A 43,071-nucleotide genomic window follows, 5' to 3' on the forward strand; every position below is an offset into this window, starting at 1 on the left:
GGATCAGCGCCACCGACACCACGGCCGCGGCGATGCCGGTGGCGCCGTGGATCGCCAGGCGGCGATGTCCGTGCGCGGCCAGCACACGTTCGCGCAGGCCGGCCGGTGCCGCGGGATCGGGCAGGGCGCGCAGGTGGCGACGCAGCAGGGGGTCGTGGTCGTTCATCGGCATGCTCATCTGACAGTACGGTGGGTCCGGGGTTCGATCGGGTCCTGTTGTCGTTCCTGTTCCTGTTCGGGGGGGCCGGTGTCGGAGGGGGCGTCCAGCGTCTCACGCAGTCGGGTCAGCGCGCGCGAGAGCAGCGACTTCGACCAGCTCGGCGTGCGCCCGAAGCGCTTGGCCAGCTCGGTGTGCGACCAGCCCTCGACCTCGTGCAGCCATACCAGGGTACGGGCCTGCGGGCTGAGCCGTTGCAGCAGTGCGGTCGCGTCCACCTGTCCGGAGGGGTCGGCGTCGGGGCCGGCCCACAGCTCGCTGTCGGGGCCCTCGTCGCCGGTGTCGACATAGAGGTGGCGGTGCTCGTGGCGCAGCCGGTCGATTGCGGCATTGGCGACCACCTTCTTCAGCCACGGCCGTACCGGCCGGTCGCTGCGGACGCTGCCGATGAAGCGCAGCATCTTGACGAAGGCATCGTGGGTCAGGTCCTCGGCCGCGGCCGGGTCGCCGGTCAGGCGCAGCGCCAGCGCATGCACGGCGTCGGCATGGCGGGCATACAGTTCGGCGAATGCCTTGCGATTGCCCCAGCGGGCCTTGCGCAGCAATTCGGGTTCGTCGACGAGGTGAGTCACGGCCTGATCCATGATGGACCTGTACGGCTGGGACAGGGAAACCGTCGCACACCCGCCGCATCGGCCGCGTGATGCCCTCAGCGCCCCTGTGGCGCCTGTCGGTTACGCAGAGGTGGTAGGCAGGCGCTCAGCCCGAAGGCGTGGCCGATAGGCGGGCGTCGAGTTCGGCCAGGCGTTGCGGGGTGCCGACGTCGGTCCAGCCGCCACGGTGGTGCTCGCCGCCGATCAGGCCCGCGCCCATGTGCGCCTTCAGCACCGGGGCGAGACGGAACCGCGGCTTGCCGTCGACATGCGCGCAATCGCCGACCCGCTTCTGCCAGCCGTCCAGCAGGCGCGGACGGTAGACCCCCAGGCCGGCATAGGTGAGGCGGTGCGCGCCGTCGGCGCGCACGCGGCCGTCCTCGTCGAGCGCGAAGTCGCCGTGGGTCGCGTGGGCCGGGCGGTCGACCATCACCAGGTGGGCGAGGCCGTCGGGCTCGCGCGGCAGGCGGGCGAAGTCGTAGTCAGTCCAGACATCGCCGTTGACCAGCAGGAAGGGCGCGTCGGCGTCGGAGGTCCCGGCCAGCAGCGGCAGTGCGTGGAGCATGCCGCCGCCGGTCTCCAGCGGCGTCGCGCCTTCGTAGGCGTAGTGCAGGCGCAGGCCCCAGCGTGCGCCGTCGCCCAGCGCCCGCGGGAACTGTTCGGCCAGCCAACTGGTGTTGATCACCACGTCGCGGATGCCGCAGGCGGCGAGCTTCTCCAGGTGCCAGACGATCAGCGGCTTGCCGCCGGCGCTCAGCAACGGTTTGGGCGTGCGTTCGGTCAGCGGGCGCATGCGCTCGCCCAGGCCGGCGGCGAAGATCAGCGCCTTCATGCGCCGTCCCCCGTCGTCGCGGACGCGTCCGGCATGCGCTCGAAGGCGGGACGTATCGCCTCGTCGAGCAGCTCGCGCAGCGGCTGCAGCGGGGCATGCCGCGGCAGCACCTCGTCGAGGTAGGCGATGAAGCGCGGCGCGTCGGCGATGTAGCGCGACTTGCCGTCGCGGTGATGGAGGCGGGCGAAGATGCCGAGGATCTTCAGGTGGCGCTGCACCCCGAGCCAGTCGGCATCGCGCAGGAAGCGTTCCAGCGGCGGCACCGGCAGACCGGCGTCCAGGGCGCGGGCGTGGTAGTGCGCCAGCCATCCGTCCACCCGCGCCAGCGGCCAGTCGAGGAAGGCGTCCTTGAACAGGCTGACCGGGTCGTAGGCGATCGGCCCGGACACGCAGTCCTGGAAGTCCAGCACCGCCGGGCCGCCGGCGACCGGCATCAGATTGCGCGGCATGTAGTCGCGATGGGTCAGCACCCGCGCCTGGGCCAGCGCGTTGTCCATCAGCCGGCGCTGGACCCGTTGCAGCCGCTCGGCGTCGGCGCAATCAAGATTCACCCTGAGGTGACGGCGCAGGAACCACTCCTCGAACAGGCCGGCGTCGCGCTGCAACAGGGCCTCGCCGAACACCGGCAGGTCGGCCGGCGGCGCGATCCGCTGCAGCCGCAACAGTTGTTCGATCGCGGCGTCGAAGTGGGCATCGGCGCTGTCCGCATCGATGACCTGGGCCAGGGTCGGGCCGCCGAGGTCCTCCAACAGCAGGAAACCGGCCGCGTCGTCGCTGGCGATCACCGCCGGTACGCGCACGCGGCCGTGTTCGAGCAGGGCGTGGACGCGCAGCCACGGCCGCACGTCCTCCAGCCCGGGCGGCGCATCCATCAGGATCCGGCTTGTCAGGATCCGGCTCGTCAGGCCCCGGCTCGGCGCCGACCCGAGGGTCCGCCAGTAGCTGCGATGGCCGGCGTCGAACGACGCGCGCTCCAGTTCCAGGCCGGGATCCCCGGTGGCGGCGCGGGCCCAGGCCAGGCGGTCGTGGGCGCGCGCGTCGGTATCGGTCATGCGGGAGGGTAGGCGGTTTCCGGAACGCACAGCATAAACGCCCGACGACCACGCAGCGCGGGCACGGTGCTGTGGCCCAGCCCCCTGAGTCAGGGGGAACGATATCCGGCTACGCCCGGATATCTCCCAAAGTTTGCTGCGCAAACCTTGGGCCCCGCCGGTGCGTTTCCACACCCCCATTCGCGCCGATGGCGCGAATCGCCCCCTGACTCAGGGGGCTGGGCATCTGTCCCCATACCGTATCCCGTAGGAGCGGCGTAGGCCGCGATGGAGTCTTGCCAGAAGGCCCTGGTCGCCGCTGACGCAGCTCCTACGAAACCCACTCACAACGTCGGCGTCCCGTGGGAGCTGCGCAAGCCTCCTCCAGTCGTGGCCTGCGCTGCAGGCGTGGGAGTCAGCCCTGGGCGGCCAGCCACTCGTCGTCGGAGCCTTCGGCGACGCCCTCGAACAGGAAGGTCGACAGGTAGCGTTCGCCGGTGTCCGGCAGCATCGCCAGAATCACCGAGCCCTCCGGCGCCTTCTCGGCCACTTGCAGCGCGGCGGCGGCGGTCGCGCCGGCGGAGATGCCGACGAACACGCCTTCCTCGGCCGCCAGCCGGCGTGAGGTGTCGCGGGCGAGCTCGTCGGCGATCGGCAGGATCTGGTCGGCGATGGTGCGGCTGAGCACGTCCGGCAGGAAGTCGGGGGTCCAGCCCTGGATCTTGTGCGGCTGCCATTCCTTGCCCGACAGCAGCGCCGCGCCGGCCGGTTCGCTGGCGATCACCTGGATGTCGGGACGCGCCAGCTTGAGCACCTCGCCGGCGCCGGTGATGGTGCCGCCGGTGCCCCAGCCGCTGACGAAATAGTCCAGTCGCCGGCCGGCGAAGTCGCTGAGGATCTCCGGGCCGGTGGTCTGGCGGTGATAGGCCGGGTTGGCCTCGTTCTCGAACTGGCGGGCGAGGAACCAGCCGTGCTTGTCGGCCAGTTCCTGCGCCTTGCGCACCATGCCGCTGCCGCGCTCGGCGGCCGGGGTCAGGATCACCCGGGCGCCGTAGGCGCGCATCAGCTTGCGGCGCTCGATCGAGAAGGTCTCGGTCATCACCGCGACGAACGGATAGCCGCGCGCGGCGCAGACCATCGCCAGGGCAATGCCGGTATTGCCGCTGGTCGCCTCGATCACGGTCTGGCCGGGCTTGAGCAGGCCCTTGCGTTCGGCGTCGAGGATGATCGCCAGCGCCAGCCGGTCCTTGACCGAGCCGCCGGGGTTGAACGACTCGACCTTGGCGTAAAGGCTGACGTGGCGGGGCGCGATGCGATGGAGTTTGACGATCGGCGTGCTGCCGACGGTGTCGAGGATGCTGTCGTACAGGGCCATGGTGTGCTCCGGTGACGGGATGGGGAGAACGGAACGGGGGCGGGCCTCAGGGATGACGTGCTCCGGGGCCGGCTGCGGCCGTGGGCACGGGTCTCCCGGGCTCAGGCCGCCCAGGGAATGGCGGCGGCGTCGGGCGCGTCTTCCAGGCGCAGCGGGGCGGGCCCGAACCAGTGTAGTACCGAGGCCGAGGCGGCGACTTCACCCAGAATCAACAGCGCCGGTGCCTGCACTGCGTGCGCGGCGGCGGTCTGCGGCAACTGTGCGAGAGTGCCGACGACCACCCGCTGGCGGGCACGGGTGCCGTTCTCGACCAGGGCGAACGGGGTGTCGGCGCTGCGGCCATGGGCGATCAGCCGGTCGCGCACGCGCTCCAGCCCGGATACGCCCATGTAGAAGGCCAGGGTCTGCCGCTCCTGCGCCAGCGCCGGCCAGTCGATCGGGTCGCCGCCGTCGCGGCCGAGCGCGGTCACGAAGCGCACCGACTGGGCGTGGTCGCGATGGGTCAGCGGCACGCCCGCATAGGCGGCGCAGGCGACCGCGGCGGTGATCCCGGGCACGACTTCGAAGTCGATGCCGTGCGCGTGCAGGACCTCCAGCTCCTCGCCGCCGCGGCCGAACACGAACGGGTCGCCGCCCTTGAGTCGCACCACGCGCTTGCCGGCGCGGGCATGCTCGACCAGCATCGCGTGGATGCGCGACTGGGTGGCTTCGTGATTGCCGCCGACCTTCTTGCCGACCTCGATCAGCTCGGCGTCGCGGCGGGCCAGTGCCAGCACTTCGCGGCTGACCAGGCGGTCGTGCAGGATCACGTCGGCCTCGTTGAGCACGCGCAGGCCGCGCAGGGTCAGCAGGCCCGGATCGCCGGGCCCGGCGCCGACCAGGGCGACGCTGCCGGTGGGCACGGGAGCGGTTTCGGCCAGCGCCTGCTCGAATGCGCGTCGCGCGCCGGCGCTGTCGCCGCGACGCAGTCGCTGCGGTACCGGACCGGCGAGCAGGCGCTCGAAGAACGTGCGACGCGCGCCGATCTCGGGCCAGCGCCGGCGGATCCGTTCACGCTGAACGGTCAGCAGTTCCGCCAACTCGCCCAGCGACTCATCGAGCTGGGTCTCGAATCGTTCGCGCAGGTGCCGGGCCAGCATCGGCGCGCCACCGCCACTGGAGATCGCGATCTGCAGGCGACCGCGTTCGACCCGCGACGGCACCTGCACGCTCGACAGTTCGGCATCGTCGACCACGTTCGCCCACAGGCGTCGCGATTCGGCGGCGGCGGCGACCGCGCGGTTGACGGCCGCGTCGTCGGTGGCGGCGACGACCAGCCAGACATCGTCGAGCCAGGCCGGATCGAAGGACGCGGCCAGGTGCTCGATGTCGCCGTCGTCGACCCGTTGCGCGATCGCCGGCTCCAGCTCGGGCGCGCCGACCACGACACGGGCGCCGGCCGCGCGCAGGGCCTCGATCTTGCGCCGTGCGACCGCCCCGCCGCCGACCACGAGAACGCGGCGGTCCTGCAGGTCCAGGAACAACGGGAACAGCGCCGGCGTGCGTGCGGCGGCCGGCGCCTGGCGGGGCGTTCGCGGGTTGGAGGGGGTGTGACGAGCGGACATCGGGAGAGCGGGTGTCGGCAGTGCGGACCCCAGACGCTAGGACCCCGCCCCGGCGAGGGGAAATGAGCAATCGACCGGCAACCATGCCCAGCGGTCATAAGCGATAGCGGGCGCCACGCTGGACGGGTCATGACGCTTGGGCTAGCTTCACTGGCAGCCATGGCGGGTGGTCTCGTGCCCGTGCTCCAGGCCAGCGCGCGGCGCCGAACACGCCCGGACGCCGGCCCTCGGCATCAACGGCCGACATCACCGGACCCGATCTGCGATGACCCTGACCCAGCTCCGCTACCTTGTTGCCATCGTCGATGCCGGCCTCAACATCACCCTGGCCGCCGAGCGCGTGCACGCGACCCAGCCGGGCTTGTCCAAACAGCTCAAGCAGCTGGAGGAGGAGCTGGGGTTCCAGCTGTTCATGCGCCGCGGCCGCAGCCTGGAGGCGGTGGCGCCGGCCGGCGAACGGGTGATCGCGCATGCGCGCAGGATCCTGGAGGAAGCCGCCAACATCCGCGCCTATGCGGCCAACGAGCGCGGCGAGCACGTCGGCCGGCTGGTGCTGGCCACGACCCATACCCAGGCCCGCCATGTGTTGCCGGGCGCGATCGCGAGCATCAAGCGTGCCTATCCGCGCATCAGCGTGCACCTGGAGCCGGTCGCCGACGGCGAGGTGCTGGAACAGCTTGCCCACGGTGCCGCCGATCTGGCCGTGCTCAGTACCGCCGGCCAGGTGCCCGACGGCGGTCTGGCGGTGCCGTTGTTCCGCTGGCAGCGCAAGGTGATCGTGCCCCGGTCGCATCCGCTGGCCACGATCGGCCGCGCGCCGACCCTGATCGAGCTGTCGCGCCATCCACTGGTCAGCTACGAATCCTCGATCCGTCCGGAGTCGTCGCTGCAGCGGGCCTTCGCCGGCGAGGGCGTCGAGCCGCAACTGGCGATGACCGCGCGCGACGCCGATCTGATCAAGACCTATGTGCGCGCCGGCATGGGCGTGGGCCTGCTGGCGGAGATGGCGCTGGGCGTGCAGGAGGCGGCCGACCTGGTGGTGCTGCCGGCGCCGGCGGCGGTTCCCGAATGCATCGCCTGGGCGGTGCTGCCGCGCTCGCGGGTGTCGCGCGATTACGCGCTGGAGCTGATCCACGCGATCGCGCCGCAGATCGACCGCCACGACGTGCGACGGGTGCTGGAGGGCAATGCCGAGGCCGACTGGCCGCTGCCGCCGAGCTGGATCGAGCTGACCCAGACGCTGACCTTGTAGGCGCCGGCCGCGCAGGCTTTCGGTAGGAGCGGCTAAGTCGCGATCCCGGGGCCCTCCCATGAAACCATCGCGGCTCACGCCGCTCCTACGAGATGCGATATGGGACGGACCCGGCCCCCAGGGAGAGGCGACTCGCATCGCAGATGCGGATGGGGGTGTGGAAGCGCAACAGCGGGGCCCAAGGTTTGCGCCGCAGACTTTGGGAGATGTCCGGGCGCGGCCCGGGGATCGCGGCTCACGCCGCTCCTACGGAGCCGGTCCCGCGATTGCTGTCCTCCCGGTGGCGCCGGTCATTTCCCGCACGCCTCCCGCTGCGTGGCGCGCGTCATTTCCGATCCGGACTTCCCGCCATGCAGGACTGCCCGCCATGCCTCGTGGTTGCCGTCGGGGTTGATACCCGAGCCGACGATCACGCTGCCGTCGTTGGACGTGTCCTCCGCCCTGCGCAGGGTCCAGCCTGTCAGGTCCAGGCGGTAGTCCGTTTCAAGCACCGTCTTCAGGCGCTGCATGCCATCGGCAGCGGTCCACAGGAACGCCTCTTCGCCGTCGCCGAAATCCCCGAATCCGACCACCGTCGTTCCGCATGAGGACATGCCCTCGGCGATGAACGGAGGCCCGCCGTCGGCGACCGACAGCACCGCCGTTTCCCGGTCCGTCCATAGCACCAGATCCCCGGAGCGTGCGAACCGGGTGCCGATGTTGCCCGCCAGTGCGAAGCCTTCCGGAGAGAGGGCGCTCACCGATCCCAGGCCGGACAGGGACACCTCGCCAGATCCGCCCTCGACCCAGCGATAGGCGTCGTAGGCCGTGTCGTTCCACAGTCCCAGGCCCGCGATGACGGTAGCGTCGTCCGAAACATGCTCCGCGCGGCCCAGCACCCAGGCGCGCAGGTCGGCGCCGTGTCGGTTTTCGATCAGTTCCTGCAGGTCCTGCATGCCGTCTTCCCGCGTCCACAGGAACGCCCGCTCCCTTTCGCCGTTCCGCCACCGGCTTTGCCCGATCACGATCGAGCCGTCGCCGGAGACGCCGGACGCGCTGCAGCCCAGGTCGCCGCACGGGAAACCATTCAATCCGTGGAGCGTCCCATCCCTCCAGACAACGGCCTGCGAAGGCGATGCGCCGGTGGGGAAGAAGCGGGTGCCCACGATCGTGGAGCCGTCTGCCGAAATCGCTTCGGCCAGCGACGATGCGCCCGGCTGCGACACGCCCAGCGACTGCATCCGCCCGCCGGCCCAGCGGAACGCTTCGGTCCTGCCATCCGCGACGCTGCCTTGCCCGGCCACGGTGCTCCCGTCCGCGGATACGGCTGCGGCGAAAGAGGCGAACGTCCCACCGGGCAGATCGCCCAGTCCTTCGAACCGGGCCGATGATGATCCGGTGGTGACGCATCCGCCCAACTGCAGGACGAGGCAGGCCGACAGGGCGATCGCCGCCAGGCTGCGGCGCATGTCGATTTGCATTGGCGTCAAGACGGGGCTCCGAGGCGAGGAACGGGGCGCAGGCGTTGTCGCGGACGGTCATGGTCTCCACCTGCGACGAGTGCGGCGGACGCGGTCGCGTCCGCTGGCGTGGCGATCGCGTCAGTCGCCGTGGACCGGCCTGACGTGCACCTGCCCATCGTCGCCGGCCACGGCCACATGCCGGCCGTCGGGGGACAGGGCGACCGCGCGTATCCGCTGCTCGGAGACCTTGCCGATGCTCAGCAACTCCAGTGGCGCCAGCCGCCACACGGCATAGCGCCCCCATTCGTCCCCGGCCGCGATGCGTTTGCCGTCCGCGCTGATGGCGATGGCCTGCACCAGGGGCTGGTTGAACTTCCCGACTTCCTCGCCGGGCTCGATCAGCGGATTGAATTGGCGGGTGATGGTCTGTGTTTCCAGATCGACCACGGCTACGCCGCATCCGGTATCGTTCATGCACGAATCACCGACAACGATGCGACGTTCATCGAGAAAGCGGACGTTCCCCGCGTCTCTCAACGGCTCCAGCGAGAAGTCGGCGATCTGCTTGCCGCTGGCTACGTTCCACATCGTCAGCTCGGCATGGCCCTCCGTGCGAAAGCCGGACGGCCCGTCGTAGGTGCAGACCAGGGTGCTCCAGCCATCGTTGATGGCGCAATCGCCTTGCCGCGGCTTGCCGCCATCGAAGCGGGCGACGAGCTCACCGCTGTCGGTATCGAAGATGCCGGCACCGCTGGCGGTGGTGTTGCCCAGGATGACCCGTGCGCCATCGGGCGAGAATCCGATGCTGCTGCCGAGGCTGACATACGATCGGCTTCTCGTGCCCAGCATGTATTGCTGGCCGATCTGTCCGGTATCGACATCGATGAGACTGGCCCGGGGTTCCATGCCCTCCTGGTTGGCAAGCAGGCGGCGGCCATCGTGCGACAGGCTCATCGCAGCGACCGTCTGTTCGACCGCCGTCTCCGTCACCAGTGCATTCCCGGAAAGTTCCCAGACCTTGATCTCGCCATCCAGGCCTCCAGCGGCCAGCCGGCTGCCGTCGCCGCTGTACGCGAGGGCATGGATGGCGTCGGAGAGCCTCATGTCGGCGGCGTGGGCCGTGGGCGCCACGACGGTGGCGAGCATGAGCGGGACGAGAACGCGAAGCACTGCGGGAGCCTCCTGGTGTCGAGGGCCGTTGGGCCGGGGGCGCGCAGGATGCCACAGCGATCGCGGGCGCGACCGGGACGCGTTGCCCGCAAAGCGGAACGATGGCGCCGAATCGAATGTAGGACATACGACGCCTGTCGCGGGCGCCGGCCGCTCCTACGGAAATCGGGCTTGTACGCCGTGCGGGGACTCAGGCCGCCTGCGCGTCGTCCTCGTTGTCGAAGTGTAGGCCGCACTCGCGCTTGAGGCCGAAGAAGCGGGTGTCCTCTTCGCGCATGCCCGGTTCCAGCCGGCGGGTGGTGTGGACGTCGCCGATCGACACGTAGCCCTGGTGCCACAGCGGGTGGTAGGGCAGGTCGTGCTGGTTCAGGTATTGCCAGACGTCGCGGTCGCTCCAGTCGGCCAGCGGGTGCAGCTTCCAGCGGCCGTTGCGCAGCTCCAGCACGTCGATGTTCGCGCGGCTTTCCGACTGCGTACGGCGCAGACCGGCGATCCAGGTGCGCACGCCCAGCTCCTCGAGCGCGCGCTGCATCGGCTCGACCTTGTGGATGCGGTTGTAGCGTTCGATGCCGTCCAGGCCCTTTTCCCACAACCGGCCCAGCCGCGCTTCGGCCCAGGCGTTGCTGACCTGCGGGCGATAGACTTGAAGGTTCAGGTCCAGGCGCTCGCTCAGACCGTCGATGAAACGGTAGGTCTCGGGAAACAGGTAGCCGGTGTCGACCAGGATCACCGGGATCTTCGGCGCCTGGCGCGTCACCAGGTGCAGCGACACCGCGGCCTGGGCGCCGAAACTGGAGGACAGCGCATGCTCGCCGGCGGTGTTCTCCAGCGCCCAGGCGACGCGATCCTCGGCGCTGCGCTGGGCCAGCCAACGATTGAGCTCGGCCAGCGCCTTGGGCGACTCGGCGGCGGTGATCGGATCGGGGGGCAGACCGTTGCCGGACCTGTGCCTGGAGGACGTGCCGTTCGGGGACTGGCTCATGGGGAGACCTCGTAGTTCGAGGGATGCCGATAGGCGACGACGGCGCTGCGCACCAGGAAGTCGCCGAAGCCCTCGTCGGCCTGGCGTTCGCCGGCGTAGCGCGCGAACAGGGTGTCGAGCTCGGCGAGGATCGCGGCCTCGTCGATGTTCTCGCGGTGCAGGGTATTGAGCCGCTGGCCGCGATGGTCGGCGCCGAGCATCAGGTTGTAGCGGCCGGGGGCCTTGCCGACCAGGGCGATCTCGCCCAGGTAGGGACGCGAGCAGCCGTTCGGGCAGCCGCTGACGCGCAGATTGATCGGCGCATCGTCGAGGCCGTGCCGGCGCAGCAGGGCGTCGACCCGTGCGACCAGATCGGGGAGGTAGCGCTCGGCCTCGGCCATCGCCAGGCCGCAGGTCGGCAGCGCCACGCAGGCGATCGCGTCGCGTTGCAGCGGGCTGGCGCCGCGGTGGATGTCCAGTGCGTACACCGCGACCAGGGCGTCGACCGCCTGTCGGCGTGCGGCCGGGACGTTGGCGATCACCAGGTTCTGGTTGGCGGTCATGCGGAACTCGGCGTCCTCGTCGGCCTCGCCGAGCACGCGCGCGATCTCGCGCAGGCCGCTGAGGTGGCGGACGCCGTCGCCGTCGACGATGCGGCCGGCGGGCAGGGCCAGGGTCAGGTGCCAGCGCCCGTCCTCGCCCTCGACCCAGCCGAAGCGGTCGTTGTTGTGCTCGAACGCCCACGCCCGTGCCGGTGCGAACGCGATCCCGGCGCGTTTCTCGACCTCGGCCGTGAATGCCTCAAGGCCATGGTCGTCGATGGTGTATTTCAGGCGTGCGCGCTTGCGCAGCTCGCGGTTGCCCCAGTCGCGCTGGGTGGTGACCACGGCGGTGGCGACCGCCTTCAGCGCATCGACCGGGACGAAGCCGATCACGTTGCCCAGGCGCGGATAGGTTTCGGCATCGCCGTGGGTGGCGCCCATGCCGCCGCCGACCACGACGTTGTAGCCGGCGATCGAGGCGTTGCCGGCGGAGTCGGTATCGACGATGGCGATGAAGCCCAGGTCCTGGGCGAACACGTCGACGTCGTTGTACGGCGGTACCGCGAAACCGATCTTGAACTTGCGCGGCAGGTAGGTTTCGCCGTAGACCGGTTCGTCGATCTGGGGACCGCCGGCGACCTGTTCCTCGTCGAGCCAGATCTCGTAGTAGGCGCGGGTGTTCGGCAGCAGGTGCTCGGAGACCTCGGCCGCGTGCGCGTACACCGTCGCGTGCAGCGACGACTGGTGCGGATTGGCCGAGACCGCGACGTTGCGGTTGACGTCGCCGCAGGCGGCGAGGGTATCGATCAGCGTGGCGTTGATCGCCTGCATCGTCGCCTTCAGCTCGGTCTTGATCACGCCGTGGAACTGGAACGCCTGGCGGGTGGTGATGCGCAGGCCGCGTTCGGCGTAGGTGGTCGCGATCGCGTCCAGCTTCAGCCATTGCGACGGAGTGACCACGCCGCCGGGGGTGCGGGTGCGGATCATGAAGCTGTAGGCGGGTTCGAGTTTTGCGACCCGGCGCGCCTCGCGCACGTCGCGGTCGTCCTGCTGGTAGCTGCCGTGGTACTTGATCAGGGTCTGGTCGTCCTCGCGCAGCGACCCGGTCAGCGGATCGGCGAGGCTCTCCAGCAGGCTGCCGCGCAGGCCGGCGCTGGCGCGCTTGATGTCTTCGACCGAATGCGTGCTCATCTCAGTAGACGTCCCGGGCGTAGCGGCCCTGTTGCTGCAATTGGTTCAGATAGTCCTCGGCGTCCTCGCGCGACTTGCCGCCGTGCTCGGCGACCACATCGAGCAGGGCCGCGTGCACGTCCTTGCCCATCGCGATCGCGCCGCAGACATAGAAATGCGCGCCGTTCTCCAGCCAGTCGTAGAGCGCGCGGCCCTGTTCGCGGATGCGCTGCTGGACGTAGATCTTTCCGGCCTGGTCGCGCGAGAACGCCAGGTCGATCCGCTGCAGATGGCCGTCGCGGATCGCGCGCTGCCATTCCAACTGGTAGAGGAAGTCGGTGCGGAAGTGCGGATTGCCGAAGAACAGCCAGTTGCGCCCGTCCGCATCGATCTCGGCACGCTCCTGGACGAAGGCGCGGAACGGTGCGACGCCGGTGCCGGGGCCGACCATGATGATGTCGCGATCCGGGTCGGCCGGCAGCCGGAAGCGCTCGTTGGCCTCGACATAGACCGGCAGGCGGTCGCCCTCGGCGGTGCGGGCGAGGAAGTTCGACGCACTGCCCCAGCGGGTGCGCTCGCCGGCTTCGTATTCGATGTGGGCCACGGTCAGGTGAACCTCGTCGCCGACATGTTTCTGGCTGGAGGCGATCGAATACAGTCGCGGCGCCATCGGCCGCAGTGCGTCGACCAGAGCGTCCGCGCTCCAGTCGGCCGGATGGAGGTGCAGCAGGTCGGCGATCTGGTGGCTGTCGAACAACCGCGCGAGGTCGTCGCGGCGCTCGGGTTGCAGCAGGGCCAGCAGGTCGCCGTCGCCGGCGCGTTCGGCATGCGCGGCCAGGAACGGGCGTGACAGCCGGGTCAGTTCGCGGCGCGCGCCCAGCCATTCGCGCAGCGGACGCTCATCGCCGCCGGCCTGGACCGCGGCATCGCCGTCGAGCTTCAGCGTCGCCAGCACTTCGTCGACCAGGGCCGGCGGGTTGCGCGGCCAGATACCCAGCGCGTCGCCGGGCTGGTAGTGCAGGCCCGACCCTTCCAGCGAGAGTTCGAAATGACGCACGTCGCGGCCCTGCGGCGAGCGCGGACCGCTGGCGGCGCTCAGCCGATGGCCGGCCAGCAGTTCGGCCTGGAACGGACGATCGCGGTCGTGCGCCGGCGCGCTCTGCTGCAGCGGACGCAACGGGGTGACGGTGGCGCTGTGGGCCGGCGCGGCGGAGGCGGTAGCGGCGGCGACCAGGGTGCGGGTTTCGTCGATCGCGCGTTGCAGCCATGGGGTCGCGACACTTTCGATGTCGAGATCGGCGTCGCCACGCTCGAACAGTCGCGCCGCGCCCAGTTCGGCGAGACGTTCGTCCAGGATCCGGCCGATCTCGCAGAACTGCGGATAGCTGGAGTCGCCCAGCCCGAGCACCGCATAGCTCAATTGCGGCAACTTCGGCGCACGGCGGCCGCGGATGAATTCGACCAGTCCGATCGAGTCGTCCGGCGGGTCGCCCTCGCCCTGGGTGCTGATCACGATGTAGAGCCGCTTCTCGTCCTTCAGTTCGCGGGTCGGGTAGGCGTCGGCGCGCAGCAGGCGCACCGATGCGCCGGTGGCTTCCAGTTCCGCGGACAGCTTCTCGGCGAGTCGGCGGGCGTTGCCGGTCTGGCTACCGTAGACCACGGTCACCGTCGGCGCGGCGTCGGCAACCGGCGGGGCCGCGGCGACGGCGGCCGCGACGGTGACGCCGGCAGGCAACGCCCGGGCACGGGCGAGTCCGGCGGCATAGCCGGAGATCCACCACAGACCGGCACCGTCGAGGTCGTCGGTGAGGCGGGTCAGCAGCCCGGATTGCGCGTCGGTCAGCGGGGCGGGGGCAGGGGAGGCGGGCATCGCAGCGGTCTCGGAACCACGGTCTGGTGGAATCGAGACTAGGCAGCGCCCCGGCGCGGCGGAAAGGATCGCTGGTTATGCGGTTATGCCAATCGCGAACTTCTCGCACCGCCGTCGCCTCCCGATACTGCGTCCCCTCCCGCATCTGCCCGGTCGCGCGTCCGCGCCATGGAACTTTCCCCCGAACTGCTGCAGTACATCGCCATCGGCATTGCCGCGCAGCTGATCGACGGCGCGCTGGGGATGGCCTACGGGGTGACCGCCTCCAGCCTGTTGCTGGGACTGGGCGTGCCGCCGGCGGTCGCCAGCGCCACCGTGCATACCGCCGAGTGCTTCACCACCGGCGCGTCGGCGGCCTCGCACCATGCCTTCGGCAATATCGACAAACGCCTGTTCAGGAAACTGCTGCTCCCCGCCATCGTCGGCGCCGGGATCGGCGCCTACCTGCTGTCGAGCATCCCGGGCGAGGCGATCCGGCCCTGGGTCGCGGCCTATCTGCTGCTGATGGGCGTGGTCATCATCGTCAAGGTGTTCCGGGCGTTCCCCTCGCGCGAGGTCGCCAGCCACGTCGGACCGCTGGGGTTCTTCGGCGCACTGATCGACGCGATGGGCGGTGGCGGCTGGGGTCCGATCGTCGCCAGCAATCTGCTCGCTCGCGGCAATGCCTTCCGTTTGACCGTCGGTACCGTGAACGCGGTCGAATTTTTCGTCACCCTGACCGCCTCGCTGGTATTCCTGTTCACTCTCGGTATCAGTCACTGGCAGGTGATCCTGGGACTGGCGGCCGGCGGCGTGATCGCGGCCCCGTTCGGTGCCTGGCTGGTGAAACGGATCAACCCGAGGCCAATGCTGATCGTCGTCGGCCTGGTCGTGATCGGCCTGAGCGTCAGGACCCTTCTGAAGCATTACGGCCTGATATAGGCCAGAATGACCGGCTCAACACCATTGTCGAAGCCTGGCCGCCAGAGCCGGCCCCCAGAGAATCCAAGTCTTCCCGATGCCCAATCTCCCCGATAGCGCACTGTCCCATCTCGACCGGCTCGAGGCCGAGAGCATCCACATCCTCCGCGAGGTCGCCGCCGAGTTCCAGAATCCGGTGATGATGTACTCGGTGGGCAAGGACAGTTCGGTGCTGCTGCACCTGCTGGTCAAGGCGTTTGCCCCCGCGCGTCCGCCGATTCCGCTGCTGCATGTCGATACCGGCTGGAAGTTCCGCGAGATGATCGCGTTCCGCGACCGTCGTGCCGCCGAGACCGGGGTCGAACTGCGCACCCATACCAATCCCGATGGTCTTGCCCAGGACATCGGGCCGTTCTCCCACGGCGCCACCGTCCATACCGACGTGATGAAGACCCAGGCGCTGAAGCAGGCGCTGGACAAATGGGGCTTCGACGCCGCGATCGGCGGCGCCCGCCGCGACGAGGAGAAGTCGCGCGCCAAGGAGCGCATCTTCAGCTTTCGCAGCGCCCAGCACCGCTGGGATCCGAAGGCGCAGCGCCCGGAGCTGTGGGACGTCTACAACACGCGGGTCAACAAGGGCGAGAGCGTGCGCGTGTTTCCGCTGTCGAACTGGACCGAGCTCGACATCTGGCTCTACATCTATCGCGAGAAGATTCCGGTGCCGGAGCTTTATTTCGCCGCCGAGCGGCCGGTGGTCGAGCGCGATGGCGCGCTGATCATGGTCGACGACGCGCGCATGCCGCTGGCCGAGGGCGAGGTGCCGCGGATGCGCCGGGTGCGTTTCCGCACCCTGGGCTGCTATCCGCTGACCGGCGCGATCGATTCCGACGCCGACACGCTCGAGAAGATCATCGCCGAGATGCTGGTCGCCACCTCCTCCGAGCGCCAGGGCCGGGTCATCGATCACGACCCGACCGCATCGATGGAGATGAAGAAGCAGGAGGGTTATTTCTGATGGAGGCTTCCACCGACACCGTCAACCTGGACGCCGGGCAGGCGGTTGCCGCCTACCTCGAACAGCACGAGACCAAGGGCCTGCTGCGCTTCATCACCTGCGGCAGCGTCGACGACGGCAAGAGCACCCTGATCGGGCGTCTGCTGTACGACACCAAGCGCCTGTTCGACGACCAGCTCGCGGCGCTGGAGTCCGACAGCCGTCGCCACGGCACCCAGAACGGCGAGATCGACTACGCGCTGCTGGTGGACGGCCTGTCGGCCGAGCGCGAGCAGGGCATCACCATCGATGTCGCCTACCGTTTCTTCAGCACCGAGCAGCGCAAGTTCATCGTCGCCGACTGCCCGGGCCATGAGCAGTACACCCGCAACATGGCGACCGGCGCGTCGACCGCCGATGTCGCGGTGGTGCTGGTCGACGCCCGCAAGGGCCTGCTGACCCAGACCCGCCGGCACAGCTACATCGTGTCGCTGCTGGGCATCCGCCATGTCCTGCTGGCGGTCAACAAGATGGATCTGGTCGGCTACGACCAGGCGGTATTCGACGACATCGTCGGCGGCTACCGCGAACTGGCCGCCCAGCTCGGCATCGAGCATGTGCAGGCGGTGCCGCTGTCGGCGCTGCGGGGCGACAACCTGATCGAACGCTCGCCGCAGACCTCCTGGTACGGCGGTCCGAGCGTGCTGGAGTATCTGGAGACGGTCGATCCGCGGCGCGATCAGGCCGGGACCGGCCTGCGCCTGCCGGTGCAGTGGGTCAACCGTCCGAACCAGGACTTCCGCGGCTTCGCCGGCACCATCGCGGCGGGCACCGTCAGGCCCGGCGACAGTGTGGTCGCGCTGCCGTCCGGACGTCGCTCGCAGGTCGCGCGCATCGTGACCGCCGACGGCGATCTCGCCCATGCCGGCGCGGGCCAGGCGGTGACCCTGACCCTCACCGACGAGCTCGACATCAGCCGCGGCGACGTGATCGCCGCCAGCGCGCAGCCGCCGGAGCTGTCCGATCAGTTCGCCGCCCACCTGCTATGGATGGGCGAGCATTCGCTGCTGCCGGGGCGCCCGTACTGGCTGAAGATCGGCGCACGCACGGTCGGCGCGACGGTCACCGAGATCAAGCACAAGATCGACGTCAACACCCAGGACAGGCTGGCGGCCAAGCATCTGGAGCTGAACGAGGTCGCGTTGTGCAATCTGCACCTGGACCAGTCGATCCCGTTCGAGGCCTATCGCGACAACCGCGCGCTGGGCGGCTTCATCCTGATCGACCGGATGAGCAACGCGACCGTGGCCGCGGGCACCCTGGAGTTCGCGCTGCGTCGCGCCGGCAACATCCACTGGCAGCACGTCGATGTCGACAAGGCGGCGCGCTCGGCCAGCAAGGGCCAGGCCGCGCGCTGCGTCTGGTTCACCGGCCTGTCGGGTTCGGGCAAGTCGACGATCGCCAATCTGGTCGACAAGCGCCTGCACGCGATGGGACGGCATGCCTTCGTGCTCGACGGCGACAACGTCCGCCACGGTCTCAACAAGGACCTGGGCTTCACCGACGAGGACCGCGTCGAGAACATCCGCCGCGTCGCCGAGGTCGCCAGGCTGATGACCGATGCCGGCCTGATCGTGCTGGTCAGCTTCATCTCGCCGTTCCGCGCCGAGCGGCGGATGGCGCGCGAGCTGTTCGGCGAGGACGAGTTCATCGAGGTCTTCGTCGACACGCCGCTGGATGTCGCCGAGCAGCGCGACGTGAAGGGGCTCTACGCCAAGGCGCGCGCAGGCAAGATCCCGAACTTCACCGGCATCGACTCGCCCTATGAGCAGCCGGAGACGGCGGAACTGGTCCTGGATACCGTTTCGCAAAGCGCCGAGGACCTGGCCGAACAGGTGATACGCAAGCTGCTCGACTGACGGGCGGGGTTGCGCCGCGGCAACGAGAAAGGGCCGGATCGCGCGATCCGGCCCTTTTTCTTCCGCGACGATGGGGCGGTCAGCAGCAGCCGTGGTCGCCGTGACGGTCGCCGCTGTCGGGGGCGACCGCGGCGCCGGTGGTCTCGCCGCGCTGGCCGGCCAGGTGATGCTCGGCGATCACCCGGGCGACGCAGGCGGTGACCTTCTTGCCCATCGGGATGTGCAGGAACTCGTTCGGACCGTGCGCGTTGCTGTGCGGGCCGAGTACGCCGGTGATCATGAACTGCGCGCCGGGGAATTTCTCGCCGAGCATGCCCATGAACGGAATCGAGCCGCCTTCGCCCATGTACATCGCCGGCGCGTCGTAGAACTCGCGGCTGGCGGCGTCGATCGCCTTGTCCAGCCACGGCGACATCGCCGGCGCGTTCCAGCCGGCGGAGGCCTTTTCGAGTTCCAGCGACACCCGGGCGCCGTTGGGCGGGTCGCGCAGCAGCGCGTCGCTGAGAAGCTCGCCGGCCTGGCGGCCGTTGAGCGTCGGCGGCAACCGCAGCGACAGCTTGACCGCGGTATGCGGGCGCAGCACGTTGCCGGCCGAGTCCAGCGACGGGATGCCGCCAATGCCGGTGACCGACAGCGCCGGCCGCCAGGTGCGGTTGAGCACCAGCTCGGCAAGGTCGTCGCTCATCGGCACCAGGCCGTCGACCAGGGGGAACTTGTCGTAGACCGCGGTGCCGAGCACCTCGGCGGCGCGACGGGCCTGCTCCAGCCGCTCGGCCGGGATCTCCACGTGCAGGCCGTCCAGGGTGATCCGGCCGCTGTGTTCGTCCTCGATCCGCGACAGCAGCTGGCGCAGCACGCGGAAGCTCGACGGCACGATGCCCGACGCGTCGCCGGAGTGCACGCCCTCCTCGAGCACCTTGACCGTCAGGTTGCCGCCTGCCAGCCCGCGCAGCGAGGTCGTGCACCACAGCTGGTCGTAGTTGCCGCAGCCCGAGTCCAGGCACACCACCAGCGACGGTTTGCCGATGCGGTCGGCGAGGTGGTCCACGTAGGCGGGCAGGTCGTAGCTGCCGGACTCCTCGCAGGCCTCGATGACGATCACGCAGCGCGCATGCGGCAGCTTCTGCTCCTGCAGCGCCTTGATCGCGGTCAGCGAGCCGAAGATCGCGTAGCCGTCGTCGGCGCCGCCGCGGCCGTACAGGCGGTCGCCGCGCAGGACCGGCTTCCACGGGCCCAGGTCGTCGTCCCAACCGGTCATTTCCGGCTGCTTGTCGAGGTGGCCGTACAGCAGCACGCAGTCGTCGTCGCTGCCACCGTTGGCGGCCGGGATGTCGATGTAGATCAGCGGCGTGCGGCCTTCCAGCCGGACCACCTCCATCTGCATGCCGGGGATGTTCTGGGCGCCGGCCCAGGCGGTCATCAGCTTGACCGCGTCCTCCATGTAGCCATGCGCCACCCAGTCGGCATCGAACATCGGCGACTTGTTCGGGATGCGGATGTACTCGACGAGCTGCGGAACGATCTCGTCGTCCCACTTGCCGCCGACGAAGTTCTCGATGACGGAGGGATCGATGGGGCTGGTATCCATTGGGGGACCTCTGAACCGGGTGAACCGCCATTTTAGCGCCTGGGGCGGGTCCGGCCCGGCGGCGCCGAGTGCCGAAGCCGGGCAAATGGCCTGGCGGGGCGACGGTGCGGGGCGTCCGTGCCGGCGGGCCTAGGAAATTTCCTAGGTCGGGTCGGGAGATTTCCCGGCTGTGTTCCGGCAACTGCGCCGATACTCTGGCTCCAGGCGTCTGGGGAGACTGGTCCTGCCGCCGGACCCGCAGGGATTGGCCGTGGTCCGGAAGGCAATCAAGGACGTTCCGCAAACAGCCAACGAGAAAGGACCTCATATGAAATCCTTCCAACAGATCATGAAATCCGTCGCCCTCGCCCTGCTGCTGGTCGGCAGCGTGCTGACCGCCACCGCGGCCGCCAGCGAGAAGGTCGACATCAACACCGCCGACGCGGCCACCCTCGACCGGGTCCTGATCAATGTCGGACCGGCCAAGGCCGAGGCCATCGTCGAGTACCGCGAGGCCAATGGGCCGTTTCGCAGCGTCGAGCAACTGGCCCTGGTCAGCGGCATCGGACTGAAGACGGTCGAGAAGAACCGCGACCTGATCATGGTGGGCTACGCGGCACCGCGGCGCCCCGCCACCGGCGCGGCGCGCTCGAGTCCGGGCCGCAACTGAGCGTCAACCGGAATCGCATGGCCGGCCCGCATGGATGCGGTCACCGGACACCGTCAGGCACGGACGTCTGGCGGAATCGGGGTCAGGCCCCCGGACAGGGAAGTGCACCGCCCGCGGCGGAGGGAGTCGTCGCGGGCGGTTTTTTTCGTGGCGGTGTGCCGGCGTCGGCGAGGCGCTCCGCCCCTGGCCGGTCGTCGATGCGTTCCAGCGCTGATCCCGGCGTGGGCGGCGGCGGGACGCGGAGCGGCCTGCACCGATAGACTGCGCAGATGGATTCCGCTTCCGTCATCGGCAACATCGCCAGGGTCATTCCGTCGTTCGCATACGACCGGATCCGTTGGCGCAACGGTCTGGGCTGGACCCGGGAGGTCGCGCAAGGGCGGCTGGAGTCCGCTTCCCCGGTGGCCGAAGCGCGGCCCTCGGATGCGTGGGACTGGCGACTGTCGATTGCCGAGATCGACGCCGAAGCGCCGTTCTCCCGGTTCGACGGCATCGAGCGCGAACAGATGCTGCTGTCCGGCGAGGGCCTGCGCCTGCATGGAGACGGCATCGAGCAGGAGCTGAGACCTCCGCATCAGCGCTGGCGGTTCCGCGGCGAGGACGCGCTGGTCGGCAGTCCGCTCGACGGCCGTGTCGAGGTCGCCAACCTGATGTGGCGGCGCGAACGGGTCGACACCACGTCCTGGCACCGGCCGCTGGTGGGGCCGATGGTGATCTTCATCGAGCCGGGCAGCACCTGGCTGGTGCATCTGATCGCCGGCCAGGGCATGTTCGCCGACGCGTCAGGACTGGGACGGATAGAGGCGGGCGACACCGCGGTGCTGCCGGCGGGCGCCACGCGTCTGCGGCATGTGCTGGAGGGCGGCGGCGAGGCCTGGCTGATGCGTCTGCAGCCGCGCTGAGCGCTCCATTGCGGCGACGCGGGAGACTTCCGCCGCGGCCCCGAGGGGCGTCCCGTATCAGTAGACGTCGCGGCGGTAGCGGCCGGTCTCGATCAACTGGTCGACCGCCTCGTCGCCGAGACAGTCGCGCAGCACCGTGTCCACGCCCGGCGCCATGCCCTGCAGGCTTCCGCAGACATGGATCGCGGCGCCAGCGGCGATCCACTCGCCCAGGCGCTCGCGCTGCTCGCGCAAACGGTCCTGCACGTAGCGCTCGGGACCATGCGCCTGGCCGGAAACGGCGGTGCCGTCGCGCGAGAACGCCAGGTCGAGATGGTCGAGCCAGCCCTGCGCCTGCCATTGGCGCAACTCGTCGCCGAAGTGCAGGTCGTGGCGGCGCTGGCGCTCGCCGAACAGCAGCCAGTTGCGGGCGTGCCCGCGTTCGATCCGCGCCTGCAGCAGGGCGCGCAGGCCGGCCAGGCCGGTACCGTTGCCGATCAGGATCAGCGGGCGATCGTCGTCGTGCAGGTGGAAGGCGCGATTGCTGCGGATGCGCAGGGCGATGGGGTCGCCGATGCGCGCATGTTCGCTCAGCCAGCCGCTGCCGCTGCCCAGGCGCCCGTCGGGATGGCGCATCTGCCTGACCAGCAGGCGCAGATGGCCTTCGCCGGGTGTCGATGCGATCGAGTACTCGCGATGCGGCAGTGGCTGCAGGCCCTCGGCCACGCGCTGGGCATCGAGGCCTTCGACGTCGGCCGGCGCCGGCAGCTGCGAGCCGGCCAGACGCTCGCGCAGCGATAGCGTGGTTGCGTCGACCTCGGTCGCGGCGTCGCCGTCGACGCCGGCCATTGCCAGCCAGGCGTCGATGTCGGCGTCGGCATGGCAGGGACCGATCTCGGCGATGTCGCCGGCGCTCCAGTCGAGCAGGGCCGGGTCGTCCGGCTGCAGGCGGATCTCGAACGCGGGCCCGCCAAGGCTGCCCGGATTCAGGTGACGGCGCGCGCGCAGGCGCCACCGCTGGTAGGCCGGACGGCTCCAGTCGGGCAGATCGGTGCGCCCGGTGAGCTGGCCCAGATGCTGCTGCCACAGGCGCAGCGCGCCGGCATCGCCGTTGTCGACCTCGATCATGTCGAACAGCGGATGGGCGTGGCTGTGGCGCAGCCAGCCGTCGAGGCGATGGCCGAACGCGCAGTACGCGTCGTACTCGCGATCGCCCAGCGCGAGCAGGCCGTAGCGCAGCGAGCCCAGTGCGGCTTCGCGGTCGAGGGTGCGGCGCACGAACGGCAGTGCCGGGTCCGGCGGGTCGCCTTCGCCGGTGGTGCTGACGATGAACAGCGCCTGTGACGTGGCGGCCAGGGTCTCGGCATCGAGCCGGCCCAGCGGCACCAGACGCACGCGCTGGCCGGCCGCCTGCAAGGCCTCGACGCTCAGCCGGGCCAGTTGCTCGGCGTAGCCGGTCTGGCTGGCATGGGCGACCAGCCAGTCGACGGGACCGTCGACCATGCCCGCGGTCGCGGCGGCGTCCGCGCTCTGCCGCAGGCGGCGCGTGAGCACGATGGCGCCGGTGAACCCCGCCCACAGCCCGAACACGATGCCGGCGAACCACCAGCGGCCCGGCCCCGGATCGCGCCACTGCATCGGCTCGACCTGCCAGCGCGTCGCCAGCACCGCGACCGCGATCAGCGCGACCAGCACCAGTGCATTGCCGATCGGGCCGGCGTCGATCCGGCGCCGGCGGGGGACGGTCGCGGTCATGGCTGCAACTGCCGCTCGAACGCGGGCGTCATCCGTCGCTGGAATCCGTCGCCGTCGTGGACGAAGAACAGCACCGCCAGCCCGCGTTCGACCGCGTAGCGGTAGCCGGCGTCCGGGCCGAGCACGGTCAGCGCGGTGGCCAGCGCGTCGGCCTGCATGCACGAGGTGTGCAGCACGGTGACCGAGGCCATGCCGTGGGTCACCGGGCGTCCGCTGCGCGGATCGATGGTGTGCGAGAAGCGGCCCTGCCCGGTCTCGAAGTAGTGCCGGTAGTCGCCAGAGGTCGCCACCGCGAGGTCGTCCGGTTCCAGCACGATGCCGGACAGCTGCGGCCGTTCGTCGCCGGATGCCGGGGCATCGCGGCGATCGTCCGGTGCCGGCTGCTCGATGCCGACCCGCCAGGGCAGGCCGTCGGGCTTGCGCCCACGGGCGCGCAGCTCGCCGCCGACCTCGACCAGCCAGGCTTCGCTGCCGGTGCCGTCGAGATAGCCGGCGACGCGATCGACGCCATAGCCCTTGGCGATCGACGACAGATCCAGGTACAGCCCGCCGGGCTGGGCGACGGTGCGGGTGCGGCGGTCCAGGGCCAGGCGCTGCCAGCCGCTGCGGGCCATGACCCCGGCGATCGCCGCGTCGTCGGGTGGGGCGCTGCGTTCGCCGTCCGGGCCGAAGCCCCACAGGTTGACCAACGGCCCGACGGTGGGGTCGTAGGCGCCGCCGGTGTCGGCGGCCAACGCCAGCGCCGCGTCCAGCACCTCGAAGAAGGCTGCCGGCAGGCCGTGCACGCTGCCCGCGTCGGCGCGGTTGAAACGGCTGATGTCGCTGCCGTCCTCCCAGGTGCTCATCTGCGCGACGACCTCGTCCAGCTGCGCCTGGATGCCGGCCCGCAACCGCGCGGGCTCGGCGTCCGACACCACCCGGACCTGCCAGGTGGTGCCCATGGTGCGGCCCGACAGCTCATGCAGGCGCGCCGCTGCGGCGATCTGCGGCAACAGCAGCAGGACGAGCAGCAGGCCACCTGGCAGCAGGCCGCTCAGCGGCCGGTCGAGTCTGGGCATGACGGGACGCATGCGGCGCGCGATTTACAGCGGCAGCACTTCGAAGGTCGCCACGTAGCTGGCGCGGCGCTCGCCGGCCTGCGGCAGTGTGGTCTTGCCGTCGCTGTGGCTGGCCTCCAGCCAGTACATGCCGGCCTGCGGCCAGGTCACCGAGAACCGGCCCTGGGCGTCGGTGGTCGCCTGGATCTCGTCCTGCTGGTTCCGGTAACGGGTCGCGCCGGGCACGATCTCCACGCCCAGGCCGGCGGCGGGCTGGCCGTCGAGCAGCAATTGGAAGGTCGCCGACTCGCCGGCGTAGAGGTCGTTGGGGTGGGTGACCGGGGCCAGTTCCAGGCCGCGGCCGCTGGGCTTGAACACGGCGGTGTCCGGCTGGCCGACGGTGACGAAGGTTTCGACCCGGCCCAGGCTCTCGGAAGCCTTGACCTCGGTCGCACCGGCCGGGATCCCGCCGGCGAAGTCCTCCGCGCGTCCGCGCCAGCGGCGGTTCTCGCCGTCGAGCTTGTAGCTGGCGAACATGCCGTGGTTGACCATCGCGATCCGATAGGTGCCTTCCTGCGCCAGTTCCAGGTCGAAGGTGCTGCGCAGCTTGCCGGTGCTGCCGTTTTGCGGCTGCATCGTGCTGCCGTCCGGCGCGGTGACCTGCAGCCGCTCCAGCGGCAGCGGCAGGTGGTTGAAGTAGAACAGGTCGTTGGAGACCGCGGCATCGACGGTCATCCAGGCGCCCTTCTCCGAGAACACCGTCTGCGAGGGCTGCAGCCAGGCCTTGTGGGCGAGCGCGGCGGGCGCGGCGACCAGGGTCAGGGCGGCGGTGAGGGCGGCGGTGAGGGTGGCGCGACCGAGTTTCATCGAAGGCTCCTTGAACGACCGGCGGGCATGTCCGCCGACTGGGGTGATTGGGTGATCGGGGTACGCGGCGGCGGCGTCAGGGCTTGAGCGACAGCCGGACCAGGCCGAGCTCGCTGCTGCCGCGCGCCTGCTGCTGCGATGCGCTGGCGGCCGGCCAGGTGAAGGGAATGCTGACGACCTCGCGGCCCCCGACTTCGCGTGCGGCTTCGACGACGAGGGTGTAGTTGCCCGGAGCCAGGTCGGCCAGCGGCTTGCGCGCGCTGTCGAAGCTGACCTGGTGCTGGCCGACCGGACGGGTCGCGCCGCTGACGCCGTCGACCGGCATCCGCAGGGTGCGGCCGCTGCGCCGCCACCATTGGCGCATGTCCTTCAGCCACTTGGTGCCCTCGTTGTCGCGCATGTCGACGTCGTACCAGACCGCCAGGTTGGCGGCGACGCTGTTGTCGGGGCGCTCGATCCAGATCGCCACGTAGGGCCGGTGGTACTCGGCGACGTTGAGGCGCGGCACCTCGACGGTGATGTCCATGTCGGCGGCGGCGGCCGCGAACGGGGAGAGCAGGGCGAGCGTCAGGGCCAGGCGGGGAAGCGTCATCGTCGACTCCGGAGATGGGGATTGGTGCCGGCATGCGGCCGGCGGCCAGGAAGGGAACGCGTCAGTGCATGAAAAGGATGACAAGCACGACCGGGACCGCGAGGCCGGCGGCGACCAGCGGCCAGGTCGCGCCGCGCTGGCGCGCGTGCAGTTGCAGCAGCCACAGGCCGGTCAGCGCGAACAGCAGGCAGGCGATCGCGAAGATGTCGATGAACCAGCGCCATACCGGGCCGGTGTTGCGGCCCTTGTGCAGGTCGTTGAGCCAGGCGATGGTGCCGCGGGTGGTCAGTTCGTATTCGACGCCGCCGCTGTCGCGGTCGATCGCCAGCCAGGCGTCGCCACCGGGGCGTGGCAGCGACACGTAGACCTCGCCGTCGGACCATTCGGCCGCGCGTTCGTCGATGCGGATGCCCAGCTCGCTGTCGAGCCAGCGGCGCACGCCATTGGGCAACGGCGCGTCGCTGGCGGTCTCGCCCTGCAGGCTCTTGAGCACGCTGGCCGGCAGGGTGCCGTTGCGGCTGGAGACGCTGGGCTCGGCCTCGATCTGGGCGGCGTGATTCAGGGTGATCCCGGTGACCGTGAACAGCAGCAGGACGACCAGGCTGAGCGCGGCGCTGATCCAGTGCCACTGGTGCAGGGTGCGTAGCCAGTAACCGCGGCGCTGCTGGGCAGCGGCCAGGTCGGCATGGGTCGATGGGCTCAAGCGGGACGGTCCGGTGATCGGATCAGGGGCCCGGCATTACAGCAGAAATGAGAATGACTCGCAATTCCGAGTCTGGCGACATGCGATGCCGCCGGCCGGCTCCAGCGGGGCCGCCGCGCTACGGCTCGCTCCAGCGTCGCAGCAGGTTGTGGTAGACGCCGGTGAGGCGCAGCAGGTCCTCGCGATCGGCGTTGGCGGCGGTCAGCGACTGGATCGAACGGTCCATCTCCAGCAGCAGGCGCCGCCGGGTCTCGTCGCGGACCAGGCTCTGGACCCAGAAGAACGAGGCCAGCCGCTCGCCGCGGGTGACCGGCTCGACCCGGTGCAGGCTGCTCGACGGATAGACGATCAGGTCGCCGGCCGGCAGCTTCACCTCGTGTTCGCCGTAGGTGTCGTGGATGACCAGTTCGCCGCCGTCGTAGTCGTCGGGATCGTTGAGGAACAGCGTGCAGGACACATCGCTGCGCAGGAAACCGGTCGCCTGGCCGGCCGACGCCGCCAGCGCCATCACCGCGCCGTCGACATGGAAGCCGTACTGGCCGCCGCCGCGGTAGCAATTGAACCGCGGCGGCAGGGTGCGCGCCGGCAGCACGCTGGCGAAATACAGCGGATTGCGCGCCAGCGCGGCGAGGACCTGCTCGCCCAGCCGGTGGCGCAGCGCGGAGTCGTCGGCCAGCTGCAGGTTCGATTTGACCTGGGCGCCCTGCGCACCGACCGTGGCGCGGCCGTCGATCCACTCAGCGCCGGCCAGGGCGTCGCGCATCGACGCGACCTCGGCGGGCGTCAGGACATCGGGGATGTGCATCAGCATGGTCGTTGCTCCAGACGACGACGCCTCCCCGGGGATGGGGAGGCGTCGCGCTTCGTCGTGCCTGGCGTTCCGGCTCAGAAGCGGTAGTTGACGGTCAGCAGTGCGCTGCGCGGCTGGCCCGGGGTGTAACGGTAGCCGCTCTTGTTGATCGCCGCGACATACTCTTCGTCGAACAGATTGTAGACGTTGAGGCGGACGTCCCACTGCTCGCTGAAGCGGTAGCTTGCCACCGCGTCGAACACCCAGTAGTCGTCGGTATGGGTCGGGGTGCCGATCGCGCCGTCGGCGCCGCGGGTCAGGCCGCCGTTGTAGCGGGCGCCGCCGCCGAGCATCAGGCCGGACGCGAACTGGTAGCTGGTCCAGGCGGTGAACGCGCGGTCGGGGGTGTAGGCCAGGTCGCGGGAACCGTTGCTGGTGACCGGCGGGCCCTCGACGACCTCGGTGTCCATGGTCGTGAAGCCGGCGGAGACCGACCAGGCCTCGGTGATCTGGCCGACCGCGCTGATCTCGATGCCGCGGACCCGCTTCTCGCCGTTCTGGTAGTACTGCTGGTCGACCGGATCCTGCACGATCTCGTTCTCGATCCGGGTGTCGTACAGCGCCGCGGTGATCATCAGGTTGTCGTCGGCCAGGTTCCACTTGGCGCCGATCTCGCCGGTACGCGCTTCCTGCGGGTCGAACACCGGATTGTTGGCGTTGTTGGCCGAAGCGCTCAGCTCGAGGTTGCTGCCGCCCGGCGGCTGCTGCGAGATCGCGTAGTTGGCGTAGAGGCTGGAGTCGGCGGTCGGCTTGAACAGCGCGCCGACCTTCCAGTTGAACAGGGTGTCGGAGGTCTTCGCATTGACGTGGGGCAGGACCGTGCCGGTGGGCTGGCCGTCGCAGTCCGGGCCGCGGCGGGTACCGCAGGCGGCGAGGCTGCTGAACTCGGTGTCGTAGCGGTCGAAGCGCAGGCCGCCGTTGAGCTGCCAGCGCTCGCCGAACTTCAGGGTGTCGAAGAAGTAGACGGCGACGGTGTCGGTACGGCCATCGCTGTCGGCGCCGGTGCGGCCCCAGCGCAGGCCGCCCACGTTCGGGCTTGGGTCGTAAAGATTGGCGTCGGGCCAGGTGGTGCCGTCGAGCGCACCGATGCCGTCGTTGTCGACCTCCTCGCGGATCAGCTCGATGCCGGTGCTGAAGTCGTGCTCGACCGCGCCGGTGCGGAAGCTGCCGGTCAGGCTGGTCTGGTTGGTGGCGATCGTGTAGCGCTGGTCCTTGAACGTCGGCAGGTTGCGGGTGATCGTCCAGCCCGACGGGTCGGCGAGATCCGGGGTGGTGATGTTGACGTCGCGGACCATGAAGGCGGTCAGCATGTATTCCTGGTGGCTGCGGCCCCAGCGGGTGGTGTTGCGCAGCACCATGTCGTTGTCGAACTGGTGCTCGACCGCCAGCGTCAGCATGTCGGCGGTGACGTCGTCGAAGTCGGACAGGGTGCCGTAGAAGTTCGACGAATCGACGCGCGGCGCCTGGCCGATTTCGGGCCGGGTCGGGTCGGGGCTGGTGTAGCCGGGCAGGCCGACCGTCGGCACGCCGCCGTCGGGCAGATTGTCCTGCTGGACGTGCATGAGGTCGACATAGACCCGGGTGTTGCCATCGAGGCCGAAGCCCAGCGAGGTGGCGAGGCCCCAGCGGTTCTGCTCGATGGTGTCGCGCCCTGGCACGTCGCTGTCCTGGGCCATCAGGTTGATGCGGAAGGCGTTGCCGCTGCCGAAGGTCTGGTTCCAGTCGGCGGTGGCGCGGGTCTGGCTGTCGCTGCCGATCGACAGCGAGGTGTGGGTGCTGTCGCCGAGGAAGGGGCGCTTGGTGACGAGGTTGACCGAGCCGGTGGGCGAGCTGCGTCCGGTGTCGGTGCCGGCCGGGCCCTTGGTGACCTCGATCTGCTCGATGTTGAACACGTCGCGGGTGATCGAGCCCAGATCGCGGACACCGTCGACGAAGATGCTGCCGGAGGTATCGAAGCCGCGCATGTAGATCGCGTCGCCGGTGGTGGTGTTGCCGTTCTCGCCGACGTAGAAGGTGCCGACGCCGGGGCTGTTGCGCAGCGCCTCGGTCAGCGAGGTCGCGCCCTGCTCGTTGAACAGGTCGCTGCCGATCACGTCGATGGTCTGGGTGGTGTCGAGCAGCGGCTGGGTGAACTTCGGCGAGGAGACCGTATCGGCGCCGTAGCGCTTGACCCGATGGCCGTGGACCTGGACCTCGTCCAGGGTGGTCGCATCGGCGGCGCCCATGCCGGCGTCGCCCGAGGGGGCGGCATGCGCCGCGATCGGGGCGGCCAGTGCCAGGCTGGTCGCCAGCGTGGCGACCCCCAGATGGCGGCCAGCGGCCGAATCCTGCGGGCGGGAGGAGCGGATGGGGTGCTTGCGGCTCTTGATGTGATTCATCGAACTTCCGTCATGAATACACCCGGTCCAGACGGGGCCGGGCGTGTCTGCAAAGGGTTTCAGGACGGAGTGCCGGTTTCGGGGCAGGGCCGGTTCGGGGCGGACCCGTGGCTGCGGACAGCCCGTCGAGGGCTGCTATTTAAACGCAAGCAAGAATGATTCGCAATTGCTTCATCGTCTGGCCGGTGCCGGCGGCCGGGCGCGCGTGTCCCGCCGGGGACCGGAGCGGAGAGGCGGAAACGGTTGCGGCGCCGCCGATCGCGGCGGCGGGTTCAGTCGCGGTCGTCGCGGGTCCAGACCAGGCCGTCCTCGACCTTGGTCGGGAACTTCACCACCGGCGTGTAGGCGGGCGGATTCAGGCAGCGGCCGTCGCGTACGTCGAACTTCGACCCGTGCAGCACGCACTCGATCGTCGCCTCCTCGCCGTCGAAGGGGCCGGCCGACAGCTCGAAGTCCTCGTGCGAGCACTTGTCCTCGAGCGCGTAGTAGTCGCCGTCGTAGTTGACGACCAGGATCGGGGTGTCGCCGTCCCAGGCCACGGTCGATTCGCCGGGGAGCAGTTGCGATGTGGCGCAGACGCTGATCCAGTCGCCCATGTACGGTGTCTCGCGAGTTCGGGGGCTTGGCGCATTCGCGGCGCCGGCTGCCGGGAGGCCCAGCTTACAGCGGCTTCTCGAGTATTTCGAAGCGCAGGTCCGGGCGCTTGGGGATGCCGAAGCGCTCGTCGCCGTACGGGAACGGCTTCTTGATCCCGGTACGCCGGTAGCCGCGGCGCTCGTACCAGGCGATCAGCTCGTCGCGCACGTCGATCACCGTCATCCGCATCGTCGCCAGGCCCAGGTCCTCGCGCGCCAGGCGCTCGGCCTCGGTCAGCACGATCCGGCCCAGCCCGCCGCCCTGTGCGGTCGGGGCCACCGAGAACATGCCGAAGTAGCCGGCGCCGTCCTGTTCGGCAACATGCGCGCAGGCGATCAGCGCGTCGTCGCGGTGGGCGAGCAGGATGCGACTGCGCGGGCGGACGATGTCCTCGCGCAACACCTCCGGGTCGATGCGGTTGCCGTCGAGCAGGTCGGCTTCGGTGGTCCAGCCGGCGCGGCTGGCGTCGCCGCGGTAGGACGAGGTCACCAGCTCGACCAGGGCGGGAATGTCGGCCTCGGTCGCGAGGCTGAAGGTCAGTGCGTGCATGGCGGAATATTACCGGTGTCGACGCTTCCGTAGGAGCGGCGTAAGCCGCGATTCCCTGGCCGCGCCCGGGAATCCCCAAAGTTTGCTGCGCAAACCTTGGGCCCCGCCGTTGCGCTGCCACACCCCCATTCGCGCTGCGCGCGAATCGCCCCCTGACTCAGGGGGCTGGGGGGATGAGGCGGACGATTGCTCTTCGTAGGAGCGGCGTAAGCCGCGATGGAGCTTTCACCGTATCGTCCGATCGCGGCTTACGCCGCTCCTACGAAGGCAAAGCGCCTTGGGAAACAGGGAGGCCTACACCAACAGCCGGCGGACCTTGTCGATCGCCGCGGCGAAGGCGTCGATCTCCTCGAAGGTGTTGTAGAAGGCGAGCGATGCGCGGCAGGTCGCCGGGACCCCGAAGTGCTGCATCAGCGGGTGCGCGCAGTGGTGGCCGGAGCGGATCGCCACGCCCTCCAGGTCGAGCAGGGTCGCCAGGTCGTGGGCGTGCGCGCCCTCGACCAGGAAGCTGATCACCGCCGCCTTTTCCTTCGGCGCGCCGAAGATGCGCAGGCCGTCGATCGCCGACAGCGCCGCGGTCGCGTAGTCCAGCAGCGCCTGTTCGCGCGCCTCGATCCGTGCCATCCCCAGCGCCGACAGATAGTCCACCGCGGTGCCGAGGCCGACGAAGCCGGCGATGTTCGGGGTGCCGGCCTCGAACTTGTGCGGCGGATCGTTGAACACGGTGCCCTCGAAGCGGACCTCCTTGATCATCTCGCCGCCACCGATGAACGGCGGCATCGCCTCCAGGTGCTCGCGGCGCGCCCACAGCACGCCGGTGCCGGTGGGGCCGCTCATCTTGTGGCCGGTCAGCGCATAGAAGTCGCAGCCGATCGCGGCGATGTCGAGCGGGCGGTGCGGCGCGGCCTGGGAGCCGTCGACCAGGGTGACGATGCCGCGCCGGCGCGCTTCGCGACAGATCTTGCGGACCGGATTGACCGTGCCCAGCACGTTCGACACGTGGGTCAGCGCCAGCAGTTTCACCTCCGGGGTGAGCAGGGCGCGCAGGCCTTCGAGGTCGAGGTCGCCGCGATCGTCGAGTTCGGCGACCTTGATCGTGGCGCCGGTGCGCTGGGCGACCAGCTGCCACGGCACGATGTTGGCGTGGTGCTCCATCCGGGTCAGCACGATCGCGTCGCCCGGGCCGAGCCGGGGCAGCGCCCACGAATAGGCGACCAGGTTGATCGCGAAGGTGGTGCCGCTGCACAGCACCAGTTCGTCGGCGCGGACGTTGAGGAACTTCGCCAGCTTGCCGCGCGTGCCCTCGTAGGCTTCGGTCGCCTCAGTGCCGAGCGCATGCACCGCGCGGCTGACGTTGGCGTTGTGGCGGCGGTAGAAATCGTCGACCGCCTCGATCACCGATGCCGGCTTCTGCCCGGTGTTGGCCGAATCCAGGTAGATCAGCGGCTTGCCGTGGACCTCGCGGGTCAGCACCGGGAAGTCGGCGCGGACCTTCGCCCAATCGACCGTGGTCGCCGGGTCTGCGGGCAGCGGGGCGGACGGAACGTTCATGCGGTCTCCAGTCGGTCCAGCGCGGCGTCGAGCCGGGCAGCCAGCGCCTCGCGCAGTGCGGTGTCCTCGATCACCGTCAGGGTCTCGCGGCAGAACGCGCGGGTCAGCAGGGCGCGCGCCTGCGCCGCCGGCACGCCGCGGCTGCGCAGATAGAACAGCGCGGTCGGGTCGAGCTGGCCGACGGTGGCGCCGTGCGCGGCCTGGACCTCGTCGGCATGGATTTCCAGTACCGGCTGGCTGTCGATCTCGGCGCCGTCGCTGAGCAGAAGGTTCTTGTTCGACAACGCGGCCTCGACGCCGTCGGCGCCTTCGCGGATCACGATGCCGCCGTGGAAGGCCGCCTTCGAGCGGCCGGCGCCGAGTCCGCGCCAGGTGAGCTCGCAGCGGCTGTCGCGACCGGCATGGTCGATGCCCAGGCGGGTGTCGAGATGGCGCTTGCCGGTGGCCAGCAGCACGCCATTGGCCTGGGCGACGGCGCGTTCGCCGTGCAGGGCGATATTCAGTTCATGACGGCTCAGCGCGGCCCCCAGTTCGAGGTCGATGCGCTGGTAGCGGGCCTCGCGCGCCAGCACCGCGTCGGTACGCGAGATCGCGGTGGCGCCGGCCTCCTCGTCCTGCACGCGCGCATGCACCAGATGCGCGCGCGCGCCGAGGTGGGCGTGCAGCAGGCCGTTGCCGAGATGACGGTGGGCGCCGCTGCCCAGATGGTGTTCGACCACGGTCAGCGCCGCGCCCTCGCGCAGTTCGATCAGGTGACGCAGGTGCCAGGCACGGTCGCTGTCGGAGGTTGCGCCGACGAACACCAGATGCAGCGGTGCGGCGACGGACACGCCGGCCTCCACGCGCACCACCGCACCCTCGGCCGCCAGCGCGGCATTGAGGCGGGCGAAGACCTCGTCGCCGCGCTCGAAGCGGCGGGCGAGGAAATTGACCTCGCGCGCGTCGCCGCCGGCCAGGGCCTGCGACAGCGGTGCGACCGTGAAGCCGTCCGGCAGGCCGGCGACGTCGCTGTGGGCCTCGTCGAGGCGCCCGTTGACGAACACCAGCCGCGGCGACGGAATCGCTTCCAGCAGGGCCGGATCGATGTCGGCGACGGTCCCGTCGGCGGCGGCGAACGCGCGCCGTTCGAGCGCGCGCAGCGGTGTGTATTTCCAGGCTTCGACGCGCGCGTGCGGCATGCCGTCGCGCAGCGCGGCCTCCAGCGCGGCGGCACGGCTCTCGCCCAGGCCGGCGGCATCGCGCGCCGGCAGGGCCTGGAAGGCGTCGCGGAAGGAGTCGAGCAGGGCGGTCATCTCAGGCACCCGCTTCCGGCGCGATCCGGTCCTTGAGCCAGGCATAGCCGTGCTGCTCCAGCTCCATCGCCAGCTCGGGGCCGCCGGTCTCGACGATGCGGCCGTCGGCCAGCACGTGGACCACGTCGGGCTTGATGTAGTCGAGCAGGCGCTGGTAATGGGTGATCACCAGGAACGCGCGCTCCGGCGAACGCAGGGCGTTGACGCCCTCGGCGACGGTCTTCAGCGCGTCGATGTCGAGGCCGGAATCGGTCTCGTCGAGGATCGCCAGCCTGGGTTCCAGCAGCGCCAGCTGGAAGATCTCGTTGCGCTTCTTCTCGCCGCCGGAGAAGCCCTCGTTGACGCCGCGGTGCAGCAGTTCGTCCTTCAGGTGCAGCACCGCCAGCTTCTCGCGCACCAGCTTGAGGAACTGCATCGAATCCAGCTCGGCCTCGCCGCGCGCCTTGCGCTGGGCATTGAGGGCGGTGCGCAGGAAATAGGTGTTGTTCACCCCCGGGATCTCGACCGGGTACTGGAACGCCAGGAACACGCCGGCGGCGGCGCGCTCCTCCGGCTCCAGCGCGAGCAGGTCCTGATCGCCGAAGCTGACCGAACCGGCGGTGACTTCGTAGCCCTCGCGGCCGGCCAGGATGTTGCCCAGGGTGGACTTGCCGGCGCCGTTGGGGCCCATGATGGCGTGCACCTGGCCGGGCCGCAGCTCCAGCGACAGGCCCTTGAGGATTTCGCGTCCGCCGATGGAGGCGTGGAGGTTTTCGATCTTGAGCATGGAGTTCGCTTCGCGGGTCATTCGTGGGGCGGCCTCAACGGCCGTTGTCGTCGAGCCAGTGCTCGCGCAGGTAGCGGGTACGCTCGCGGGTCATCCGGGTCTTGGCCTCGGCGCGTTCGAGCGGGTAGATCGAGCCGTACTCGATCCTCGGGTCGACGCCATCGGCGACCGGGAACAGCGCATCGAGATCGGCGTCCCGCAGCTGGATCCACAGGCGCTGGGCATCGCGCAGCTTCTGCGCGAACAGCGCATCGTCGGGACGGCTGGCGAGCACCTGGCGATAGACGCGGTTGAGTTCGGCGTCGTCCTCGGCCAGGGCGTCGAAGGCGCAGGCGTTCATTTCCTGCTGGCTGCCCGCGGGATCGCAGACCGGTTGCTGGGCCGCTGCCAGGCCGGGCAGCGCGAGCAGGGCGATGGCCAGGCTGCGGCGGATCATCCGACCGAGCCCTCCAGCGAGACTTCCAGCAGCTTCTTGGCCTCGACCGCGAACTCCATCGGCAGCTCGCGGAACACGCTCTTGCAGAAACCGTCGACGATCATCGACACCGCGTCCTCCTCGCCGATGCCGCGCGAGCGGCAGTAGAACAGCTGGTCCTCGCTGATCTTGGAGGTGGTCGCCTCGTGCTCGACGGTCGCGGTGGGCTGCTTGACCTCGATGTAGGGGAAGGTGTGCGCGCCGCACTTCTTGCCGATCAGCAGGCTGTCGCACTGGGTGTGGTTGCGCGCGGCGACCGCGCCCTTCTCGACCTTGACCAGGCCGCGGTAGGTGTTCTGGCCGCGGCCGGCGCTGATGCCCTTGCTGATGATCTTGCTCTTGGTGCGGGCGCCGACGTGGATCATCTTGGTGCCGGTATCGGCCTGCTGGCGGTGATGGGTCAGCGCGACCGAGTAGAACTCGCCGACCGAGTCGTCGCCCAGCAGCACGCACGAGGGGTACTTCCAGGTGATCGCCGAACCGGTCTCGACCTGGGTCCAGCTGACCTTGCTGCGGGCGCCACGGCACTCGGCGCGCTTGGTCACGAAGTTGTAGATGCCGCCGCGGCCTTCCTCGTCGCCCGGATACCAGTTCTGCACGGTCGAGTACTTGATCTCGGCGTCCTCCAGCGCGACCAGCTCGACCACCGCCGCATGCAGCTGGTTCTCGTCGCGCATCGGCGCGGTGCAGCCTTCCAGGTAGGACACGTAGGCCTTGTCCTCGCACACGATCAGGGTGCGCTCGAACTGGCCGGTGTGGCCGGCGTTGATGCGGAAATAGGTGCTCAGCTCCATCGGGCAGCGCACCCCGCGCGGAATGAACACGAAGCTGCCGTCGGAGAACACCGCCGAGTTCAACGCCGCGAAGAAGTTGTCGCCGGTCGGCACCACGCTGCCCAGATACTGGCGGACCAGCTCGGGATGCTCGGCGATGGCCTCGGACATCGAGCAGAAGATGATGCCCTTCTCGGCCAGCTCCTTGCGGAAGGTGGTGCCGACCGAGACCGAGTCGAATACCGCGTCGACCGCGACGCCTGCCAGCTTGGCGCGCTCGTGCAGCGGCACGCCGAGCTTCTCGTAGGTGTCGAGCAGCTCCTGCGGCACCTCGTCCAGCGAGTTGTACTTCGGGCCCTTGGGCGCGCTGTAGTAGCTCAGCGCCTGGAAGTCGATGGCGGCGATCTGCAGCTTGGCCCAGTTCGGCATCGGCATCGTCAGCCAGTGCCGGTACGCCTGCAGGCGCCACTCGGTCATCCACTCCGGCTCGTTCTTGCGCGCGGAGAGCTGGCGGATGATGTCCTCGTCCAACCCCGGCGGCAGGCTGTCGGATTCGATGTCGGTGACGAAGCCGGCGTCGTACTTGCGGCCCAGCCGCGCGTGGATGTCGCGGTTGGCTTCGGGCAGTGCGGCGTCGGGGGCTTCGGCACGCGTTTCGATGGTTGATTCGGTGGCCATGGGGCTGCCTACTGTCGGTTCATGCATTGGCGAGGCGCAGGTCGATGCGCTTCGGGTCGGGTGGTGGGGTCGCCGGCGGCGCCAGCATCTGCGCCAGGGTCACCTCGCGCAGCGCGGCGACCACCACGTCGTTGATGCGGCGCCAGTTCGCGCGCACGCCGCACTGGCTCTCGATCGTGCAGTTGCCGGCATGCACGCTGCACTCGGTCATGCCGAGCGGGCCTTCCATCGCCTCGACGACCTCGATCAGGCTGATCCGGTCGGCGGGGCGGGCCAGGCGGTAGCCGCCGTTGGCGCCGCGAAAGCCTTCGACCAGGCCCGCCTGCGCCAGCGGTTTGAGCACCTTGGCCACGGTCGGCGCCTCCAGGCCCGCGCGATCGGCCAGCTCCGACGCGCTGAGCACGTCGTCGGGGCAGGCTGCGAGCGCGGTCAGGACGACCGTCGCGTAGTCGGTGAGCTTGGTGACGCGGAGCATGTGGGGGCGGCGCTCGTTAATCCGTACCGGAATTGTACGGATTTGGCGCGGGCAGGCCAAGGGCGGTCACCTCCGGCGTTCAGGCCCGGCGCCCCCGGGACCGCGGGCAGGGCGCATTGGCCGTTGTCATGCGATCCGGGTCAGAATGGCCGGGAGCCAACCCGGGAGTCCCCATGCCAAGCAAGATTGTCGCCCGCCGTTCCCAGATCCACGGCAACGGCGTGTTCGCGAAGGAACCGATCAGCAAGGGCGAGCGCATCGTCGAGTACAGGGGCACGCTGCGGACCCACGAGGAGGTCGATGCCGGCGATACCGGCGACGTCGGGTCCGGCCATACCTTCCTGTTCACCCTCAACGACGAGTACGTGATCGACGCCAACGTGCGCGGCAACATCGCGCGCTGGATCAACCACAGCTGCAAGCCCAACTGCGAGGCGATTCTCGACGAGGACGAGGGCGACGACCGGCGCAAGGACAAGGTCTTCATCGAGGCGGTCCGCGACATCGAGCCGGGCGAGGAGCTGTCCTATAACTACGGCATCACCCTGGCCGAGAAGCACACCAAGGAACTGAAGGCGATCTGGGCCTGCCGCTGCGGGGCCAAGAAGTGCACCGGCACGATGCTGCAGCCGAAGAAAAAGAAGAAGTCCGGCAAGAAGAAAAAGAAGAAGCATTGAGCGGCATGGCCGGCGGCGCGCCGCCTTTGTCCGATCGTGCAATGGCACGGTAACCGGGGCGGCCCCAGACTGATCGCCTGGCCGCCGCATCCGCGGCACGTCCCCCATCCGGCCTTCCCGCCGAGCAGGGAAGGAGAACCAGCGAGGAATCCGGCATGAAATCGATTGAGGGCAAGGTTGCGGTCGTCACCGGCGCCGCCAGCGGCATCGGCAGGGAGATCGCGCACGAGCTGGCGCGCGCGGGTGCGGCGGTGGTCATCGCCGATCTCAACCTGGACGGCGCGCAGGCCGTCGCCGATGCGGTCGCCGCCGCGGGCGGACGCGCGTTGGCGGTGGCGATGGACGTGACCGACGAGGATGCGGTCAACCGCGGCATCGCCGACGCGGTGCAGGCGCTCGGGCCGATCGACATCCTGGTCTCCAATGCCGGCATCCAGATCGTCAATCCGATCGAGCAGTACGGCTTCGCCGACTGGAGGAAGATGCTGGCGATCCACCTGGACGGCGCCTTCCTGACCACCCGCGCGGTGCTGCCGCACATGTACGCCGAGGGCGCCGATGGCAAGCCGCGCGGCGGCACGGTGATCTACATGGGCTCGGTGCACTCGCACCAGGCCTCCAAGCTCAAGTCCGCCTACGTGACCGCCAAGCACGGCCTGCTCGGGCTGTCGCGGACGCTGGCCAAGGAGGGCGGCGAGCGCGGCGTGCGCAGCCACGTGGTCTGCCCCGGCTTCGTACGCACCCCGCTGGTCGACAAGCAGATCCCGGAGCAGTCGAAGGAGCTGGGCATCAGCGAGGACGAGGTGATCCGCAACGTGATGCTCGGGCAGACCGTGGACGGCATCTTCACCACGGTCGAGGATGTCGCCCAGGCCGTGCGCTTCCTGTGCGAATTCCCCAGCGCGGCGCTGACCGGGCAGAGCCTGATCGTCAGCCACGGCTGGCACATGCAGTAGCGTCCGAGCGCCGCGATGGCCGCCGCGCGCGCCGAGCTGCCCGACAACGTCGCCCTGGTACTGCAGGGCGGGGGCGCGCTTGGTGCCTACCAGGCGGGCGTGTACCAGGGTCTGCACGAGGCCGGGGTGTCGCCGGCCTGGCTGGCCGGGATCTCGATCGGCGCGTTCAACACCGCGATCATCGCCGGTAATCCGCCGCAACGGCGTGTGGAAGCGCTGCGCGAGTTCTGGCAGACGATTTCCCAGCCCTACCTGTTGCCGACGACCACCCTGGGCCAGGAAGCGCGGCTGGAAGGGCTGGACGAGCATGCGCGGGCATGGCTGGATACCTGGGAGGCTTGGCGCGCCCTGGTCGAGGGCCAGCGCGGCTTCTTCCATCCGCGCGCCTGGTTCGCCGGTCTCGGCGGCCACAGCCCGTTCGATGCCGGCGGTCCCGGTGCCGCCAGCTGGTACGACACTGCGCCGATGATCCAGACCCTGGAGCGGATGATCGACTTCGACCGCCTCAACGATGGCGGCATCCGGGTGTCGGTCGGTGCGGTCAATGTCGCCAGCGGCAACCTGGAGTACTTCGACAACAGCCGGATGCGGCTGGACGCGCGCCATATCCTCGCGTCAGGTGCCTTGCCGCCGGCGTTTCCGGCGGTCGAGATCGACGGCCGCCACTACTGGGACGGTGGACTGGTCTCCAATACGCCGCTGTCCTATGTGCTGTCGGACCCGCGCCGCGCCGATACCCTGGTGTTCCAGGTCGACTTGTGGAGCGCGCGCGGCGATCTGCCGCAGAATCTGCTGGACGTGGCCGAGCGGCAGAAGGAGATCCAGTACTCCAGCCGGACCCGGATGATCACCCGCATGCAGCGGGTTGACCAGCACTACCGGCGGCTGCTGCGCGAACTGCTGGAGGTCGTGCCCGAGGCGGTGCGTGAGTCCAATCCGTGGGCGAAACATGCCGCCGAGCTGGCCTGCGGCAACCGCATCACGGTGATCCAGCTGATCTACCGCGAGCGCGCCCGGATTGGTCACTTCAAGGACTACCAGTTCGGCCGCGTCGCCCTGCGCGAACATTGGCATTCCGGCCATGTCGACATCAACCGCGCGTTGGCCCACCCGCAGTGGTTGCGCTTGCCGACCGGCGAGGATGCCTTCGTCAGCCACGATGCGACCGCCGTGGAGTCGGACTAGGCGGACCGGGACGACCGGTCCGATCCACGACGCTCTGGAACGGATGGCCCCCGGGACGCTGCCGATCCGGACACGGATGCGCGACGGGGCCGCAAGGTTGCCATGACTTGTGCCAGTCGGGGATGGCGCCGGATACGCATAGCCTGTGCGCCGATTCCGCACAGCCCCCGCCCGGCCATCTCCCATGCTCCCCAGTTCGACCCGTCCCCGCGTCCGTCGTTTCCCGTTGTCGTGCTCGTTGTTCCCGTCGCTCCTGTGCGTCGCGCTGCCGGTCGCCGCGATCGAGGTCGATGGCCGCATCGACCCTGGCGAATGGCAGGGAGCCCGTCACGTCACCGGCTTCCGCAAGGTCCAGCCGCTGAACCTTGAGCCGGGCTCGCTGGCGACCGAGGCCTGGATCATGGCGACCCCGGACGGCCTGGCGATCGCGTTCCGCAATCCGCAGCCGCAATCGGTGACCTGGACCCGGCAGAAGGTCCAGCGCGACTTCAACGCCCAGGTCGACCGGGTCAACCTGATGGTCGATTTCGACGGCGACGGCCGTACCGGCTACAACTTCACCGTCGCCTCGACCGGCGGCGTGTCCGACTCGGTCATCACCAACGAGAACCAGTTCAACGACGACTGGGACGGCCACTGGCTGCACGCGGTGTCCGAGGACGGCGACGGCTGGTCGGTCGAGATGCTGATCCCCTGGTACATCGCGCCGATGCGCAAGGGCGAGAACGGCATGCGCACGATCGGCATCCAGCTCGACCGGGTGATCGGTTCGACCGGCGAGCGCATGGCCTGGCCGGGCGCGAGCTTCGAGCGGCCGCGTTACCTGTCCGAATTCGAGCCGGTCGAGGTCACCCAGTACAGCCAGTCGCTGCTGGCGATCACCCCCTACGTGTCCGGCCTGTACGACAACATCGGCGGTTCCAGCGACTTCGAAGGCGGCCTGGACCTGTTCTGGAAGCCCAACGGCCAGTTCCAGCTGACCGCGACCGTCAACCCCGACTTCGGCCAGGTCGAGAGCGACGACCTGGTGATCAACTTCAGCGCGACCGAGACCTTCATCAGCGACAAGCGCCCGTTCTTCACCGAGAACCAGGGCCTGTTCGAGTTCACCACGCCGTCCGACGACAGCCAGCTGCTGTATACCCGCCGGGTCGGCGGTCCGGCCGACGACGGCGACGGTGCCGGCGACATCGATGCCGCGATCAAGCTCAACGGCAGCCTGGGCGGCACCAAGTACGGCGTGTTCCTGGCCGAGGAGGCCGACGATGCCGGTCGCACCTTCGCCGCGCTGCGACTGGTGCGCGACTTCCAGGGGCAGAATCTGGGTGCGATGCTGACCCGGGTCGAGCGGCCGTTCCTGGATCGCGAGGCGACCGTGTTCGGTGTCGACCACAACTGGCGGCCGAGCGACCGGGTCAGCGTCGAGTCGCGCCTGATCGGCAGTCGCATCGACGACGACGGCGAGACCGAACGCGGCTCCGGCGGCAGTGTGTTCGTCAACTACGAAATGGACGCGGGCTGGCGCCAGCAGTGGTTGGCGATGCATTTCGGCGACACCCTGCAGATCAACGACTTCGGCTATCTGGCGCGCAACAACCTCAACTACGGCCACTGGCAGGTGCAGCGCCGCTTCACCGGTCTGGAGGAGACCTCGCGCTACAGCTCCAAGGACTGGCGCGCGCGGGTCAGCCACACCTCCAACGACCATGGCCAGAGGCTCAACGACCAGTTCCGGATCAGCCGCCAGAGCCAGCTGCGCGACGGCAGTTCCGAATACATGCAGTTGAACCTCAACTCCTCGGGCGTCAACGACCGGCTGACCCGCGGCAACGGCGTGATCGAGATGCCGGCCAACTTCAACAGCTACTTCGAGTATTCGCGGCCGCGCAAGGGCGACTGGGCCTGGCTGCTCTACGCCGACGTGTTCAGCGGCGGCCTGGCCGGCAACGACAAGGTCGGCTACGACTTCGAGTTCCGTCCGACCTATTTCGTCAGCGACGCCTTCAGCATCTACGGCGGGCTCTACTACGAGCGCATCCCGGACTGGCTGGTGTGGCAGCGCGACAACCTGGTCGGCGGCTTCGACGAGCGCAGCGTGCGACTGAAGGCGGGCCTGGACTGGACCATCGACACGCGCCAGGAGCTGAGGATCAAGTTGCAGGCGATCGGTCTGGACGCGGAGTTGCAGCAGGCCTGGCGCATCGACGGCAGTGGCCGCGCGGTCGCCAGCGCCGAGCCGGTTGACGACTTCAGCGTGCGCAACCTCGGCTTCCAGATCCGCTACCGCTACGAGCTGGCGCCGTTGTCGTACCTGTACGTGGTCTATGGCCGCGGCGGCTTCGACCTGACCCAGGATGCCGACGGTCCGTTCCCGGCGCTGGAGGACAGCTTCCAGTTGCGCGACGACGAGCAGTTCCTGGTCAAGCTGTCCTACCGCTTCGAGATCTGAGCGCCACGACCGGCAGCCATGCCGCGCGCTCAGTCAGCGCGCCAGGCCTCCGGCACCAGGATCCCGAACAGCCCTTCGCGGCGGGCGCGACGGTTCAAGCGCAGCAGCGCCTTGTCGCGACTGATCAGCCAGCGGGCGCCGCCGGCCAGGGCCAGTTCGAGGAACTTCTGGTCGTCGCGATCGCGGCATTGCGGCAGGAGCTCGGCGCCCGCTGGTGCGACCTCGACGATGCGGGCGCGGGCGTCGAATGCGGTCATCAGCGCCTCGCGTCGCGGCGGCGCCAGCGCCAGCAGCGGATAGCCCAGCACCCGTCGCCACTCTTCGCGGCAGGGCTCGCTGGTGATGGCCTCGAGCCGGCCTCCGGACAACGCGGCCTCGATGGCGGCGATGCGCGGGTCGGCGAACACCAGCAGGTCGAGCCAGGCATTGGTGTCGAGGACGATGCGCGCGGGGGCAGGGGGCGGGGCCATGGCGCAGAAGGCTACCAGCTGTGGCCGAGGTGACCGCGACTCGGGCCCTGGACCGGGGTGTAAGCTGCCGCTTCCTTCGTTGACAGGATGGAATGCGCGATGCCGCTGGTCGATCCCCTGCCCGCCGATAGCGATGCCGAAGTCGCCGAACTGGCGAAGTTCTTCAACGAGACCCTGGGCTTCTGCCCCAACAGCGTGCTGACGATGATGCGGCGGCCCGCGATCGCCAAGGCCTTCATCGGCCTCAACGTGGCGGTGATGCAGAACCAGGGCCGGGTCACCAGCGCGCTGAAGCGGCTGATCGGCTATGTCTCCAGCCATGCCACCGGCTGCCGCTACTGCCAGGCGCACACGATCCGCGCCGCCGAGCGCTACGGCGCCGAGGCGACCCAGATGGAGCATGTGTGGGAGTTCCGCAGCCACCCGGCGTTCAGCGAGGCCGAGCGGGTCGCGCTGGAGTTCGCCGTCGCCGCCTCGCAGGTCCCCAATGCGGTCGAGCCGGGCCTGCATGCGCGTCTGCGCGAGCACTGGGACGATGGCGAGATCGTCGAGATCCTCGGCGTGATCGCGTTGTTCGGCTACCTCAATCGCTGGAACGATTCGATGGCGACGACCCTGGAGGAGGGCGCCGAGGCGTCCGGGCGCCAGTGGCTCGCGCATGAGGGCTGGACGCGCGGCAAGCACGTCTGAGACTGTGGCGTGGAACCCGTAGGAGCGGCGTCAGCCGCGATCCCCGGGCCACGCCCGGGAATCCCCAAAGTTTGCTACGCAAACCTTGGGCCCCGCCGTTGCGCTTCCACACCCCATTCGCGCCTGCGGCACGAATCGCCCCCTGACTCAGGGGGGAACGATATCCGGCTGCGCGCGGATATCTCCCAAAGTTTGCTTCGCAAACCTTGGGCCCCGCCGTTGCGCTTCCACACCCCCATTCGCGCCTGCGGCGCGAATCGCCCCCTGACTCAGGGGG

At 69.6% G+C, this 43,071-nt stretch carries 38 protein-coding genes; 11 read left to right on the forward strand and 27 right to left on the reverse strand.

Going from position 1 to position 43,071, the window contains the following annotated elements; all coding sequences use genetic code 11:
* Positions 1–174: 174 nt before the first annotated feature.
* The 5 genes from FKV24_RS10085 to cysG form a co-directional block, all read right to left on the reverse strand.
* Positions 175–789: a sigma-70 family RNA polymerase sigma factor gene (locus FKV24_RS10085; RefSeq protein ID WP_170288272.1), complete on the reverse strand. Its 615-nt coding sequence runs from the start codon at positions 787–789 to the stop codon at positions 175–177.
* Between the two features lie 127 nt (positions 790–916).
* The gene (murU, locus tag FKV24_RS10090) at positions 917–1,642 is read right to left on the reverse strand and encodes an N-acetylmuramate alpha-1-phosphate uridylyltransferase MurU (protein WP_141482290.1); all 726 of its coding nucleotides are present in this window, start codon (positions 1,640–1,642) and stop codon (positions 917–919) included.
* On the reverse strand, positions 1,639–2,694 hold the full coding sequence (locus FKV24_RS10095) for an aminoglycoside phosphotransferase family protein (RefSeq protein WP_141482291.1): 1,056 nt from the start codon (positions 2,692–2,694) through the stop codon (positions 1,639–1,641). The genes murU and FKV24_RS10095 overlap by 4 nt, the downstream gene beginning before the upstream one ends.
* 394 nt (positions 2,695–3,088) lie before the next feature.
* On the reverse strand, positions 3,089–4,048 hold the full coding sequence (gene cysK / locus FKV24_RS10100) for a cysteine synthase A (RefSeq protein WP_141482292.1): 960 nt from the start codon (positions 4,046–4,048) through the stop codon (positions 3,089–3,091).
* Between the two features lie 101 nt (positions 4,049–4,149).
* Positions 4,150–5,652, reverse strand: a complete 1,503-nt coding sequence (cysG, locus tag FKV24_RS10105) for a siroheme synthase CysG (RefSeq protein WP_141482293.1) — start codon at positions 5,650–5,652, stop codon at positions 4,150–4,152.
* Between the two features lie 265 nt (positions 5,653–5,917).
* Between cysG and FKV24_RS10110 the strand changes: the two genes are divergently transcribed.
* Positions 5,918–6,904, forward strand: a complete 987-nt coding sequence (locus tag FKV24_RS10110) for a LysR family transcriptional regulator (protein WP_111265735.1) — start codon at positions 5,918–5,920, stop codon at positions 6,902–6,904.
* A 290-nt stretch (positions 6,905–7,194) separates the two neighbouring features.
* On the opposite strand, the gene FKV24_RS10115 is transcribed toward FKV24_RS10110, so the two are convergent.
* The 5 genes from FKV24_RS10115 to FKV24_RS10135 form a co-directional block, all read right to left on the reverse strand.
* On the reverse strand, positions 7,195–8,364 hold the full coding sequence (locus FKV24_RS10115; RefSeq protein ID WP_249040988.1) for a hypothetical protein: 1,170 nt from the start codon (positions 8,362–8,364) through the stop codon (positions 7,195–7,197).
* Positions 8,365–8,484: 120 nt separating this feature from the next.
* A complete protein-coding gene (locus FKV24_RS10120; RefSeq protein WP_141482316.1) occupies positions 8,485–9,492 on the reverse strand; it encodes a WD40 repeat domain-containing protein in 1,008 nt (335 codons plus the stop codon).
* A gap of 214 nt (positions 9,493–9,706) precedes the next feature.
* Positions 9,707–10,498, reverse strand: coding sequence for a phosphoadenylyl-sulfate reductase (locus tag FKV24_RS10125; RefSeq protein WP_141482295.1), 792 nt, complete (start codon positions 10,496–10,498; stop codon positions 9,707–9,709).
* Positions 10,495–12,210 (reverse strand): assimilatory sulfite reductase (NADPH) hemoprotein subunit, encoded by a 1,716-nt coding sequence (cysI, locus tag FKV24_RS10130; protein ID WP_141482296.1) that lies wholly within the window; start codon positions 12,208–12,210, stop codon positions 10,495–10,497. The genes FKV24_RS10125 and cysI overlap by 4 nt, the downstream gene beginning before the upstream one ends.
* 1 nt (position 12,211) lies before the next feature.
* A complete protein-coding gene (locus FKV24_RS10135; protein ID WP_141482297.1) occupies positions 12,212–14,059 on the reverse strand; it encodes an assimilatory sulfite reductase (NADPH) flavoprotein subunit in 1,848 nt (615 codons plus the stop codon).
* Between the two features lie 168 nt (positions 14,060–14,227).
* Here FKV24_RS10135 and FKV24_RS10140 point away from each other — a divergent pair, with 168 nt between their 5' ends.
* The 3 genes from FKV24_RS10140 to cysN all read left to right on the forward strand — a co-directional run bounded on the left by FKV24_RS10140 (position 14,228) and on the right by cysN (position 17,872).
* On the forward strand, positions 14,228–14,980 hold the full coding sequence (locus FKV24_RS10140; RefSeq protein WP_141482298.1) for a sulfite exporter TauE/SafE family protein: 753 nt from the start codon (positions 14,228–14,230) through the stop codon (positions 14,978–14,980).
* 76 nt (positions 14,981–15,056) lie between these two features.
* Positions 15,057–15,974, forward strand: coding sequence for a sulfate adenylyltransferase subunit CysD (gene cysD / locus FKV24_RS10145; protein WP_141482299.1), 918 nt, complete (start codon positions 15,057–15,059; stop codon positions 15,972–15,974).
* Positions 15,974–17,872, forward strand: coding sequence for a sulfate adenylyltransferase subunit CysN (gene cysN, locus FKV24_RS10150; protein ID WP_111265742.1), 1,899 nt, complete (start codon positions 15,974–15,976; stop codon positions 17,870–17,872). Before cysD ends, cysN begins: the two co-directional genes overlap by 1 nt.
* A gap of 79 nt (positions 17,873–17,951) precedes the next feature.
* Here the strand turns inward: cysN and FKV24_RS10155 are convergent, their stop codons facing one another.
* Positions 17,952–19,460 carry a M20 family metallopeptidase gene (locus FKV24_RS10155; RefSeq protein WP_111265743.1) on the reverse strand — a complete coding sequence of 503 codons (1,509 nt, stop codon included), beginning with the start codon at positions 19,458–19,460 and terminating at the stop codon, positions 17,952–17,954.
* A gap of 307 nt (positions 19,461–19,767) precedes the next feature.
* Between FKV24_RS10155 and FKV24_RS10160 the strand changes: the two genes are divergently transcribed.
* Both FKV24_RS10160 and FKV24_RS10165 read left to right on the forward strand, forming a co-directional pair.
* Positions 19,768–20,109, forward strand: a complete 342-nt coding sequence (locus tag FKV24_RS10160; RefSeq protein ID WP_141482300.1) for a ComEA family DNA-binding protein — start codon at positions 19,768–19,770, stop codon at positions 20,107–20,109.
* Positions 20,110–20,378: 269 nt separating this feature from the next.
* Complete coding sequence (locus FKV24_RS10165) at positions 20,379–21,011, forward strand: HutD/Ves family protein (protein WP_141482301.1); 633 nt, start codon at positions 20,379–20,381, stop codon at positions 21,009–21,011.
* A 57-nt stretch (positions 21,012–21,068) separates the two neighbouring features.
* On the opposite strand, the gene FKV24_RS10170 is transcribed toward FKV24_RS10165, so the two are convergent.
* From FKV24_RS10170 to FKV24_RS10240, 15 genes are all read right to left on the reverse strand, one after another.
* Positions 21,069–22,745, reverse strand: a complete 1,677-nt coding sequence (locus FKV24_RS10170) for a flavodoxin domain-containing protein (protein ID WP_211371840.1) — start codon at positions 22,743–22,745, stop codon at positions 21,069–21,071.
* The gene (locus FKV24_RS10175; RefSeq protein ID WP_141482302.1) at positions 22,742–23,803 is read right to left on the reverse strand and encodes an FAD:protein FMN transferase; all 1,062 of its coding nucleotides are present in this window, start codon (positions 23,801–23,803) and stop codon (positions 22,742–22,744) included. Before FKV24_RS10175 ends, FKV24_RS10170 begins: the two co-directional genes overlap by 4 nt.
* A 24-nt stretch (positions 23,804–23,827) precedes the next feature.
* Entirely contained in the window at positions 23,828–24,649 is an 822-nt protein-coding gene (locus FKV24_RS10180) for a DUF4198 domain-containing protein (RefSeq protein ID WP_141482303.1), read from the reverse strand.
* Between the two features lie 76 nt (positions 24,650–24,725).
* Positions 24,726–25,241 (reverse strand): DUF2271 domain-containing protein, encoded by a 516-nt coding sequence (locus FKV24_RS10185; RefSeq protein WP_111265749.1) that lies wholly within the window; start codon positions 25,239–25,241, stop codon positions 24,726–24,728.
* A 61-nt stretch (positions 25,242–25,302) separates the two neighbouring features.
* Positions 25,303–25,944, reverse strand: a complete 642-nt coding sequence (locus FKV24_RS10190; RefSeq protein ID WP_141482304.1) for a PepSY-associated TM helix domain-containing protein — start codon at positions 25,942–25,944, stop codon at positions 25,303–25,305.
* A 118-nt stretch (positions 25,945–26,062) separates the two neighbouring features.
* Positions 26,063–26,755 carry a Fe2+-dependent dioxygenase gene (locus FKV24_RS10195; RefSeq protein ID WP_111265751.1) on the reverse strand — a complete coding sequence of 231 codons (693 nt, stop codon included), beginning with the start codon at positions 26,753–26,755 and terminating at the stop codon, positions 26,063–26,065.
* A gap of 74 nt (positions 26,756–26,829) precedes the next feature.
* Positions 26,830–29,172 (reverse strand): catecholate siderophore receptor Fiu, encoded by a 2,343-nt coding sequence (locus FKV24_RS10200; protein WP_141482305.1) that lies wholly within the window; start codon positions 29,170–29,172, stop codon positions 26,830–26,832.
* 272 nt (positions 29,173–29,444) lie between these two features.
* Complete coding sequence (locus FKV24_RS10205) at positions 29,445–29,768, reverse strand: Rieske (2Fe-2S) protein (RefSeq protein ID WP_141482306.1); 324 nt, start codon at positions 29,766–29,768, stop codon at positions 29,445–29,447.
* Between the two features lie 64 nt (positions 29,769–29,832).
* Positions 29,833–30,357, reverse strand: a complete 525-nt coding sequence (locus FKV24_RS10210) for a GNAT family N-acetyltransferase (RefSeq protein ID WP_141482307.1) — start codon at positions 30,355–30,357, stop codon at positions 29,833–29,835.
* Positions 30,358–30,651: 294 nt separating this feature from the next.
* Positions 30,652–31,908 carry a cysteine desulfurase gene (locus tag FKV24_RS10215; protein ID WP_141482308.1) on the reverse strand — a complete coding sequence of 419 codons (1,257 nt, stop codon included), beginning with the start codon at positions 31,906–31,908 and terminating at the stop codon, positions 30,652–30,654.
* Positions 31,905–33,200, reverse strand: a complete 1,296-nt coding sequence (sufD, locus tag FKV24_RS10220) for a Fe-S cluster assembly protein SufD (protein ID WP_141482309.1) — start codon at positions 33,198–33,200, stop codon at positions 31,905–31,907. Before sufD ends, FKV24_RS10215 begins: the two co-directional genes overlap by 4 nt.
* Position 33,201: 1 nt before the next feature.
* Positions 33,202–33,966: a Fe-S cluster assembly ATPase SufC gene (gene sufC, locus FKV24_RS10225; RefSeq protein ID WP_141482310.1), complete on the reverse strand. Its 765-nt coding sequence runs from the start codon at positions 33,964–33,966 to the stop codon at positions 33,202–33,204.
* A 34-nt stretch (positions 33,967–34,000) separates the two neighbouring features.
* Complete coding sequence (locus FKV24_RS10230; protein WP_111265757.1) at positions 34,001–34,402, reverse strand: lysozyme inhibitor LprI family protein; 402 nt, start codon at positions 34,400–34,402, stop codon at positions 34,001–34,003.
* Positions 34,399–35,892 carry a Fe-S cluster assembly protein SufB gene (gene sufB / locus FKV24_RS10235; protein ID WP_249040987.1) on the reverse strand — a complete coding sequence of 498 codons (1,494 nt, stop codon included), beginning with the start codon at positions 35,890–35,892 and terminating at the stop codon, positions 34,399–34,401. Before sufB ends, FKV24_RS10230 begins: the two co-directional genes overlap by 4 nt.
* Before the next feature lie 19 nt (positions 35,893–35,911).
* Complete coding sequence (locus tag FKV24_RS10240; protein ID WP_141482311.1) at positions 35,912–36,367, reverse strand: SUF system Fe-S cluster assembly regulator; 456 nt, start codon at positions 36,365–36,367, stop codon at positions 35,912–35,914.
* A gap of 173 nt (positions 36,368–36,540) precedes the next feature.
* Here FKV24_RS10240 and FKV24_RS10245 point away from each other — a divergent pair, with 173 nt between their 5' ends.
* The 4 genes from FKV24_RS10245 (at position 36,541) to FKV24_RS10260 (ending at position 41,634) form a co-directional block, all read left to right on the forward strand.
* Positions 36,541–37,044: an SET domain-containing protein gene (locus FKV24_RS10245; protein WP_111265759.1), complete on the forward strand. Its 504-nt coding sequence runs from the start codon at positions 36,541–36,543 to the stop codon at positions 37,042–37,044.
* A 155-nt stretch (positions 37,045–37,199) separates the two neighbouring features.
* Complete coding sequence (locus FKV24_RS10250) at positions 37,200–38,000, forward strand: 3-hydroxybutyrate dehydrogenase (protein ID WP_141482312.1); 801 nt, start codon at positions 37,200–37,202, stop codon at positions 37,998–38,000.
* A 15-nt stretch (positions 38,001–38,015) separates the two neighbouring features.
* Positions 38,016–39,185, forward strand: coding sequence for a DUF3734 domain-containing protein (locus tag FKV24_RS10255; protein WP_141482313.1), 1,170 nt, complete (start codon positions 38,016–38,018; stop codon positions 39,183–39,185).
* A gap of 184 nt (positions 39,186–39,369) precedes the next feature.
* Complete coding sequence (locus FKV24_RS10260) at positions 39,370–41,634, forward strand: DUF5916 domain-containing protein (RefSeq protein ID WP_141482314.1); 2,265 nt, start codon at positions 39,370–39,372, stop codon at positions 41,632–41,634.
* A gap of 29 nt (positions 41,635–41,663) precedes the next feature.
* Here FKV24_RS10260 and FKV24_RS10265 read toward each other — a convergent pair whose 3' ends face one another.
* Positions 41,664–42,104 (reverse strand): putative toxin-antitoxin system toxin component, PIN family, encoded by a 441-nt coding sequence (locus FKV24_RS10265; RefSeq protein ID WP_141482315.1) that lies wholly within the window; start codon positions 42,102–42,104, stop codon positions 41,664–41,666.
* A 99-nt stretch (positions 42,105–42,203) separates the two neighbouring features.
* On the opposite strand from FKV24_RS10265, the gene FKV24_RS10270 reads away from it, so the two are divergent.
* On the forward strand, positions 42,204–42,794 hold the full coding sequence (locus tag FKV24_RS10270) for a carboxymuconolactone decarboxylase family protein (protein ID WP_111265763.1): 591 nt from the start codon (positions 42,204–42,206) through the stop codon (positions 42,792–42,794).
* The last annotated feature ends 277 nt before the right edge of the window (positions 42,795–43,071 follow it).

This window comes from Marilutibacter maris, from assembly GCF_006546735.2.
Lineage (GTDB): Bacteria > Pseudomonadota > Gammaproteobacteria > Xanthomonadales > Xanthomonadaceae > Marilutibacter > Marilutibacter maris.

Coding starts and splice junctions, on each gene's coding strand:
- murU (WP_141482290.1), bottom strand. CDS start 1,642: ATGAAGGCGCTGATCTTCGCCGCCGGCCTGGGCGAGCGCATGCGCCCG.
- FKV24_RS10095 (WP_141482291.1), bottom strand. CDS start 2,694: ATGACCGATACCGACGCGCGCGCCCACGACCGCCTGGCCTGGGCCCGC.
- cysK (WP_141482292.1), bottom strand. CDS start 4,048: ATGGCCCTGTACGACAGCATCCTCGACACCGTCGGCAGCACGCCGATC.
- cysG (WP_141482293.1), bottom strand. CDS start 5,652: ATGTCCGCTCGTCACACCCCCTCCAACCCGCGAACGCCCCGCCAGGCG.
- FKV24_RS10110 (WP_111265735.1), top strand. CDS start 5,918: ATGACCCTGACCCAGCTCCGCTACCTTGTTGCCATCGTCGATGCCGGC.
- FKV24_RS10115 (WP_249040988.1), bottom strand. CDS start 8,364: ATGCAAATCGACATGCGCCGCAGCCTGGCGGCGATCGCCCTGTCGGCC.
- FKV24_RS10120 (WP_141482316.1), bottom strand. CDS start 9,492: ATGCTCGCCACCGTCGTGGCGCCCACGGCCCACGCCGCCGACATGAGG.
- FKV24_RS10125 (WP_141482295.1), bottom strand. CDS start 10,498: ATGAGCCAGTCCCCGAACGGCACGTCCTCCAGGCACAGGTCCGGCAAC.
- cysI (WP_141482296.1), bottom strand. CDS start 12,210: ATGAGCACGCATTCGGTCGAAGACATCAAGCGCGCCAGCGCCGGCCTG.
- FKV24_RS10135 (WP_141482297.1), bottom strand. CDS start 14,059: ATGCCCGCCTCCCCTGCCCCCGCCCCGCTGACCGACGCGCAATCCGGG.
- FKV24_RS10140 (WP_141482298.1), top strand. CDS start 14,228: ATGGAACTTTCCCCCGAACTGCTGCAGTACATCGCCATCGGCATTGCC.
- cysD (WP_141482299.1), top strand. CDS start 15,057: ATGCCCAATCTCCCCGATAGCGCACTGTCCCATCTCGACCGGCTCGAG.
- cysN (WP_111265742.1), top strand. CDS start 15,974: ATGGAGGCTTCCACCGACACCGTCAACCTGGACGCCGGGCAGGCGGTT.
- FKV24_RS10155 (WP_111265743.1), bottom strand. CDS start 19,460: ATGGATACCAGCCCCATCGATCCCTCCGTCATCGAGAACTTCGTCGGC.
- FKV24_RS10160 (WP_141482300.1), top strand. CDS start 19,768: ATGAAATCCTTCCAACAGATCATGAAATCCGTCGCCCTCGCCCTGCTG.
- FKV24_RS10165 (WP_141482301.1), top strand. CDS start 20,379: ATGGATTCCGCTTCCGTCATCGGCAACATCGCCAGGGTCATTCCGTCG.
- FKV24_RS10170 (WP_211371840.1), bottom strand. CDS start 22,745: ATGACCGCGACCGTCCCCCGCCGGCGCCGGATCGACGCCGGCCCGATC.
- FKV24_RS10175 (WP_141482302.1), bottom strand. CDS start 23,803: ATGCCCAGACTCGACCGGCCGCTGAGCGGCCTGCTGCCAGGTGGCCTG.
- FKV24_RS10180 (WP_141482303.1), bottom strand. CDS start 24,649: ATGAAACTCGGTCGCGCCACCCTCACCGCCGCCCTCACCGCCGCCCTG.
- FKV24_RS10185 (WP_111265749.1), bottom strand. CDS start 25,241: ATGACGCTTCCCCGCCTGGCCCTGACGCTCGCCCTGCTCTCCCCGTTC.
- FKV24_RS10195 (WP_111265751.1), bottom strand. CDS start 26,755: ATGCTGATGCACATCCCCGATGTCCTGACGCCCGCCGAGGTCGCGTCG.
- FKV24_RS10200 (WP_141482305.1), bottom strand. CDS start 29,172: ATGAATCACATCAAGAGCCGCAAGCACCCCATCCGCTCCTCCCGCCCG.
- FKV24_RS10205 (WP_141482306.1), bottom strand. CDS start 29,768: ATGGGCGACTGGATCAGCGTCTGCGCCACATCGCAACTGCTCCCCGGC.
- FKV24_RS10210 (WP_141482307.1), bottom strand. CDS start 30,357: ATGCACGCACTGACCTTCAGCCTCGCGACCGAGGCCGACATTCCCGCC.
- FKV24_RS10215 (WP_141482308.1), bottom strand. CDS start 31,908: ATGAACGTTCCGTCCGCCCCGCTGCCCGCAGACCCGGCGACCACGGTC.
- sufD (WP_141482309.1), bottom strand. CDS start 33,200: ATGACCGCCCTGCTCGACTCCTTCCGCGACGCCTTCCAGGCCCTGCCG.
- sufC (WP_141482310.1), bottom strand. CDS start 33,966: ATGCTCAAGATCGAAAACCTCCACGCCTCCATCGGCGGACGCGAAATC.
- FKV24_RS10230 (WP_111265757.1), bottom strand. CDS start 34,402: ATGATCCGCCGCAGCCTGGCCATCGCCCTGCTCGCGCTGCCCGGCCTG.
- sufB (WP_249040987.1), bottom strand. CDS start 35,892: ATGGCCACCGAATCAACCATCGAAACGCGTGCCGAAGCCCCCGACGCC.
- FKV24_RS10240 (WP_141482311.1), bottom strand. CDS start 36,367: ATGCTCCGCGTCACCAAGCTCACCGACTACGCGACGGTCGTCCTGACC.
- FKV24_RS10245 (WP_111265759.1), top strand. CDS start 36,541: ATGCCAAGCAAGATTGTCGCCCGCCGTTCCCAGATCCACGGCAACGGC.
- FKV24_RS10250 (WP_141482312.1), top strand. CDS start 37,200: ATGAAATCGATTGAGGGCAAGGTTGCGGTCGTCACCGGCGCCGCCAGC.
- FKV24_RS10255 (WP_141482313.1), top strand. CDS start 38,016: ATGGCCGCCGCGCGCGCCGAGCTGCCCGACAACGTCGCCCTGGTACTG.
- FKV24_RS10260 (WP_141482314.1), top strand. CDS start 39,370: ATGCTCCCCAGTTCGACCCGTCCCCGCGTCCGTCGTTTCCCGTTGTCG.
- FKV24_RS10265 (WP_141482315.1), bottom strand. CDS start 42,104: ATGGCCCCGCCCCCTGCCCCCGCGCGCATCGTCCTCGACACCAATGCC.
- FKV24_RS10270 (WP_111265763.1), top strand. CDS start 42,204: ATGCCGCTGGTCGATCCCCTGCCCGCCGATAGCGATGCCGAAGTCGCC.